The sequence below is a fragment of the Acinetobacter sp. F16 genome, assembly GCF_052712855.1.
Genome location: NZ_JBRATK010000009.1, coordinates 57,672 through 115,342, shown reverse-complemented (window position 1 = coordinate 115,342; position 57,671 = coordinate 57,672). Strand labels below are relative to the sequence as shown.

56 protein-coding genes, 1 tRNA gene and 1 pseudogene (2 of these 58 cut by a window edge) are annotated in these 57,671 nt (G+C 43.9%); 34 read left to right on the top strand and 24 right to left on the bottom strand.

All coding sequences use genetic code 11. The features are described from left to right. Positions 1–433, bottom strand: the 5' portion of a protein-coding gene (locus ACU0NF_RS07500) for a DUF4442 domain-containing protein (RefSeq protein WP_445660674.1). It extends 68 nt beyond the left edge of the window; the window shows 433 of its 501 coding nt (coding positions 1–433); its start codon is at positions 431–433; its stop codon lies beyond the left edge, outside the window. 32 nt (positions 434–465) lie between these two features. Continuing rightward, positions 466–954, bottom strand: a complete 489-nt coding sequence (locus ACU0NF_RS07495; protein WP_067723050.1) for a YajQ family cyclic di-GMP-binding protein — start codon at positions 952–954, stop codon at positions 466–468. Positions 955–1,045: 91 nt separating this feature from the next. Between ACU0NF_RS07495 and ACU0NF_RS07490 the strand changes: the two genes are divergently transcribed. Further along, positions 1,046–1,360: a rhodanese-like domain-containing protein gene (locus ACU0NF_RS07490; RefSeq protein WP_445660673.1), complete on the top strand. Its 315-nt coding sequence runs from the start codon at positions 1,046–1,048 to the stop codon at positions 1,358–1,360. Positions 1,361–1,453: 93 nt separating this feature from the next. Here the strand turns inward: ACU0NF_RS07490 and mnmC are convergent, their stop codons facing one another. From mnmC to ACU0NF_RS07470, 4 genes are read right to left on the bottom strand one after another with little or no spacing between them, the layout of a single operon-like run. After that, positions 1,454–3,367, bottom strand: a complete 1,914-nt coding sequence (mnmC, locus tag ACU0NF_RS07485; protein ID WP_445660672.1) for an FAD-dependent 5-carboxymethylaminomethyl-2-thiouridine(34) oxidoreductase MnmC — start codon at positions 3,365–3,367, stop codon at positions 1,454–1,456. A 35-nt stretch (positions 3,368–3,402) separates the two neighbouring features. Further along, complete coding sequence (locus ACU0NF_RS07480; RefSeq protein ID WP_445660671.1) at positions 3,403–3,918, bottom strand: hypothetical protein; 516 nt, start codon at positions 3,916–3,918, stop codon at positions 3,403–3,405. A gap of 4 nt (positions 3,919–3,922) precedes the next feature. Next, positions 3,923–4,225 carry a YciI family protein gene (locus ACU0NF_RS07475; RefSeq protein WP_445660670.1) on the bottom strand — a complete coding sequence of 101 codons (303 nt, stop codon included), beginning with the start codon at positions 4,223–4,225 and terminating at the stop codon, positions 3,923–3,925. 26 nt (positions 4,226–4,251) lie between these two features. After that, positions 4,252–4,866 (bottom strand): inner membrane-spanning protein YciB, encoded by a 615-nt coding sequence (locus ACU0NF_RS07470; protein WP_445660669.1) that lies wholly within the window; start codon positions 4,864–4,866, stop codon positions 4,252–4,254. 45 nt (positions 4,867–4,911) lie between these two features. Here ACU0NF_RS07470 and ACU0NF_RS07465 point away from each other — a divergent pair, with 45 nt between their 5' ends. Further along, positions 4,912–5,763, top strand: coding sequence for a PHP domain-containing protein (locus ACU0NF_RS07465; protein WP_445660668.1), 852 nt, complete (start codon positions 4,912–4,914; stop codon positions 5,761–5,763). A gap of 108 nt (positions 5,764–5,871) precedes the next feature. On the opposite strand, the gene ACU0NF_RS07460 is transcribed toward ACU0NF_RS07465, so the two are convergent. After that, positions 5,872–6,783: a bestrophin family protein gene (locus ACU0NF_RS07460; protein ID WP_445660667.1), complete on the bottom strand. Its 912-nt coding sequence runs from the start codon at positions 6,781–6,783 to the stop codon at positions 5,872–5,874. Positions 6,784–6,855: 72 nt separating this feature from the next. Further along, positions 6,856–7,548, bottom strand: a complete 693-nt coding sequence (gene radC, locus ACU0NF_RS07455) for a RadC family protein (protein ID WP_445660666.1) — start codon at positions 7,546–7,548, stop codon at positions 6,856–6,858. 113 nt (positions 7,549–7,661) lie between these two features. Between radC and coaBC the strand changes: the two genes are divergently transcribed. Both coaBC and ACU0NF_RS07445 read left to right on the top strand, forming a co-directional pair. Next, the gene (gene coaBC, locus ACU0NF_RS07450) at positions 7,662–8,927 is read left to right on the top strand and encodes a bifunctional phosphopantothenoylcysteine decarboxylase/phosphopantothenate--cysteine ligase CoaBC (RefSeq protein WP_131268231.1); all 1,266 of its coding nucleotides are present in this window, start codon (positions 7,662–7,664) and stop codon (positions 8,925–8,927) included. 179 nt (positions 8,928–9,106) lie between these two features. Continuing rightward, positions 9,107–9,484: a cytochrome b562 gene (locus ACU0NF_RS07445; protein ID WP_445660665.1), complete on the top strand. Its 378-nt coding sequence runs from the start codon at positions 9,107–9,109 to the stop codon at positions 9,482–9,484. Between the two features lie 208 nt (positions 9,485–9,692). Here ACU0NF_RS07445 and dusA read toward each other — a convergent pair whose 3' ends face one another. After that, positions 9,693–10,712 carry a tRNA dihydrouridine(20/20a) synthase DusA gene (dusA, locus tag ACU0NF_RS07440; protein ID WP_445660664.1) on the bottom strand — a complete coding sequence of 340 codons (1,020 nt, stop codon included), beginning with the start codon at positions 10,710–10,712 and terminating at the stop codon, positions 9,693–9,695. 211 nt (positions 10,713–10,923) lie between these two features. Here dusA and ACU0NF_RS07435 point away from each other — a divergent pair, with 211 nt between their 5' ends. Further along, positions 10,924–11,568, top strand: a complete 645-nt coding sequence (locus ACU0NF_RS07435; RefSeq protein WP_445660663.1) for a hypothetical protein — start codon at positions 10,924–10,926, stop codon at positions 11,566–11,568. Between the two features lie 71 nt (positions 11,569–11,639). Here ACU0NF_RS07435 and ACU0NF_RS07430 read toward each other — a convergent pair whose 3' ends face one another. Next, complete coding sequence (locus tag ACU0NF_RS07430; protein WP_445660662.1) at positions 11,640–12,830, bottom strand: MFS transporter; 1,191 nt, start codon at positions 12,828–12,830, stop codon at positions 11,640–11,642. 241 nt (positions 12,831–13,071) lie between these two features. After that, positions 13,072–13,998 (bottom strand): DMT family transporter, encoded by a 927-nt coding sequence (locus tag ACU0NF_RS07425; RefSeq protein WP_445660661.1) that lies wholly within the window; start codon positions 13,996–13,998, stop codon positions 13,072–13,074. 987 nt (positions 13,999–14,985) lie between these two features. Between ACU0NF_RS07425 and ACU0NF_RS07420 the strand changes: the two genes are divergently transcribed. The 3 genes from ACU0NF_RS07420 to ACU0NF_RS07410 are packed head-to-tail and all read left to right on the top strand — an operon-like array spanning position 14,986 to position 17,906. Then, a complete protein-coding gene (locus ACU0NF_RS07420) occupies positions 14,986–16,113 on the top strand; it encodes a Re/Si-specific NAD(P)(+) transhydrogenase subunit alpha (RefSeq protein ID WP_131383259.1) in 1,128 nt (375 codons plus the stop codon). Positions 16,114–16,124: 11 nt separating this feature from the next. After that, positions 16,125–16,451, top strand: coding sequence for a proton-translocating transhydrogenase family protein (locus ACU0NF_RS07415; RefSeq protein WP_131216758.1), 327 nt, complete (start codon positions 16,125–16,127; stop codon positions 16,449–16,451). Continuing rightward, the gene (locus tag ACU0NF_RS07410) at positions 16,452–17,906 is read left to right on the top strand and encodes an NAD(P)(+) transhydrogenase (Re/Si-specific) subunit beta (RefSeq protein ID WP_445660660.1); all 1,455 of its coding nucleotides are present in this window, start codon (positions 16,452–16,454) and stop codon (positions 17,904–17,906) included. It abuts the gene before it with no gap. Positions 17,907–18,402: 496 nt separating this feature from the next. On the opposite strand, the gene rsfS is transcribed toward ACU0NF_RS07410, so the two are convergent. The 5 genes from rsfS to ACU0NF_RS07385 all read right to left on the bottom strand — a co-directional run bounded on the left by rsfS (position 18,403) and on the right by ACU0NF_RS07385 (position 24,341). Beyond that, the gene (rsfS, locus tag ACU0NF_RS07405; RefSeq protein WP_131317097.1) at positions 18,403–18,801 is read right to left on the bottom strand and encodes a ribosome silencing factor; all 399 of its coding nucleotides are present in this window, start codon (positions 18,799–18,801) and stop codon (positions 18,403–18,405) included. A gap of 77 nt (positions 18,802–18,878) precedes the next feature. Next, the gene (locus ACU0NF_RS07400; protein WP_370983141.1) at positions 18,879–19,673 is read right to left on the bottom strand and encodes a hydroxypyruvate isomerase family protein; all 795 of its coding nucleotides are present in this window, start codon (positions 19,671–19,673) and stop codon (positions 18,879–18,881) included. Positions 19,674–19,706: 33 nt separating this feature from the next. Continuing rightward, positions 19,707–20,573: an NAD(P)-dependent oxidoreductase gene (locus ACU0NF_RS07395; RefSeq protein ID WP_445660659.1), complete on the bottom strand. Its 867-nt coding sequence runs from the start codon at positions 20,571–20,573 to the stop codon at positions 19,707–19,709. A gap of 36 nt (positions 20,574–20,609) precedes the next feature. Then, positions 20,610–21,398 carry a crotonase/enoyl-CoA hydratase family protein gene (locus ACU0NF_RS07390; RefSeq protein WP_445660658.1) on the bottom strand — a complete coding sequence of 263 codons (789 nt, stop codon included), beginning with the start codon at positions 21,396–21,398 and terminating at the stop codon, positions 20,610–20,612. A 132-nt stretch (positions 21,399–21,530) separates the two neighbouring features. Beyond that, positions 21,531–24,341 carry a GacS-like sensor histidine kinase gene (locus ACU0NF_RS07385; protein ID WP_445660657.1) on the bottom strand — a complete coding sequence of 937 codons (2,811 nt, stop codon included), beginning with the start codon at positions 24,339–24,341 and terminating at the stop codon, positions 21,531–21,533. Positions 24,342–24,494: 153 nt separating this feature from the next. On the opposite strand from ACU0NF_RS07385, the gene cysM reads away from it, so the two are divergent. From cysM to ACU0NF_RS07270, 23 genes and pseudogenes are all read left to right on the top strand, one after another. Then, complete coding sequence (cysM, locus tag ACU0NF_RS07380) at positions 24,495–25,415, top strand: cysteine synthase CysM (protein WP_131317087.1); 921 nt, start codon at positions 24,495–24,497, stop codon at positions 25,413–25,415. A gap of 22 nt (positions 25,416–25,437) precedes the next feature. Beyond that, positions 25,438–26,259, top strand: coding sequence for a 3'-5' exonuclease (locus ACU0NF_RS07375; RefSeq protein ID WP_171538934.1), 822 nt, complete (start codon positions 25,438–25,440; stop codon positions 26,257–26,259). A 6-nt stretch (positions 26,260–26,265) separates the two neighbouring features. Further along, entirely contained in the window at positions 26,266–27,669 is a 1,404-nt protein-coding gene (gene rlmD, locus ACU0NF_RS07370) for a 23S rRNA (uracil(1939)-C(5))-methyltransferase RlmD (RefSeq protein ID WP_445660656.1), read from the top strand. 17 nt (positions 27,670–27,686) lie between these two features. Beyond that, positions 27,687–29,993, top strand: a complete 2,307-nt coding sequence (locus tag ACU0NF_RS07365) for a RelA/SpoT family protein (protein ID WP_131383251.1) — start codon at positions 27,687–27,689, stop codon at positions 29,991–29,993. A gap of 237 nt (positions 29,994–30,230) precedes the next feature. Further along, positions 30,231–30,869 carry a beta-ketoacyl synthase chain length factor gene (locus ACU0NF_RS07360; protein ID WP_445660655.1) on the top strand — a complete coding sequence of 213 codons (639 nt, stop codon included), beginning with the start codon at positions 30,231–30,233 and terminating at the stop codon, positions 30,867–30,869. Next, positions 30,863–31,676: pseudogene (locus ACU0NF_RS07355) on the top strand (lysophospholipid acyltransferase family protein). Before ACU0NF_RS07360 ends, ACU0NF_RS07355 begins: the two are co-directional and overlap by 7 nt. Beyond that, positions 31,660–31,920: a phosphopantetheine-binding protein gene (locus tag ACU0NF_RS07350; protein ID WP_445660654.1), complete on the top strand. Its 261-nt coding sequence runs from the start codon at positions 31,660–31,662 to the stop codon at positions 31,918–31,920. Before ACU0NF_RS07355 ends, ACU0NF_RS07350 begins: the two are co-directional and overlap by 17 nt. Before the next feature lie 8 nt (positions 31,921–31,928). After that, positions 31,929–32,177: an acyl carrier protein gene (locus ACU0NF_RS07345; protein WP_445660653.1), complete on the top strand. Its 249-nt coding sequence runs from the start codon at positions 31,929–31,931 to the stop codon at positions 32,175–32,177. Further along, entirely contained in the window at positions 32,174–32,728 is a 555-nt protein-coding gene (locus ACU0NF_RS07340; protein ID WP_445660652.1) for a septation protein IspZ, read from the top strand. Before ACU0NF_RS07345 ends, ACU0NF_RS07340 begins: the two co-directional genes overlap by 4 nt. Before the next feature lie 12 nt (positions 32,729–32,740). Continuing rightward, positions 32,741–34,411, top strand: coding sequence for an AMP-binding protein (locus ACU0NF_RS07335; RefSeq protein WP_445660651.1), 1,671 nt, complete (start codon positions 32,741–32,743; stop codon positions 34,409–34,411). 13 nt (positions 34,412–34,424) lie between these two features. Then, positions 34,425–35,159 (top strand): glycosyltransferase family 2 protein, encoded by a 735-nt coding sequence (locus ACU0NF_RS07330; RefSeq protein WP_445660650.1) that lies wholly within the window; start codon positions 34,425–34,427, stop codon positions 35,157–35,159. Positions 35,160–35,213: 54 nt separating this feature from the next. Next, a complete protein-coding gene (locus ACU0NF_RS07325) occupies positions 35,214–36,092 on the top strand; it encodes an LpxL/LpxP family acyltransferase (RefSeq protein WP_445660681.1) in 879 nt (292 codons plus the stop codon). Continuing rightward, complete coding sequence (locus ACU0NF_RS07320) at positions 36,092–37,624, top strand: HAL/PAL/TAL family ammonia-lyase (protein WP_445660649.1); 1,533 nt, start codon at positions 36,092–36,094, stop codon at positions 37,622–37,624. The genes ACU0NF_RS07325 and ACU0NF_RS07320 overlap by 1 nt, the downstream gene beginning before the upstream one ends. 19 nt (positions 37,625–37,643) lie before the next feature. After that, positions 37,644–38,063 (top strand): acyl-CoA thioesterase, encoded by a 420-nt coding sequence (locus ACU0NF_RS07315; protein WP_445660648.1) that lies wholly within the window; start codon positions 37,644–37,646, stop codon positions 38,061–38,063. Between the two features lie 69 nt (positions 38,064–38,132). Then, the gene (locus ACU0NF_RS07310; protein ID WP_445660680.1) at positions 38,133–38,717 is read left to right on the top strand and encodes a LolA family protein; all 585 of its coding nucleotides are present in this window, start codon (positions 38,133–38,135) and stop codon (positions 38,715–38,717) included. Beyond that, the gene (locus ACU0NF_RS07305) at positions 38,692–41,016 is read left to right on the top strand and encodes an MMPL family transporter (protein WP_445660647.1); all 2,325 of its coding nucleotides are present in this window, start codon (positions 38,692–38,694) and stop codon (positions 41,014–41,016) included. Before ACU0NF_RS07310 ends, ACU0NF_RS07305 begins: the two co-directional genes overlap by 26 nt. A 19-nt stretch (positions 41,017–41,035) precedes the next feature. Continuing rightward, the gene (locus ACU0NF_RS07300) at positions 41,036–42,334 is read left to right on the top strand and encodes an NAD(P)/FAD-dependent oxidoreductase (RefSeq protein WP_445660646.1); all 1,299 of its coding nucleotides are present in this window, start codon (positions 41,036–41,038) and stop codon (positions 42,332–42,334) included. A 1-nt stretch (position 42,335) separates the two neighbouring features. Next, positions 42,336–42,902: a DUF3261 domain-containing protein gene (locus ACU0NF_RS07295; RefSeq protein WP_445660645.1), complete on the top strand. Its 567-nt coding sequence runs from the start codon at positions 42,336–42,338 to the stop codon at positions 42,900–42,902. Between the two features lie 12 nt (positions 42,903–42,914). Beyond that, entirely contained in the window at positions 42,915–44,114 is a 1,200-nt protein-coding gene (locus ACU0NF_RS07290; RefSeq protein ID WP_445660644.1) for a beta-ketoacyl-[acyl-carrier-protein] synthase family protein, read from the top strand. Continuing rightward, the gene (locus ACU0NF_RS07285) at positions 44,111–44,548 is read left to right on the top strand and encodes an ApeP family dehydratase (RefSeq protein WP_131317058.1); all 438 of its coding nucleotides are present in this window, start codon (positions 44,111–44,113) and stop codon (positions 44,546–44,548) included. The genes ACU0NF_RS07290 and ACU0NF_RS07285 overlap by 4 nt, the downstream gene beginning before the upstream one ends. Further along, the gene (locus ACU0NF_RS07280) at positions 44,545–45,270 is read left to right on the top strand and encodes a 3-ketoacyl-ACP reductase FabG2 (RefSeq protein WP_445660643.1); all 726 of its coding nucleotides are present in this window, start codon (positions 44,545–44,547) and stop codon (positions 45,268–45,270) included. The genes ACU0NF_RS07285 and ACU0NF_RS07280 overlap by 4 nt, the downstream gene beginning before the upstream one ends. Then, entirely contained in the window at positions 45,270–46,490 is a 1,221-nt protein-coding gene (locus ACU0NF_RS07275; RefSeq protein ID WP_445660642.1) for a beta-ketoacyl-ACP synthase, read from the top strand. Before ACU0NF_RS07280 ends, ACU0NF_RS07275 begins: the two co-directional genes overlap by 1 nt. Positions 46,491–46,512: 22 nt before the next feature. Continuing rightward, positions 46,513–46,947: an excinuclease gene (locus tag ACU0NF_RS07270; RefSeq protein ID WP_131383235.1), complete on the top strand. Its 435-nt coding sequence runs from the start codon at positions 46,513–46,515 to the stop codon at positions 46,945–46,947. A 137-nt stretch (positions 46,948–47,084) separates the two neighbouring features. On the opposite strand, the gene secF is transcribed toward ACU0NF_RS07270, so the two are convergent. The 8 genes from secF to queA all read right to left on the bottom strand — a co-directional run bounded on the left by secF (position 47,085) and on the right by queA (position 55,385). After that, on the bottom strand, positions 47,085–48,056 hold the full coding sequence (secF, locus tag ACU0NF_RS07265) for a protein translocase subunit SecF (RefSeq protein ID WP_131383234.1): 972 nt from the start codon (positions 48,054–48,056) through the stop codon (positions 47,085–47,087). An 8-nt stretch (positions 48,057–48,064) separates the two neighbouring features. Then, entirely contained in the window at positions 48,065–49,966 is a 1,902-nt protein-coding gene (secD, locus tag ACU0NF_RS07260; RefSeq protein WP_445660641.1) for a protein translocase subunit SecD, read from the bottom strand. A 51-nt stretch (positions 49,967–50,017) separates the two neighbouring features. Continuing rightward, the gene (gene yajC, locus ACU0NF_RS07255; RefSeq protein ID WP_445660640.1) at positions 50,018–50,347 is read right to left on the bottom strand and encodes a preprotein translocase subunit YajC; all 330 of its coding nucleotides are present in this window, start codon (positions 50,345–50,347) and stop codon (positions 50,018–50,020) included. Positions 50,348–50,450: 103 nt separating this feature from the next. Beyond that, positions 50,451–51,581 (bottom strand): tRNA guanosine(34) transglycosylase Tgt, encoded by a 1,131-nt coding sequence (gene tgt / locus ACU0NF_RS07250; protein WP_131317046.1) that lies wholly within the window; start codon positions 51,579–51,581, stop codon positions 50,451–50,453. Between the two features lie 73 nt (positions 51,582–51,654). Continuing rightward, complete coding sequence (locus ACU0NF_RS07245) at positions 51,655–52,587, bottom strand: DUF4303 domain-containing protein (RefSeq protein WP_445660639.1); 933 nt, start codon at positions 52,585–52,587, stop codon at positions 51,655–51,657. Between the two features lie 111 nt (positions 52,588–52,698). Continuing rightward, on the bottom strand, positions 52,699–53,265 hold the full coding sequence (locus ACU0NF_RS07240; RefSeq protein ID WP_131383230.1) for a LemA family protein: 567 nt from the start codon (positions 53,263–53,265) through the stop codon (positions 52,699–52,701). 27 nt (positions 53,266–53,292) lie between these two features. Beyond that, on the bottom strand, positions 53,293–54,321 hold the full coding sequence (locus tag ACU0NF_RS07235; protein WP_445660638.1) for a hypothetical protein: 1,029 nt from the start codon (positions 54,319–54,321) through the stop codon (positions 53,293–53,295). Positions 54,322–54,347: 26 nt separating this feature from the next. Then, positions 54,348–55,385: a tRNA preQ1(34) S-adenosylmethionine ribosyltransferase-isomerase QueA gene (queA, locus tag ACU0NF_RS07230; RefSeq protein WP_445660637.1), complete on the bottom strand. Its 1,038-nt coding sequence runs from the start codon at positions 55,383–55,385 to the stop codon at positions 54,348–54,350. 194 nt (positions 55,386–55,579) lie between these two features. On the opposite strand from queA, the gene ACU0NF_RS07225 reads away from it, so the two are divergent. From ACU0NF_RS07225 to glnE, 3 genes are all read left to right on the top strand, one after another. Beyond that, positions 55,580–55,666, top strand: a tRNA-Leu gene (locus ACU0NF_RS07225). A gap of 233 nt (positions 55,667–55,899) precedes the next feature. Next, on the top strand, positions 55,900–57,174 hold the full coding sequence (locus ACU0NF_RS07220) for a sensor histidine kinase (protein WP_445660636.1): 1,275 nt from the start codon (positions 55,900–55,902) through the stop codon (positions 57,172–57,174). 74 nt (positions 57,175–57,248) lie between these two features. After that, positions 57,249–57,671: the beginning of a bifunctional [glutamate--ammonia ligase]-adenylyl-L-tyrosine phosphorylase/[glutamate--ammonia-ligase] adenylyltransferase gene (gene glnE / locus ACU0NF_RS07215; RefSeq protein WP_445660635.1), read on the top strand. It continues 2,322 nt past the right edge of the window; the window shows 423 of its 2,745 coding nt (coding positions 1–423); it begins with the start codon at positions 57,249–57,251; its stop codon lies beyond the right edge, outside the window.

Sequence of the window (57,671 nt, the reverse complement as noted above, 5' to 3'; positions counted from 1 at the left end):
ATTCATCAGTAACCCGAACCGAAACCAAGGTTTCACCTTTTTCAGTGCCTTGCATCAATTTTTGCTGCTCATCGGTGAGTGTTGCAGTGGCAGTCATGGCACCCTTGCTTGGGCGTTTAAAATCGATTTTTAAACTCTTGATGAGCACAATACAGGAATCAGAAACATTCATTCCAGTCACAAAACCGGTGGCTGTTTCAGCAATCAGTGCCATGGCGCAGGCATGTACCTGACCAATATGGTTCTGCATGGCACGATGGTTTTCAATTTTCACCACCACTTTGGCGTGGCTCACTTCGAGATAGCGAATATTGGCACTACCCACCATCGGCACAACCCGACCAAACGCTTTGCTCCACAGCGTACTGCGAATACCTTTGGGCAATTTAGACGTTGCTTTAACCAGTTTTGATAAGCGATTGGTCGGTGTCATGAAGTTCCTCGAGGTTTTATTGCATCAATGCATTAGTCTTTAAAGTTATTAAACTGCAAAGGCACACCAAATTGTTGTTCTTTTAAGAATGCCATAATTTGTTGCAAAGTATCGCGTTTCTTGTCAGTTACACGAATCTTATCGCCTTGAATAGAAGATTGCGCTTTAATGCCGCTTTCTTTAATGGCTTTATTAATTTTTTTTGCGGTATCAGAGTCAAGGCCATCTTTAAGTTTAATCACTTGGATGACATTTTTACCTGAAGCGGTCATTTTTTGTGGATCAAGGGCTTGAATATCCACTTTACGTTTAAAGAAATGATTTTCCAGCATGCTGTACACTTGTTCGCATTGGAAATCACTTTCTGTCGTAATTTTGATTTCTTTATTTTTTTCACTCAATTCAATAGAAACGTCTTGGCCACGGAAGTCAAAACGAGTCGCAATTTCTTTTTGCGTGTTTTGAACGGCATGATTTACTTCAAAAATTTCTAATTCAGAGACAATATCGAAAGAAGGCATGGTTTAGACCTTTACAAAGGGAAAGAATATCTGAGATGCTAGGGATGTTTTCTTCATTTGCCAAGTGTTGTTTACATCAAAGGAGTGCACAATGATCCGTAAGCAAGAAATTACAACATTTGAGTTCCCAGAAAATGCAGTAATCTGGGATGTTCGTGATACAAAAGCCTTTGCTGAAGGTCATGTAAAAGGTGCTGTAAATCAGCCCATAGATGACTTGAGTGCAGAAAGCTTAACTCAGGTGGAGTCGGATCAGACCATTTACATCTTATGTGGTGGCGGTAGTAAAGCACCACGTGCTGCTGAAAAGTTAGATCACTTCGATAGCTCGCGTGAGTATGTTGTATTGATGGGTGGCACTCGTGCTGCGCGCGATGCAGGATTCCCTTTAGAACAGGGCGCTTAAGAAAAAAGCACCGTAAGGTGCTTTTTTAATGGCTAGAAATGAATCCACTCAATCCCTCTTTATCTAAAGGGGGATTTTTATTTTTCTCATTTTTTAGTCCGAGCTTGGTTTTTGATAGTAAGGCTTTTTCGGTTTTACTTTTTTAATAAAGCGTCGCGGATTAAGTTTATTCACCCAATATGAAGTCAGCGGGCAGGCTTCCCCTAAAACTTGAGCAGCCAAAACTTCACTACACAGCGGTGCGAATAAAAAGCCTTTCGAGCCTAAGGCAGTAAAGGTATAGATTTCAGCATTGGGCTGAATTTTTCCAAGCAATGGGAAATAGTCCGGGCTTTGTGTCCGCACCGATGCACGGCCTTGCCAGTTTTCCACAGGCGGCAAAGATCGCGCATAATCTGGAAAGACACTGTGGATCAGTGCATAGTTATGCAGATGATCTTCAACTAGGACTTCATCATCATCCCTATATGGATGAAATGAAGCCCCTAAAATCAGATGCTGATCATCTAACTGCATGCAATAACCACCATAACTATAAGCCTGTTCAGGTTGTAAGGGCTGATCTGCATTATTGAACCAGCTGACTTGACCGCGATTGGGTTTAAGTTTGGGAAATTGTTGCGCAAAGTTTTTGCTGTTCAGTGCCGCACAAACAATCACGTGATCAAATTCCCCCAAACATTGCTGCTTGCTGTCGATCACTTGAATGTTCGATGTGGTCTTTAATTCAGCGATTTCTGCTTGCTGAAATTGAATTGCAGGATGCGCTAAAATTTGATCGCGTAACTGATGCGGTGAAACCGTACCTGCTTGTAATAATTTCAGGCTCGGAAATTCGGTTTCAAGCTCACTTTGATTTACTTTTTCTGCAAACACCCCGTGTGGATATTGCTCTGCCAGCTCAAGTAAATCATCCTCCTGCTTAAGCGCCAGTTGGTTCACCTGAGTTGGGCGAAAAGCTTTGAATTTTTGATAATGCGCAATGGCATATTGCCATGCCAAAGTGACCAGATGCTCAGCACTTTGCTCAATACGGCCTAATCTTGGATTGAGTAATGCCAGGGGATTACCAGAGGCTCCCGCAAGAGGCGCTGATTGATCGTAAATCGTGATTTGATGACCACGACTGGCAAATGCGTGGGCACAACTTAAACCGGCGATTCCTGCGCCAATAATCGCAATTTTACGTTGTTTAAATGCTGAAGCTGAATTTTCTAATTTGGATGGGTCCGTCTCTACGGTTTTTGACTGAAAGCTTTCCTGATCTTCAACTTCCGGAGGATTCCAGATTGCTGTAAGCATTTGACGTTTATGCTTAAAGCCGGGTGGCAGAGAAACCGTTATTCCGTGCGCGCTTAAACCGCGTTTTAAAATACCTGCAACACTAAAAGATGAAAAAGTCGTTCCATAGTCAGAAAGTCGGACAATATGGCTTAAAACATTGTCTTGCCAAAGATCGGGATTGCAAGAAGGTGCGAAGCCATCTAGAAACCAGGCATCTACCGCTTTGGTTTTGGCAATAACCGGCAAAACATCATTGGCATCACCCAGCCATAAATCGATGGAGAAACGATCGTCAGGAAAGTTCAGCCGGTGACAGCCGGCAATAGGCAGTGGATATTGCTCAATCAGCTGCTGGGCTAAAGGCTGAAGTTCGGGCCAGACCTTGAGTGCACGGATGAAATCGGCTTTCGCAAGTGGAAACTTTTCTACGCTGATCAAGTGCAGATGACTTTGGTTATTTGGACGAAGCTGTTGCCACATTTGCCATAACGCTAAAGCGTTTAACGCCGTGCCAAAGCCGGTTTCACCAACACAAAAGTATTCAAAATCTTGCAGCTTGGCCAAACGTGTTGCAAGGTTATTGCCATTTAAAAAGACATGTCGGGTTTCAAGTAAACCATTGTCTCTGGAAAAATAGATGTCGCCAAACTGTTTGGAGACAGGAATATCAATCCCATCAATACATTGCCAATCAAGATCAGCAGTTTGAATTGCACTCGACAAAATCTAAGCAACCTTTAAAGCAAAAAAGAGATGTTTTACCACTGACGGCGACGTTTGGTATAGACATAACTTGCAATCAAGAAACCGAGCAAGACACCGACCGCAATGGTCGCAGCGCCGTATAAAAACATCTGCGCACTACGTTCACTTTGTAAAACCTGAACTTGCACACCCAAGCTGTCATTTTTCAATTGCAGCTCCTGGTTTTGCGATAAGGCATCTAAATTGGCTTTTTCCAATTGTTGCAAGCGGGTGGCCTGATCCTTAACTAAGGCTTTAACTTTGGCATCTTGCAATGCTTTATTTTTCGCAAGTTGTTCTGCTGTTAAAGGTTTTGCTTCTTGTGGTAGGCCGTTGGCATCAACGCCCCCGGCAGCAGGAACAGTGCCGGGTTTGCTTGCAGGCAAGGTTTGTGGTTTTTGGGTCTGTGGCGGTGGTGTCGCAGTCGTTGCTTGAGCAGCAGGTGCCGCGGCAACAGGAGCGGTTTCTACCGCCCATGCAGTTGAACAGATAAGAGATAAACCCAATAAGCTTGAAACAACAACGCGCATGATTTTATCCTTGAGGGAAAGCTTTATTAAAAGGTTTCACATCAATATGACCGTATACGCCTTCTTTTAAGAAAGGCTCTTCTTGTAGCCATTCATCAAGCGCTTCACGCGATTCAAAGTCAACAATAATGGTACTGCCATAGAATCCCGCTTGTGGATTGGTCGGATCTTTTGGCATGGCACCGGCCACAATTAAGCGACCTTCATCATTTAATTTTTGCAGACGTTCAAGATGTTGTGGGCGTGTAGCAAGACGTTTTTCTACTGTACCTTCGTTATCTGTACAGCTTACGACGAATAAAGGCATATTCTTTCTCGTTCGGTTGACCTAAATTATTCTTCAGGCGACTTAAAATATTTGCGCAAGACAATAAACTGAATAATGATAAAGGAAAACATCACAATCATGTCACCAAATGCAGTGAATTCACCCCAATATTTTCCACCTAAAAATAAAAATGCGAAGAAAATATGCAAGCAGGACATGAATATGAACATTCCTGCCCAGGCAAAGTTTAAATTTTTCCAGCCTTGTTCAGTTAAATTGAAGATTGGGCCAAATAAACGTTGAATGAGCGGTTTCTTGTCTTTCATAAAATAAGGTGAAAGTAGGAATGCACCTGCGAAGATAATATTTAACAGAACTGCTTTCAAACGAATATAAAAATCGTCGCTGAGCATTAAAGTGACGCCACCAAATATCACCGTCATAAACAATACAATCCATTGTTGCTTGTCTAAACGGAATTTTTGTATAACAAACAAAGCCCCATATACCACAAGCATTGAAATAATCAGGCCAGTGGTTGCAACCAAAATATTATTATTATCTATACCGCCTGCAGAACCAATCAATTGAAGCAGCGGATGCTCAGTATCTTTGGGATCAACGGTTTTATATAAATAAAAGAAAATAATGAGTGGCACAAAGTCTAAAAGTGCTTTCATGTTAGAGTATCTAAATCTGATCAAATAAATGACGTAGTATAAGTGATGCAAGGCGTAGATTTACATACACACAGTAATATTTCTGATGGAACTTTGTCTCCAGAACAACTTGTGCATGCAGCCGTTGAAAAAGGTATTCATACCCTTGCGCTGACTGACCACGATACTATGGATGGCTTAAAATTAGCTGAAAAAGTTGCATTAGATTTACCATTGAACATTATTTCGGGTGTGGAAATTTCCAGTCAATGGTCACGGCCGGCAACTCAAAAAAGCTACGGAGTACATATTGTTGCCTTGAATATGCAAAATCCAGAGCCTTTGCAGATTTTACTGGAACAACAAAAACAGATTCGCGCCATTCGCGCAAAACAGATTTGTGATTTGCTCATTCCACTGATCGGTCAGGATATTTATGCAGATGTGATTGCCAAAGTGGATGGCATTGCAGACCGTATTACCCGAACTCATATTGCCAAAACCTTAGTTGAAAAAAAGATTGTGAACCGCCCGCAACAGGCTTTCGATAAATATATTAAAGAAGGCAAAAAAGCCTACGTAAAATTTGATGGCTTGTGTTTAGAAGAAACCATCAAGGTGATTCATGCAAGCCAAGGCTATGCGGTGCTGGCACACCCAACCAAATATGATTTATCCGCCACCAACATTCGTTACCTCATTGAGATATTCGGTAAATTTGGTGGAGATGCTGTTGAACTTCCCCCTGCAATTGAGCCTGCCTCTACACGTCAGATGGTGGATCGCATGATTGAGGAATTTGATTTAAAGGTTTCTGTGGGCAGCGATTTTCATGGCGATCATATGCCATGGATTCGATTGGGCAATATTCCGCGCCTTAAAGAAGGGCAAGTTGGGATCTGGGAGAGTTTTCGTTAATTTTTAATCCCCCTCAGTCCCCCCTTTGATACAGAGGGGATTTACTTCTCCCTTTTAAAGGGATAGCGGCACTGCTGCGCAAGGAAGGATTTGATAGGAGGGAGGGGATTATAAAAGATTATTATCTTGGGCTTGAATAGGTGGAGGGGTCGGTTTACCGAGTGTTCCCAATAATTCAATTTCGATGGTACGAACCATGGCATCGAGCGGTAAGTCATTACTTTGCGTACCAAACGGTTCTTCAATTTCCGAACTTAAGGCATCTAAGCCCAAAAAAGTATAAGCCAAAATACCGACCATTAACGGCGTCGCCAAGCCTAGGGTCGAACCCAAACTAAAAGGCAGCATGAAACAGAAGAAATACACGGTGCGATTCAGCAAAACCGAATAGGCAAACGGCAAAGGGGTGGTCGCAATACGGTCGCAACCGGTTTGAACCAGACTGAGTTCAGCGACATGCTGGTTCATCTGCATATAAATAATATCGGAAATTTCACCGTCTTTCAGGGCTTGCATCAATTCCCACTGAATCAAACTCAAAGTGTATTGCGGTGCATTGGCTTGCTGGTAAAGCTGGGTTACAGCCTGCTGGCTCATGCCGCTGGTTTCAACCAATGCCAGGGGGTTCGCCGTTTGATGACGTAAACGGTCACGCAGGACATTGGCAAAGACAATCACGTGCTGGATCACACGTTCACGACGGCCATGACTGAGCATACGGCAATCGCGGTCAAAATGTCGGGCATTGGCAATTAGCATGCCCCAAAGTTTACGCGCTTCCCACCAACGGTCATAACACGCCGTATTTTTAAATCCCAGAAAAATGGATAAAACTACACCAATTAAAGTAAAGCCAACCAGGGGAAGTTCTGGAAAATGAAAATACCCAATATAAGAGAGTCCGCCAATCACTGCGGAGATCAACATGACGACCCCTAAAGGCGGCAAAACCTTGGGCAGAATGGTTCCGCGCCAAGAAAATAGCAGCTTGAATACACTAGGTTGATCACGAACAATCATGTTATTAGTATCATCAAAATTTTTATTGATCTTCAGTGTTAGCAGGACTGTTGTCAATATTTGTTACATTTATTATTGAGGCTGAATAAGCCCATGTTCAGCAAATGAACAACTCCCTTCTGGGGAAATAATACAATGGTCAATCAGGCGGATTTCTAATAAGTCACAGGCCGTTAAAATACGCTGGGTTAACTGAACATCTGCCTTGGAAGGCAGTGGCATACCAAAAGGATGGTTATGTGCAATCACGATGCTACTCGCATGTTGATGAATGGTGTGACGCAGCAATTGATTAATCGAAATTTCACACGAATTTAAGGAACCATAGAACATTTTTTTAAAGCTTATTTTTCTTAAATGGACATCTAGACAAAGCACGGCAAAAACTTCTTGAGTTTCACCCAGCAGTTCAAATTTCAAAAAATCCAATAAAGCTTTTGAGTTACTCAATTCAATTTTTTCCTGTTTTAAATATTGCGCGCTATAGCGCCGTCCCAGTTCCTTGACTGCCATCAGCTGGGCATATTTGCTGGTGCCAATACTATGAAACTGGTTTAAATCCTGAAGTCTGGCATCCAAAATAGGATTTAATCCCCCAAAATGCCGCAGCAAGATACGTGACAGTTCAACCGCTGAATGTTGCCTGGAACCGGAACGTAAAAAGATCGCCAGCAGTTCAGCATCTGACAAACTGGATGCACCCTGCTGAATCAGTCTTTCGCGGGGGCGTTCTTGTTCTGGCCAATGTTTAATCGATGAATTCATTGTTTTTAGACTTTTTTATTATGAGTGATAGTGATTAGACCTAAGTGCTGACTTGGGCATGAGTTTATTTAATGATATTGTGAGCGCCACTGCAACACAAAGGTAGCCTGTTTGTGAGCTTCGATTTGAGTGTGATTCCAAATAAAAACATTGTTTTAGCTGTAACCGGCGGTATCGCGGCCTATAAAAGTGCCATTTTAGTTCGTCGTTTAAAAGATGTGGGCTTTAATGTCCGTGTGGTGATGACGCAAGGCGCGCAAGCTTTTATTACACCGCTAACATTTCAGGCCCTGTCGGGAAATCCGGTACACACTGAATTACTTAATCCGGAAGCCGAAGCGGGGATGGGGCATATCGAGTTGGCGCGTTGGGCCGATTTATTGCTGGTGGCGCCTGCAAGCTGTGACACCCTGGCAAAATTTGCTGCAGGTTTGGCAGATGACCTGTTAAGCACTTTATATCTGGCGACTAAATCTCCAGTTTGGGTTGCACCAGCCATGAATCAGCAAATGTGGGCTGCCAAAGCCACACAGCGTAATTTAAATACGCTGGTTGAAGATGGCGTACATGTGATTATGCCGGATGCCGGCTCACAAGCCTGTGGTGATGTCGGTTTGGGCCGTATGCCTGAGCCGGAAGATCTGGCACGTCAAGTGACCGAGTACTTCCATAAAGCACAACGTGCCATTGCCGAAAAATTTGGCATGCTGGCTGGCAAACATGTGGTGGTGACCGCAGGACCAACCCGTGAAGCGATTGATCCAGTCCGTTATATTTCCAACCACAGTACCGGCAAGATGGGCTTTGCCCTGGCTGCGGCCTGTTATGCAGCTGGTGCGAAAGTGACATTGATTGCAGGTCCCGTCAGCCTGGATACACCGAATGGTGTACGCCGTATCAATGTTTCCTCTGCGGTGCAAATGCTGGACATCAGCATGCAGATGCTGGATGAAGGTTGCGATATCTTTATTGCTACAGCAGCGGTAGCAGATTATCGCGTGGCTGAAGTTGCCGAGCATAAAATCAAGAAAGCCGGTGATGAACTGAATGTTTCTTTAATTAAAAATCCCGATATTGTGGCGACCATTGCCCAGCAGCAAAAGCGTCCATTTATGGTTGGATTTGCTGCAGAGACGCGTAATGTTGAAGAATATGCAGCCGGAAAACTGGTGGCGAAAAAACTCGATATGATTGCCTGCAATGATGTATCGCGTGCTGACATCGGGTTTGCCTCGGATGAAAATGCCATGATTGTGTTCTTTGCCGAGCAGTATCATATGCAGAAACGTGATCTGGAAAAAGCATCCAAACAGGAAATTGCGCAGCAGCTGGTTGAAGCGATTCATGATGCCTTGCACCATGAAATAGAACCGGTTTAAAAAGCTGAAGCGATTGATTAAAATGCAACGAATCCGTTGCATTTTTTATGCAATTTACACTATGTTAAATGCTTAAAATGCAAATGTTCAGAACAATTGAACAGCAACAATAACAACTGAACAATAACCACTGTAATAATAATCACAATTTTTAAATGGATCTTTAAAAGGATATCAACATGATCAAAAAAACTTTAGCTACAGTGATGCTTTCTGCCGCTTTATCAATCAGCAGCCTGAGTTTTGCAGCCAAGCTTGAACAGAATATGAATACACTTGCGAAAAACTTTAAAGTGTTTAACAAGGCCGAGAATCAGACTGATGCCCTGAAAGCACTGGATCATATGAAGGCTGCAGCTTTAGATGCAAAACGAATGAAATTAAAAAACCATGATGCAAGCGCACCAAGTTCAGATGCTTTATATGACCAATTGCTGGCAGAGATTGAGAAAACCAGACTATTGGTTCAAGCGGGTCAATTAGATCAGGCTAAAGTGGAAGGCAAAAAAATTGCTGCGGTTAAAGACCAGGGACATGCTGTTTATAATCATCACTAATTTTATGCATATTCATCATTCAGAGAAATGAGTGCGGAAAATGTAGCTTAAGCTGACAGTTTTCCTATTTTTGATTGGCTGTCATAGACGCTGTGCAAAGCTTTCTTCATTTAGCAATATATAAAGACAGCGGAAAAATCAAGATTCAAAAAAAAAATGCCAGCCCATTTTTAAATGGACTGGCATTGTTGCTCATGAATATATTCAATCAATTTGAAGCCAGATCACCCTGATTTTCTTTCAGATAATCTTCAGTGCGTTGCATCGCTTCCTGAATATTGATTAACGCCGTTTCCACATCTTTTAAAGTTTTGGCATTGCCGCCACTTAAAGCCTGACGCCATTTACGCGCACCCGGCAGGTTTTGGAATAAACCTAAAATATGACGGCTAATAATGGAAAGCGGTGCACCTTCTTCCATACGTTTAGCAATATACGGCATCATTTGCGCCATAATATCAAAACGGTCAGGCGCTTCTAAATTCCAGAGTTGCCCCAGTTCAGCCAATAGGTAAGGGTTGTGATAGGCTTCACGACCAATCATCACCCCATCAACATGTTTTAAATGCTCTTGCGTTTCAGCCAAAGTTTTAATTCCGCCGTTAATCTCTATCAGCAGATCAGGACGTTCCTGTTTTAAACGGTAGACATCTTCATAACGCAAAGGTGGAACATCGCGGTTTTCCTTAGGCGATAAACCCTGAAGCAGGGCAATACGGGCATGCACGATAAAGTTGTTGCAACCGGTTTTGGTCACGGTGTCGACAAAATGCAGCATTTCTTCATAAGACTGCATGTCGTCAATCCCGATCCGGTGTTTCACCGTCACCGGAATATCCACTGCATTACGCATTTCAGCAATACATTCTGCAACCAGTTCAGGCTCTGCCATTAGACATGCGCCAATTTTATTGTTTTGCACGCGGTCACTTGGGCAGCCGACATTCAGGTTGACTTCATCATAACCCCAGTCTTGCGCCATCTTGCTGCAGGTGGCTAAATCCTGTGGATTTGAGCCGCCAAGCTGTAACACAATCGGATGTTCTTGATGATTAAAGTCCAGATGACGTTTAGCATCGCCATGAATGATGGCACCCGTGGTCACCATTTCGGTATACATAATGATGTTTGGATTAAACAGGCGGGCAAAAAAACGATAGTCACGAGTTGTCCAATCCATCATCGGTGCGACAGAAATGCGGGGCTGTAAAGATTGGAGAGCAGTCATGGCGTAAACCTGAAATGATGAAAAACCGAAGCGCGGATTATACGTGCTTTCTGATCAAAGCAACAACACAGCATAAATAATAGGCGATACACTATTTCTTGGTATATAGATTATCCAATATAAAACAATAAAGTATCTGATTTCTTATCTTGTAAATTTTACAAAATTGAGTATGTTTAATTATGAGAAGAATAAAGTATGAGAACAACACATGATGCTTTTGGAAGAAATCTTTAAAAGTAAAAAAGCAGAACATTCAGATTACTTTAATCTAAGAATTCATCGTGGGCTAAGCTGGTTAAAAAAATCAATTGAACTTGATAGCGACCTTGATCTTAAATTTATGAGTCTCTGGATCTCGTTCAATGCCATTTATGCGCAGGATGTTGCCATTACCCAGGATAAACAGTCATTACGCCAGTTCTTATATTTAATTTGCCAAAAAGACCAGGAATTTAAAATTTATAATATTCTCTGGGATAAATTTAGCCATCCGATTCGCCTGCTACTGGAAAATCCTTACGTGTATCAAGGATTCTGGGATTTTCAAAATCAAAAAATCAGTCAGGTCACCTGGAAAGAAGATTTTGAACAGGAAAAAAAGAAGGTGCATTGGGCCTTACAGGAAAAAGCTTCGGTCGATATTCTGTTCGTGATTTTTAACCGTCTTTATACCTTACGCAACCAGATGATCCATGGCGGGGCCACTTACAATAGCTCGGTGAACCGTAAACAGCTTCAGGATGCCTGTAATATTCTGGCGGCGTTATTACCGATGTTTATATTGGTGCTGCTGGAAAATGCCCAAACGCTAGATTTGGGCAAACCGTTTTATCCGATGGTGCAAGTGTCTTAATGACCGGTTTAAAACAATGAAAAGTTTAATTTACGCTGAGAAAAAGTCTCTTCAATAAGAGACTTTTTTAATCAGCGCAGCTGGACTTTGGCGTGATAACGCATATCGAGTAAAGCAAACAAGGCGGAACAGATCACCAGACAAAGTCCTGCGATACAGGTCATGCTCCATCCACCATGGTGCCAGGTATAAACACCAAGTGCAGAACCGCAGGCACCGCCAATAAAATACAAGGTCATATAAAGTGAATTGACCCGGGATTTGGCATCCGGGCGTAAGCGAAAAATCACGTTCTGGTTACAGCTATGCGTGATTGCCAAGCCCAGATTAATCAGCCCATAGCCCAGAATATAACTCAGTAAAGACACCGCACCAAAATATAGAAACAGCCAGCTTCCAATCAGGATCGAACCACCAATCCAGCTCAGTGTTTTGATATGGCCGCGATCGGCCCATTTACCAATCACCTGAGTTGAAAGCGCACCAAACACGCCGACTAGCGTGACCAGACCGACCATGACATCAGAAAGCTGAAAGGGTTTTTGGGTGAGCAGCAGGGCAATGGTAGAGAACAGCATACTCATGGCGGCAAAAGCACAGGCTCCTGTAAGCGAGCGCAATACCAGACGTGGTTCCTGTTTTAATAATGTTGCCATGGATTTAAAAATGGCTGCATAGCTTATTCTCAAACGTGGCAGACTCGGCAATTTACCTTTTAAATAGAAACTTAAGCCCAGCATGGCGACGCCACTGACCACATAGATCATTTTCCAGTGAAACAGGTCGGAAAGTAATCCTGCAATACTGGTCGAAAGCAGAATGCCGACCAGCAAACCGCTCATCAGGAAGCCAACGACTTCGCCGGTTTTTTCCGGTTTCACCGCCATGGTGGCCAAGGGAATCAGGATCTGTGCAGCCACAGAAAAAAGTCCCGCAATGATGGTTCCAATCCAGAGCATCGGCAGATTCACGGCACTGGCACAAATAAATAAGCCCACGGCTGCACCCAGCATCAGAAAGGGAATGAGTTTGCTTTTATTCAGCATGTCGCCCAAAGGCACAATAAACAATAAGCCCAATGCATAGGAAATCTGGGCAAAGGTGACGGTGAGTGCCACTTGGGATTCAGAAACCTGATAATACTGTTGGATGGATGAAATTAAGGGTTGGCAGTAATAGTTTGCTCCCGCACATAAACCACAAGCAATAGCCATTAGCCAGAGCAAAGCTTTATCTTGGCTAATGTCGAGAGAAGTGTTCATAAAAGTCCCTTGCTTAATGTGTTAGCGGCAATCAGTGACTGCTTTATTTCAGTCAGCAGGAGTATAGCAAGACAGGGAACCGGAATGAGTATACAAGCAGGCGAAGCTTGATCTTTGCCCCAGTATTCCATTGCCCATATTCAAAACTGCTATTTTGCAGAAGGTTATTTTTGACAAGGCTATGAATATGTCTCTAACAATTCTTAGAATTGCCGTATCCATAGCATTTTGCTGCATCAGTTTAGTGGGCGAGTTTCTTTTTCGATAAGGTAATCATCATCACACCGGCAATATTCAAGCCACAGCCGAACCATTGAATCGCATTCATTTTTTCACCCAAGAAAAAGGTGGCTAAAATAATGGTCAGGATGGGGCCAATCGATGCAATCATGGCAGATTGCGAAGCACCTAAGCGCTCAATACTCTGCATCAATAATACCGTAGGTAAAACCGTGACCATAAAGCCCAGTCCAACACCATACCAGATGACGGCACTGGGTAACTGCGCGAGCAAGCCAATCGGATTGGGGATTGCAATCAGATAATGGGTCAGTGTTCCAATACAGGCAATGCTCAGCGCAAGACCGGTAAAGTTCCATGAACCGAATTTCTGAATCAGTCGCGGCGTCAACAATAGGTAGCTTGCAAAGGCCACAGCACTGGCAAAAACCAGACTCGCACCCAGCCAAAAATTACTTTGATGCGGAACATTGCTTTGTTCCTGCAACATCACAATCACCGTACCGCCATAACTGAGCAAAATTGCAAACAGACTTTTAAAGCTTAAGCTTTGTTTGTAGATGATACTTGAAGCCAGAACCGTCATCGTAGGATATAAAAATAGAATAATCCGTTCCAGGGAAGCACTGATATACATCAGTCCGGCGAAATCCAGCCAGCTCGCCAGGTAATAACCGATCAAGCCTGCAAGGATCAGTAAGCCCCAGTCTTTACTGTTCAGGTTTTTACTCTGATGTCGACTTAACCAGCAAATGAGCAGGAAAAAAGGCAATGCACTGGCCATTCTTAAAGCCATGAGCACGGTGCCATCGACCAGCGGGGAGAGTGCATAGGTCTGTTTAATAAAAATTGCTTTGGTACTAAACAAAAAGGCGGCACAAACAGCGAATAATGAACCTAATTGTGTTGTTGTTAGACTCAGTTTCATTTTACCTACTTGGGGCGTGTTTTAAGTATGAAAGAGGAGGTGTAGAAATGTGAATTATAAAGTTTTTAGCGGGCGAGGTGAAATGCAAAAATATGATGGCTAAGATTCCAATTCGGAATGAATCTCTTTTTATGAATTTAATTTATTTCAATAAAGCAGCGATCACAGAAAGCGGCTGGACTCAATTGAGCAAAATTCTTTGCAAAGATCCGATGAATGAGCTGAATGTAGCGTAGAAAAAAAGATAAAAGGCTGAAATTGGGTAGTTTTAATCAGTAGAAATAACGATATTGGAGTAAATGTCTACAATTCGCCCTAAAATGGTGCGAAAAATAGCCACTTAGTCAAAAATACGATTAAATCATCATCAAGCGAAATGGTCAGCAAAAAAAAATTCAAAAATTTTTTGATCTGATTAGACTTATGGCGAGTACAACTTGATTGACTAAAATAACAATTGAAATAGACACCAACAGAGATCCTTTGAGCATTATTTTGTAGTCGGTGTTTAGAAATGATCTTTTAAAAACAGGCAGATTTTCTGCTTAATTCGTCTGTACGTTATGTCACTTTATCCAATTTTATTAAAAGTAGCGTCTAAATAGGCCGTTTTAGCCCCAAATCGGGGCATCTACAAATCAAGGTTTTATTTAAAGAAAAAGTTTAAATTGTCAGAATGATCAATTAGAAATTTTTAAAATCATGTTAAAAAATCCATAGCAGCGTTTAAATACAAAAAAATGGAAAGTGTTGCAATGACATTTAACGGAATAAAAGCAGGTTTATTTAAAGCGAAACTCATAAATGCCCTATCGTCTGATTATTTTTATGAATCACCAGTTCAGAATGCGGGTATTTATTAAATAAATATTGGGTGGTAATTTAAAAAAGTTCAATTAGAATCCAAAAATTCAACAAAAATGCATCCAGGGGGAAACATTGCTAAATGCAATGTTTACTTAAGAAAAATTAGCTTGAGGAAGGCTCATGCAGATCGGAATCCCAACCGAAACTGTTGTCGGTGAAAATCGTGTGGCAGCAACGCCAGAAACAGTAAAGAAGTTGATCAGTGCTGGTCATACAGTGGTCATTGAACGTAGAGCAGGTGTTAAAGCCGCTTATATTGACAGTGCATATGAACAAGTCGGTGCCAAAATTACCGATGATGCCTATACCGGCAGCCAGATTATTTTGAAAGTTCGCGCGCCTAAAGGTGACGAAATTCAAAAACTTGCTCCAAACACCGCAGTAATCGCGATGTTTGATCCGTACCGCAATACTGAACTTGACCAATTTGCATCCACGCAGGTGTCTGCATTTGCTTTAGAGCTTTTACCCCGTACGCTTTCCCGCGCACAAAACATGGACGTATTGTCTTCGCAAGCCAACTTGGCCGGTTATAAATCGGTGCTTTTGGCTGCGGCAGAATACCAACGCATGTTCCCAATGCTCATGACTGCTGCAGGTACGGTTAAACCTGCCCGCGTGGTGATTATGGGTGTGGGTGTTGCAGGCTTGCAAGCGATTGCCACTGCGAAGCGCTTGGGTGCTGTAGTTGAGGCAACAGATTTACGTCCGACAGCTCGTGATCAGGTGGAGTCTTTAGGCGGTAAATGGTTAGACGTGCCAATGTCTGACGAAGAAAAGCAGAAAGCTGCCGATGCTGCTAAAAATGGTTATGGATGGATGCCAGGTGAGCAATACATCAAAGACCAGGCAGCGATTGTCGACAAAGCCGTTTCCAATGCAGATATCGTGATTACCACTGCGCTTTTACCAGGGCGTGATGCACCGCGTTTAATCAAATCTGAAACTGTGGCCAAAATGAAACCAGGTTCAATCATCCTGGATATGGCGGTTGAATCTGGCGGTAACGTTGAAGGTTCTAAATGCGGTGAAAATGTCGTGACCGATAATGGCGTGACCATTTTAGGCATTCCAAATATTCCGGCAACAGTGGCGACTGAAGCTTCAGCACTTTATGCACGTAATGTCTTTAATTTCCTGGAAACTCTTTTTGATCAAGACAAAAACTTTGTCATTAATCCAGAAGAAGAAATTCAAAAAGCGCTACTCGTCGCTCATGGCGGCCAAGTGCTGTTAAAGCGTGGTTAAGGAGATAGATCATGGTTGAAACGATTACAATTTTCGTCCTTGCCATCTTCGTAGGTTACTACGTGGTTTGGGGCGTAACACCCGCTTTACACACGCCACTGATGGCTGTGACCAATGCACTGTCTTCCATTATTGTGGTCGGTGCAATGATTCAAACTGTGGGCTTGCCTGTGATTGGCGTCGACGCCAACGTGGCTTTCCAAAGCGTTAACATTGTGAGCATTTTAGGTGCGATCGCTGTGTTCTTGGCAAGTATCAACATTTTCGGTGGCTTTGCAGTAACTGCACGTATGCTTGAAATGTTTAAGCCGAAGCAAAAGAAAAAAGAGGGTTCATAAATGGAATTTATTCGAGACTATGCGGATTGGTTCTACTTGGTAGGCGCCGTTCTTTTTATCTTAACGCTTCGTGGCTTGTCTGGTCCTAAGACGGCAATTCAGGGTAACCGTTACGGCATGATCGCGATGGCGATTGCCGTGATCACGACTTTCTTTGTGGCTGAGCATCCTGTGGTCTGGATGATTATCGGCGCAATGGTACTGGGTGGGGTAGTCGGTATTGCACGTGCACGTACTGTTCCGATGACGCAAATGCCTGAAACTGTGGCATTGATGCACTCATTGGTCGGTTTGGCTGCAGTTTTAATTGCGATTGCTGCAATTCTACATAATAACCAGCTGACGGCATTGTTTAGTCAAAATCAGACTGCTTTAGAAGCGGCTGGTGTTCAGCATGCACACATGAGCAAGGTTCATTTATTTGAATTGTTTGTGGGCTGTTTTGTGGGTGCAATTACCTTTACAGCCTCTGTATTTGCCTATGGCAAGTTGGCTGCGAAAAAATGGGCAAAAACGATTTCGGGTAGCTGGGTTAAACCGGTACAAGCGATCATTTTCCTTGCCATGCTCGGTTTTGGTGTTCAGTTCTTCTTAACGGGTGATATGACGGCATTCTGGGCAATGACGGGTCTTGCGCTCGCATTTGGCTGGGTATGGATTGCACCTGTCGGTGGCGGTGATATGCCAGTAGTGGTATCACTTTTGAACTCGTTCTCGGGTTGGGCAGCAGCAGGTATTGGTTTCACGCTTGAAAATAATATGCTGATCGTTGCAGGTTCGCTGGTGGGTTCATCAGGTGCGATTCTGTCTTACATCATGTGTAAAGCGATGAACCGTTCGATCATCAACGTATTGTTTGGTGGTGCAATGGGCGGTACAGCAGTTGCAGCAGCAGATAATGGTGAAAAAGTTCAACGTAATCACCGTTCAGGTTCAGCAGATGATGCCGGCTTCCTGATGTCAAATGCAGACAGTGTTGTGATTGTACCGGGTTATGGTATGGCGCAAGGTCGTGCACAAAATGCAGTAAAAGAACTGTGCGAAATTTTGAAAGAACAAGGCGTAAAAGTACGTTTTGCGATTCACCCAGTGGCAGGCCGTATGCCGGGTCACATGAACGTACTGCTTGCAGAAGCGGACGTGGCCTATGAAGACATCCTGGAAATGGATGAAATCAACACAGATTTCCCTGCAACTGACGTGGTTCTGGTGATTGGTGCAAATGACGTGGTTAACCCTGCGGCAAAAGATGATCCAACTTCGCCAATTTACGGTATGCCAATTTTGGAAGCGCATAAAGCACGTACCATTATGGTGATCAAGCGTTCTATGGCAACAGGTTATGCAGGTCTGGACAATGACTTGTTCTATAACGAGAAGACCATGATGATCTTCGGTGATGCCAAGAAAGTCGTAGAAGATATGACTAAAGCGATTAACGGCGGCGGTCACTAAGCTTTATCCATAAATCCCCTAAGTCCTCCTTTAAAAAGGAGGTGAGCAATACTGTTGCGCAAGAGGATTAAAATAAAAACCACCTTCGGGTGGTTTTTTTATTGCAGCAGAGTTTCCTTAATGATCCCGCTTATTTTAAATGGAGACTTCTATTTTCAGACTTGCTGAAGCTATTTTTGTTCAAGTTTTAAGTTCTCGCCCATTCATAACATGGATGAATCAGTCAATGGAACTCAGACCATTACAGTCATTTTTCACAACTGTAGAGCAGGGCAGTATTGGTTGGATTTATGAAAGCAGATCGGGTCTATGCAAGAGTGAAAACAAGTGTTAAAGCAAAATATCCGGGTGTGGATTTACATCAATGCTTATAAATATTGTTAGATTTAATTATTGATTATAAAAAGTGTAAAGCTTCAGTCATGCGAAATGGCAGCATCTTAAAAACAAAACCGCCAAGATGAAAAAAGCGACCTTATGGTCGCTTTTTTTTGCTTTAAGCAGATTCTGGAGTAGCACGCCATAAGCTTTCAAGGTCGTAAAATTTACGCGCAGTTGGAAGCATAACGTGGACAACCACAAAACCGAGATCGATTAAGATCCATTCCGCATCACGTTCACCTTCAACGCCGATCGGGCGGAAACCCGCTTTACGTGCTTCTTCAGCAACATTATCTGCGAGGGCTTTAATGTGACGGGTTGATGTACCGCTAGCAATGACCATATAGTCTGCTACATTGCTAATCGCGCTGACATCAAGTTCAAGAATATCTTTTGCTTTTACATCTAATAGGGCTTCATGTACAACTTTTAAGCAAGCTTGTACATCTTTAGCTTGAGAATTCATTGTGTAATCGAGAGAATTAGAAGCGCTGGGCGATGGTTCTAAATTCATAAAGGGTTTTATTTCCGGACAATAACTCATCGTGTAATATAGCGGTTTTAGTGCCGAATTTCAATTCTGTTCATAATTTAACTTTGCGGATGTTTTACAAAATATTTATCTTTCCATGCAAAAGAATGGTTTGAATGCGATTGAGGGCGATATTCTGCAGCTGTATAGCCCGTATAGGTACTCTGGTTAAGCCATTGAAATATTTCTGCAAAGTTAATTTGCGCCGTATCGGGTTCATGACGTCCCGGGCAGTCGGCAAATTGAATATGACCAATATCGTGAATATTTTCTTTTAACGCCTCAAATACCTCTTCCCCCATCATCGCCATGTGATAGCAGTCATATTGCATTTTCAGGGTAGGGTTTTGCACCGCTTCAAGCATTTCTTGCGCCTGTGCAATGTTCTGAACCAGAAAGCGCGGCATATCTGTGCCATTAATCATTTCAAATACCGGTTGAATCTGATGTTCACTCAGCATAGAGCAGGCAAGTTTTAAATTTTTCGCCAAAGTATTTAAGCAAGGCAAGAGGTCTGCATCAAGCGGCTGCTTGCCCGCTAAAATGTTCACGCTCGGCACATTTAATGCGGTGGCATATTGAATGGCTTGTTCTAAACCGCGATGAAACTCAAGTTCCATTCCCGGTACGCCAGCAAGACCATTGCCACCTTGCATCAAATCACCCGCAGGCACATTGATCAGGCAAAGGCTTAAGTCATGGATGGTCAGCTGGGTTTGAATTTGTTCAATGCTGAGTTCATAGGGAAACTGAATTTCCACATGCTGAAAACCTTGTGCATGAGCCAGAGCAAAGCGCTCAATCAAAGGTACTTCAGTAAAAATCATCGATAAATTTACAGCCAGCTTAATCATGCCTTACTCCGTGCTCGTTAGAAAATGAGATGCTTAAGATTCAACAAGTTGAATTACAGTAGCAAGATCAGCTTCAGCATAGCCTTTATTTTGGTGAGTTTTCAATTGTGATAATGCCTGTTTTGCTACAGGGATATTTAAATTGAATTGTTCGGCAAGCAGAACTGCATTATTTAAGTCTTTGGACAGGGTTTGAACTTTCCATTGCACCGGTTCAAAAGTATGGGTTGCCATACGCGGGGTTAAAATCTGAAAAGGTTTCGAGTCAGCAAAACCACCGGCAAGTGCAGGGGCAAGTAATGTTGTGTCAACGCCTGCCTGCGCCGCTAAAGCCACAGCTTCGGCTATTAAAGTACTGTTGGCGGCTACAATCAGCTGATTGCAAATTTTGGTTGCTTGTCCAGTTCCTGTTTCGCCCATGCGAGTGACACGTTGGGAAAGCACATTATAAATCAGCGATAAATTTTGAATGGTTTGCAGGTCACCACCGGCAAAAATGACCAGGGTTCCTTGTTCAGCACCTGCCGTTCCACCCGAAACAGGAGAGTCAATCCACTGTACCTGGCGAGTTTGAGCCTGCTTGGCCAAAGTCTTGGTTTTATCCACAGACAGACTGGAGAAATCCACAATCACTTGTCCAGTTTGTAAGTGGTTCTGAATCTGATCATAGACCGCTTGCACTGCAGTATCATCCGCCAGACAGGTCAAAATAACAGGATATTGTCCAATCTCTTGCAAGTCTAAGGCAGTGGCACCCATATCAACCAGCACATCACAAGCCGATGCTGTTCTGTTCCAAACGGCCACTTCAAAACCGGCTTGAATGAGTCGGGTGGCCATTCGGCTGCCCATCAGTCCCATGCCTAAAAATGCAATTTTTGTATTACGATCAAAACTCATGTGTTTTTCTCTGCACAATCCTGTTATCGGGATATTTTACTTATATTGGCGCGGTAAAAACTGAACTTCCGGGTTCTTGTCTTTTTTACGCGCCAATTTACTGTTTTTACCCAACAGTAATTTTAGTTGCCAAATTTTCTCAAGACGTAAAGATTTTTTCGGCTCATGTTCCATGGCATCAAGTACGCGTTTGGCGGCGGTGAGTGCATCAGGAGAGCGTTGCAACATTTCTTCTGCAAGGGCTTGGGCTTTGCTGATGGGCGATTCATCCAGATGTGTTACCAAACCAATGTCCTTGGCATAATTGGCATCAAAAATACGTCCAGTCAAGGTCAGCTCTTTGGCCAGATCGACATTAATAATGCCTTTAATGGATCGGGTCAGTCCCATGTCTGGAACCAGTCCCCAGCGGCTTTCCATAATCGACATCTTGGTCTTCGGATGTGCAATACGAATATCCGCAGCCAGTGCCAATTGCATCCCGGCACCCAGGCAATATCCTTCAATCGCAGCAATCACAGGAACAGGCAGTTCCTGCCAAATTAAAAAAGCTTTTTGGAATAGACTTTGCCCCGGTTTAATCAGTTCCCAAGCCGCATAAGCCGTGTTTTTCGGTGCATTTAAATCGGCAAGGTCAATCCCGGCGCTAAACACATGCGCTTCGCCAGTTAAAATGACACAACGAATCGAACGGTCTTTTTTGATGTTATTGGCTGCATTCACCAGTTCGCGTAGCAAGGCAAAACTCATTGCATTGCGTTTTTCTGGGCGGTTTAAAGAAACGGTTACGATGCCATTATTTTTTTCGATGCGAAGTAATGCCATGTTGTATAGACCTGTAATTTTTTTCTATTGTTTTGAGCATAACACGGGCATTTCTTTGATACATGCCACGATGCATGACAGTAGAGTCACATCTAAAGATAGACGTGACTTCCAAAAATCGAATAAGACCGTTTAAATATTTTGTTTGTTTAAAATCTGCTGCGATGCCTGTTCAACTTGTTGGATGACCGACTGCAATTCATCAAAACGGTTTAGTGTTTCCTGAATAAAAGCTTCGTCGGCTTTACGACGCTCTTTACGTAAAGAAGAAACAAATTGCTCAAATCCACCGGTGGCTTGTTGTAGTGTAGGCGCACCGACATAGCGGGTTGCACCATATAAACGGTGCAGCACATGTTCCAGTTGCGGGAAATCTTCCATTTCAATCAACTGCTGCATCTCGCTTAATTCTGTTGCGAAACTGTCGACCAGCATTTTAAGCAGATCGATCGCCAGATCTTCTTTATTGGCTGCCAGCTGCAAGCTTTGTTGCCAATCTAAAATATTCGGATCAAGTGCTTCAATCAGGATGGCTTTATCGACACTTTTGGCCTTATTGAACGTTTCTGAGGTCAAATGGGTCAAAATTTGAGTGATCTGATCCATTTGAATCGGTTTGGTGACGTAATCATCCATACCAACCTGCAACAGCTTTTGTTTCTCATCTGCCAGTGCATGCGCTGTCAGGGCAATAATCGGCAAGCGTTTATGGTTCTCTAAAGTCGATTCTAGAGAACGGATGGCACGAGTGGTATCGACTCCTGACATCACCGGCATCTGAATATCCATAAAGATGACATCAAATGCAGGCAACTCTTGTTCAATCCGGTTCTGTATGATTTCCAGCGCTTGTTGACCGCTTAAAGCCTTGGTGGTCTTGACATTCAGTTCACCCAAGAGTGCTTCTAGAACAATCAGATTGGGTAAATGATCATCCACAGCAAGGACATGCAGACCTTGGCCATTAAATTCTTCATGCATATCCTGCTCGAAAACCGGTTGATTGCTTAAAAGCTGGATTAAGGCACTACGGCTCAAGGGTTGATACAGCGGACGCGCGCGATATTCATTCAGCATGTTCGGATCGAGCGCCATCTGATAACCATAAACTGCAATATTGCCATGATAACGGTTACGAATTTCTTTCAGCAAAGCTTCGCCATCGCCACTATGGTCCACGATCAGCCAGGTATTTTCATCACTTTCCGAGAACTGATTCAGCTGACTGAATAAATCCAGAATCGAGCTGGTTTCGACATGATGCACATCATAATTTTCCAGATAATGACGCAGAATATTGGCCGTTGCAGGATGGGCTAAATAAGACACCACCTGCATGTTGTCGAAGTGAGGATGAACAATTTCAATCTCGTCATTTACAGCAAACATGGCGCTAAACCAGAAGGTGGAACCTTTTTCAGTCGGTGCACGTTCCTGGTTGTCTTCAAAGCCAATTTGCCCTTGCATCAAATGCACCAGCTGTTTGGAAATGGCCAGGCCGAGTCCTGTACCACCAAATTGACGGGTCACCGAAGCATCACCTTGCGAGAAAGATTCAAAAAGTTTTTTGCGGTCTGTGCCACTTAAGCCAATCCCGCTATCCTGCACGCTAAAGTGCAACAGGCATTGCCCAATATCATCATGCTCCATACGGGCACGGACAATAATTTCACCGTCTGGAGTGAATTTAATCGCGTTGGAAATCAGGTTGGTCAGAATCTGCTTAAAGCGTAGCGCATCGCCAATGACTTGTGTCGGGACGTTGTCGGCATAATAAAAAGCCATATCGATATGCTTTTGTGCCGCCAGAGGCGAGAGCATGTCCATCACATCAAAAATGGCTTCTTCCAGGTCAAAGGGTGCGGTTTCCAGTTCCAGTTTGCCGGCATCAATTTTCGAGAAATCCAGTACATCGTTAATCAGGGCCAAAAGATGCGCCGATGATTTGCGAATGGTTTGCAAATATAAATTTTGCTCGTTGCTCAGGTTGCCTTGACGCAGCAATAAGTGAATAAAACCATCAATACTGTTCAGCGGAGTCCGCAATTCATGACTGATATTGGCCAGGAACACCGACTTGGACTGGTTGGCGGAAATCGCCTGGTCACGTGCCTGACGGTAGGTAATGTTCTGAACTTCTAAGGTATCTAAGGTACGGCGTAAATCGTCTTCAGTCTGTTCGGTATGTTCTTTGAGTTCTAAAAAGCTGAAGTGCAAGCGTTTGACTACATTGGCAATATCGCGCTGCAGCAAACGCAATTCACCGGTACTGTTAATCACCATGTGCTGGTCAAGGGTATCGGCATTCAGGCGTTGTAATTGCATGCGGATTTCGTACATCGGTGCAATCCAGCGACGCGAATAGAAATTCAGGCATAATAAAAGCAGCAATAAGGTCAGCAATCCCGTTGCAATCAGCACGACCATGACCCGATAACGGGCAATTTCAAGCGGCTGGTTATCCAGTTCAATGACCAGTCGTGCAGGCGTGCCAGTATGGTCATTAATCTTTAGCGCATAAATATTGTTGTTATTATATGGAATAGGGCCGACAAAAGAGGCTTTAGAGTCAATCTTTGGCCAAGGTTCCTGATCCTGAAAGCCAATACTTAAACGGTTTCTACCTTTTTGATCAATAATGGCGGCACGAATTAAATATTTTTCATTCAGCATGACCTGCATGGCATTACGTGCCTGATCATACTGCCATGGATAACTGCTTAATAAGTCGATTGCTGCTTCTGATGTGAGCTGATAACGGGTCACAATGGCAATTGCCATTTGACGTTGTTGCGCACGTGATGCATTGGAGGTTTCGGATAGAACCAGCAATGCCCCAACACATGCCAAAATCATAATCGGCACAAAAATCAGAGCAATGAGTTGTCCATATGCATGATTTAAGTGTAGACGTTTAAATAACTTTTTATTGATATTTGACATGATTAAAGCAGTTTATTTTCTATGCACGGAATATTAGCATGCTTTATTTAAAACTGACTGCGCTTTAAACACTTTCAATAAAAAGCCTGCTAAATGGGTGCAGCGGGGAGCATTTTTTCATACAATAGGCACACCTCGATCTAGGTGCAAATAATGAGTAATACCACCCCTGATTTTCAAGCAGACGAATTTTTGTTAGACCACTACGTAGGCAAAACGCCTCTGGTGCGTTTGCAACGTCTAGCAAGTCACACTCAAGCAACAGTATTGGCTAAACTTGAAGGAAATAATCCTGCAGGTTCGGTAAAAGACCGTCCAGCGTATAACATGATTATGCAAGCTGAAAAACGTGGTCAAATCAAACCAGGCGATACGTTAATTGAAGCGACAAGCGGAAATACAGGGATTGCCTTGGCCATGGTTGCCGCGATGCGTGGCTACAAAATGAAACTCATTATGCCTGCTGGTTCAAGTCAGGAACGTAAAGATGCGATGCGTGCTTACGGGGCTGAACTGATTGAATCTTCAAGCATGGAAGAAGCGCGCGATATGGCGCAGCAAATGCAAAAAGACGGTCAAGGCCTGGTTCTCAACCAGTTTGGTAATCCAGACAATGTTGAAGCACATTACCTGACCACCGGTCCTGAAATCTGGCAGCAAACCGGCGGTAAAATTACCCATTTCGTCAGTTCCATGGGAACGACCGGCACAATTATGGGGATTTCCAAATACCTGAAAGAACAAAATCCGGATATTCAAATTGTGGGTTTACAACCTGCTGAAGGTTCAAATATTGCCGGTATTCGCCGTTGGCCACAAGAATATCTTCCCACCATTTTTGACCCGAAGCGGGTTGACCGCATTATGGATATTCCGCAAATTGAAGCGGAAAAAATGGCACGTCAACTGGCGCGCAAAGAAGGCATCAGTGCCGGCACTTCATCAGGCGGTGCGGTTTGGGCTTCAGTTCAATTGGCCCAAGAAAACCCGGGTGCGGTGATTGTATGTATCATCTGTGACCGTGGTGACCGTTATCTTTCTACCGGTTTATTCTCTGTAAAAGATCCTGAATAAATCTCAATTTTTGTGAGTCAAGATGCGCTTACCTGTTTTAATTTTCGATATAGAAACCTTGACCGATTTAAAATCGGGAGCGCATTTGTATGGTCTGGATTTGCCGGAAGCAGATCTGGAACAGGCGTTGATTAAATTGCGTCGCCAAGAATCCGGCATGGACTTTCAGCGTCTGGCCTTGCATGAAATTGTCTGTATTTCCGGTTTATGGTTCGATGAGCAAGGCGGCATGAAAATGTTCTCGTTTAGCCGGGAGCAGAACACTGAAGCGGAAATTTTAAAGAAATTTCTCTCGATTTTTGACAAGCGTCATCCGACTTTGGTGAGCTGGAATGGCTCGCAATTTGATTTGCCTGTGATTCTATTCCGGGCCATGTATCATGGTTTATCTGCACCCAGTCTATTCGACCAGGGCGAAATTGATCAGCAAAAGCGTTATAATAACTACCAGAATCGTTATCACCATCGTCATGTCGATTTGATGGATGTGATCGCGATGTTCAATGGCCGCCAATTTCAGAAGCTGGATGATGTCGCCCATTTACTCGGTTATCCGGGCAAGCGTGGTGATGGCGCCTATCATGTGCCTGAATATGTACGTCAGCAAGAATGGCAAAAACTCACCAGTTATTGCGAAGGCGATGTCATCAATACCTGGCTGATTTACCTGCGCTGGTCATTGTTAAAAGGTCAGCTTTTACTCAATGATTATCGTGATGCAGTTCAGTGCACCATCCAGTTTTTATCGACTCAACCTCAACATGCAGATTTTCTGGCAGTATGGCGTGAAACCTCACAGCGTACTGAATTTACAGCTGCAGATTTTATCTCTCCCACACTCTAGGTATTCATGAAACATAGAACCAAGCCACGTCCAGCTCAACAGCCGATTTACACTTTTCAGGTTGAGGCACTTTCACACGAAGGACGCGGGATAGCGCACTATGGAACACATCCTGATCACCCAAGTGACAAGCAAGGCAAAAAAGTATTTATCAGTTATGCCTTGCCTGGTGAGACTGTAAAAGCACAAATTACCAATGTGGTAAAACGTTTGGAAGAAGCGGACAGTATTGAGCTGTTAAGCGCACCTGCTGCAACCCGTGTTGAACCGAAATGTCCCCATTTTACCGTGTGCGGCGGCTGTAATATGCAGCACATTCAGCAAGATGAGCAAATTCGCTTAAAACAAGAGGTTTTAAAGTCGCATTTAGAACATTTTGCCGGAATCCAGCCTGAACAATGGCTAGAACCATTACGCTCGCAACGTGAAGACTACCGTCGTAAAGCCCGGATTGGTGTACGCTATATTCCGGCGAAAGACAAACTGGTGGTGGGTTTCCGTGAACGCCAAAGTAACAAGCTGATTTCCATTGACCGCTGCATGGTGCTGGATCGTGAATTTGGATCGATCACTGCGCTGAAACAGTTACTCGAAAGTCTAAAAGCCAAAGCAGCCATTGGTCATGTAGAATTGGCCATGGGCGATGCAGATATTGCACTGGTGGTTCGTCATACTGAAAAATTATCAGCAGATGATGTCAACCAATTAAAACAGTTTACGTTAAACAAACAGTGGCAATTGTATTTGCAGCCTGCAGGCAGCGACAGTCTACACCGTGTGGATGATCCGAACGCGGCGATGCGTTTGCATTATGCTGTAGATGAATTTGATGTGAAATTCGGCTTTAATCCGCTTGATTTTACTCAGGTAAACTCTACGATTAATCCGCAAATGCTGAAGCTGGCATGTGATTTGCTTCAATTGCAGCAGGGCGAACGCGTACTCGACCTATTCTGTGGTTTAGGCAACTTTACTTTACCGTTGGCTCGTTGTGTTGGTGAAACAGGACAGGTGGTGGCTGTTGAAGGAAGTGAAGAAATGGTTCAGCGTGGCACAGAAAATGCTAAAAACAACGCGATGAGTCACGTACATTTTTATTCACAAGATTTAACAAAAGATTTTTCGCATCATTCTTGGGCAAAACAGGGATTTGATGCATTATTGATTGACCCTCCGCGCTCCGGTGCAGAGGAGGTAATGCATTATGTACCCAAATTTGGTGCAAAAAGAATCGTTTATGTGTCATGTAACCCTGCAACATTGGCACGCGATGCCGGTGTGTTGGTGAAACATGGCTATCGATTAAAAAAGGCGGGGGTGATGGATATGTTTACCCATACGGGACATGTCGAATCTATTGCCTTATTCGAAAAAGACAAAGAAATAAACGATTTAGAATATGATAAGTAAAGAGGTAGGAGAAGGGTATGGTCACAGTACGTGAACAACTTCCTGGACGTCTCAATGAGCTGTCTGAGGAAGCGACTGTAGAGCATGCCGAACAAGCTCGACACGATTTGGCGGAATGGCTAGATCGGGTTCGTGGCATATTAGATGACGCAGCGCTTAAACAACTCGAAGAAGTTGCTCATCTAACTTTACATAAAGAGTTGCAAACCACGGTTAATCATCGCTCCAATACCTTCTATACCGGTATTGAGATGGCGGATATTTTGGCGCACTTACATGTGGATGAAGATACTTTGTCCGCTGCAATGCTGTACCGAAGTGTGCGTGAAGGCGTCATGACGCTTGAAGAAGTTCATGAACATTTTGGCGAGCAAGTGCATAGTCTGGTCCAAGGGACCTTGGCGATGGGTAAGCTTTCTGAACTGATTGAAAAGAACAAACGTCTGGAAGACCATTTTAATAACAATCAAAGAGAACATTTAAGCGGCATTTATAAAATGCTGATTTCCGTGACCGAAGATGTGCGTGTGGTCTTGATCAAGCTGGCCGAGCGTACTTATGCCTTGCGGGAATTGACCCAGGCATCACGCGAGCGTCAGGAACGGGTTGCACGAGAAATTTTGACCATTTACTCACCTTTGGCGCACCGTTTGGGGATTGCCCAGCTGAAGTGGGAACTTGAAGATTTAGCATTTCGCTATTTGGCCCCGGAACGCTATAAAGAAATTGCATCCTTGCTGAACGAAAAACGTTTAGAGCGCGAGCAATATATTCAGTTTGTCATTGATAAGCTGAAGAATGAACTGGCAAGCTACAATATCGAAGCGGATATTACCGGACGGGTGAAACACATTTATTCGATTTATCGAAAAATGAAAAGTAAAAGCCTCAGTTTCGATCAGCTTTATGACATTCGAGCAGTTCGGGTATTGGTCAAGAACGTCCCTGAATGTTATCACTCACTGGGAATTGTGCATCAGATCTGGCGCCATATTCCGCATCAGTTTGATGATTACATTACCAACCCCAAAGCCAATGGTTACCGTTCATTGCATACTGCAGTGATTGCGGAGAACAAGTCGCTGGAAGTGCAAATCCGGACCAAGGATATGCATAATGAAGCAGAGCTTGGGGTATGTTCGCACTTCAATTATAAAGAAGGCGCAAAAAATACCGATCATTCTTTTAACCATCGTTTACATTCATTGCGTGCAGTACTTGAACATTATCAAGAACGTAATGATGCCAGCGCGCATAAATCAGAGGATGATTCCGAGAGTTTTGAACAAGTTCAGGATTTCGAAGGATTTGAAAAGATCTATGTGTTTAGCCGTGATGGGGATATTAAAGAATTACCGCGTGGCTCAACTGTTTTAGACTTTGCCTATCATGTGCATACTGAAGTGGGGAACAAGTGTTATGCAGCGCGGGTCAACCAGCGCTATGTGCCTTTAACCTATGCGTTAAAAACCGGCGAACAGGTTGAGATCTTAACCAAGAAAGATCGCGAGCCGAATCGTGACTGGTTAGTAAACTCGCTGGGTTATATCAAGACCTCGCGTGCACGCGACAAATTGCGTCACTGGTTTAGACAGCAAGACCGCAGTAAGAACCTGGAAGTGGGCCGTGAAATTCTGAATAAGGAACTTTCACGTTTGGCGATTCATCCCAAAAGCATTGATTTAAGTGATTATTGCAATCATTTCAATGTCAAATTGGGTGAGGATATTCTGATTGGTCTGGTGAATGGCGATATCAGCCTGCATGCCTTGATCAATCAGGTCAATCGTCATATGCACATCGGTCAGGATGAACCAGAATTGGTGCTCAAGCCGACATTAAATCCGCGTGCCAGCCATACCTTGTCTGCACATGGCATTTTAATTGACGGTTTGGACAACGTGGAATTGCATATTGCGCAATGTTGTCAACCGGTTCATGGGGAATCAATTGGTGGATATATCACGCTGAACCGCGGTGTAAGCATTCATAAAGTTGCCTGTCCTGATTATATCCGGATGATTTCTCAAGAACCCGAACGTGCTGTGGAAGCGGACTGGGAAATGCAGCCCACCCGTGGTCAAAGCGTACAGATTGTGGTGGAAGCTTATGATCGCCGTGGTCTGTTAAAAGACTTAACCCAAGTGATCTTTTCCGATCAAATCAATATTCGTCAGGTAAATACCATTTCTGAATCGGATGGTATTGCCAATATGAAGTTGTTAATTGAGGTGAAAGGTCTGGCACAATTATCACGTTTGCTGGCGCGTTTAGAGCAGCAACCGGGAATTATTAGTGCACGTCGCCTGGTGCAAGGTAGTTAATCCAAGCCTTTAAATTAGTACATAGAAACCAGCAACTTATGTTGCTGGTTTTTTTATGCAGGCAAGAATGACTTTAGCAGTTAGACTTTAAATGTATAAATAAATTAATAAAATACATTTATGTTGTTGAAAGTATAAAGGATATTTTTTTGTGTAATTTTTATCACAAATGCTATAATCCGGCGAATAAAATGGCTTCCGAGCTAAACAATTTTTAGGGTATGGAATAATTCGGCAATGATTCAAATAAATGTATCACAACTGTATAACAGTCGTGCCGATGAGACCGTGCCTGCCTTAGAACAGATTCCTGCCATGCAGCGCAGACGGTTATCCGGAATTGCAAAATTGGCTTTAAATAGTGCGATTCAATCGCTGAAATCAGAATCGGTGGATTATATTGTTTGGGCATCACAATATGGTGATGAACATAAAACGCTGAAAATTCTGGCAGATGTTCTACAAGATCAAACTCCATCGCCGACGCAATTTTCGACCTCTGTGCATAATGCCATTGCCGGGCTGTATTCGATTTTATGTCAGGATGCGACACCATCCACCAGTTTGGCAGCATCATGGAGTGAAGCACTGATTGAAGCCTATGCTTGGCTAAAAACTACACCAAAACCCAATGCACGAGTGTTGGTGGTTTATTACGATGAAGCTTTACCTGAAATTTATCAGGAATTTCAGCCATTCAGCGGTTTTGCCATGTCGGCCATCATTAGTTTAGAGACGCCAAATCTGCAACTGGATCTAAACGCATTAACCCATCATCGCCATAAATATTTAGATGCGCAAAACTTTTATAATTTTTGGCATTCCGTAGATCAGACGCAAGATCATCGTCATACTCAGGCATGGCAAAAATGTTAAAACGCGGTCAAATCAAACAAAAAGCCAACTACCTTTGGCGTGTGGGCGCAACCGGTTTTAGTTTTGCCAGTTTCGGCATGGGTGGGGTAATTATTGGTGGGCTGGTTGCACCTTTGGTCAATCTATCGACCCGGAATCCGGAGTTGCGTCAGCAGCGCACGCAAAAAGTCATTAAGCATAGTTTCAAGGGTTTTACCGAAATGATGGTCAAGCTTGGAATTATGACCTATGAGATTGAAGGTCTGGAAAAATTACAGCACAGCAGGCAGGAACTGGTCATTGCCAACCATCCAACCCTGGTTGATGTGGTGGTGCTGATTGGTTTGATGGAACAGGCCAACTGCGTGGTGAAACAAGCCTTGTGGTCAAATCCATTTACCAGAGGTCCCGTGCAAAGTGCCGGTTATATTTTAAATGCAGGGTCTAAACAGTTTATTCAGGACTGCGTTGCAAAATTAAAGACAGATCAGGCGGCATCCTTACTGATTTTTCCTGAAGGGACACGTACAGCAAAAGGCGAGGTACTGAATGAGTTTCAGCGCGGTGCTGCGAACATTGCGATTCGTGCCAGTGTGCCGATTCGCCCGGTTCTGATTACCTGTACACCTTCAACCTTAACCAAGAATGAAAAGTGGTATCACATTCCTTCACGCCCCTTTCATATTCACGTGAAAGTACTGGATGCCATTCACCTTGATGAGCTTTTAGATGATGTCACGGTCAGTCCGAAAAATGTGCGTCAGCTGAACCATCAATTACACCAGTTTTTTAACCAAGAGTTATCTGAAAAATGAGCAATCTTGCTGATGAATTAAAGCAAATGATTATTGATGTACTGGCCCTTGAGGACATCAGCATAGATGATATTGAAACCGAAGCCCCTTTATTTGGTGAAGGCTTGGGTTTAGATTCCATTGATGCCTTGGAACTTGGCTTGGCGCTAAAAAAACGTTACAACATTCACTTGAATGCTGAATCGGCAGAAACCAAGCAACATTTTAAATCAATTCAAAGTCTGGTGGCTTTGGTTGAAGCACAGCAAAAGGCATAAGAGGTTGTATGTTAACTCAGGACCAAGTACTTGAAAAATTAAGAGAATGGATGGAAGATCTGTTCGAGATTAGCCCTGACGATGTTCAGCTGAATGCGAATTTGGCGAATGATCTGGATGTGGACAGTATCGATGCAATTGACCTTGTCGTGAAAATTAAAGAGCTGACAGGTAAACAGGTGAATCCTGAAGACTTTAAAAATGTCCGCACAGTGCAGGATGTGGTGACTGTTATTCAGAACATGTCTGCTGCATGAAACTGATCTTCAAAGGGATAGTGGCAATTGGGTTAATGCTCTATCCCTTTTTAGTGGGTTATAGTCTGGCGCATGGGCAATATATCTGGGTCAGCAGTTTGCTGATTGTACTGGGTATCTTGCGCCTGTTTAGCAAGAGCAATGCCTTATTGTGGCCTTTAACCGGATTTGCCATTTTATGTGGCAGCTTGAGCCTGATTTTAAAAGATCATGCCTGGCTAAAACTGTATCCAGTTTTGATGAGTGTGGGTGCATTGATTATTTTTGCCTCGACTTTAATTCGTCCACCTTCGATGATTGAGCGTTTTGCCCGTCTGGCAGAACCAAATTTACCCGAAGCAGGAGTGATCTGGACCCGTAAAGTCACCCTAGTGTGGTGTGGTTTTTTTGTGCTGAATGCCCTGATTGCATTGGCGACCGTGTTGTTTGCTTCCATGCAGACTTGGGTGCTGTATAACGGGTTTATTTCCTATGTGCTGATGGGGCTATTATTACTGGGCGAATTTATCTTGCGTAAGCGACAGCAGCGCTTAAATCAACTTCAGGAATAAAAACAGAATATTATGTTGTGTCATTTTCAAAATCATCTCCATTCACTGAAACCTGTGTGCATTCAGCCTGATTTAAGCCAAATCCGCTTTCAGGATTTCTGGCAGGATGTGATACAACAAAGCCATGTAATCGAGTCACTTGCACAGGAAAGTTGGGCACTCTGGGAGCCTGACAGTTACCAGTTTTTAGTGCTGCTGTTTGCGGCACTGCTAGCCAAAAAACAGGTACTGTTACCTCCGCACCGGGTCAGTGATTTAGAAAAAGAACTGGCTGAACAGAACATTTATTTCTTACAACGTCAGCCGATATCATCGCCACAAAATCAAAGCATTGAACTGAATCTGGATGATGCCTTTTTAAATCAGGCACAAATTTATTTTTACACTTCCGGTTCAACCGGTCAGCCGAAGAAAATCCCGCGGACCTTGCGTCAACTGCTGAATGAAGTGCAGGGGCTGGATGCCAGTTTTCAGTTGCCTGAAAAGGCCATTGCCATTGCTACAGTGAGCCATCAGCACATTTATGGTTTGCTGTTTAAGTTGCTCTGGCCACTGGCAAGCGGTCGCTGTTTTTATCAGACACAGCTGGCCTTTCCTGAAGATGTAGCCGATATCCAAAGAAAATTAGCCGCTTTCAAGATAAATAATTATGTGATTTCCAGTCCGGCACTGTTAAAACGCTGGACTCGGGATGTGCTGTTGCAAGACTGCTTAACCGTGTATTCATCCGGTGGAAAACTGGAATCTGGTGTGCGTCCTTATTTAAACACACCCATTACTGAAGTATTTGGCAGTTCGGAAACCGGTGGCATCGCGCATCGAAAGCAAGATGATGCTTTATGGACTCCATTTGCCAATGTCGATATTCAGGCAGCTGAGCAGCAGGAACTTCAGGTGAGAACCAATCATGCTTTTAGTGAAGACTGGATTTTTACTGGCGATAAGGTTGAAGTGATTGAACCCGGCAATTTAAAAAGTTCCTTCCGTTTGTTGGGACGCTTGGATAGGATTGTCAAACTGGAAGAAAAACGCTTAAGTCTGGATGCCATCGAGCAGAAAATTGTTGAGCTGGATGACATGGTGCAATGCCATGTGCTGATTCTGGAACGGGAACATCGCCAGATTTTGGCCTGTGTTGCGGTATTGTCGGAGCAGGCCAGACAACAGCTGCAAAATACCAATAAAGCACACTATGTTGCAGCCATAAAAGCTCAGTTGAAAGCCAAACTGGAAAGCATCGCCATTCCAAGACAGTGGCGTTTTTTGACACAATTACCGCAAAATGCCCAATCTAAGCTGAATAAACAATACATGAAATCCTTATTTCAACCTATGTTATTGCCTATTGTATTGCAGCAACAGAATGAGCCAGATCAGGCACTTTATCGTCTAGAGTTTTCTTGCGAACTGGAATGCTTTAAAGGGCATTTTCCAGATTATCCAATTTTCCCCGGTGTGGGACAGATTGGATTTATTCAGCATTTTGCCCGTCAAAGCTGGGCAGAGCTTGAGTGGTGTAATGGTTTTGAACAGCTCAAGTTTCAAGATCTCATCCGACCTTATATGGTACTGCAACTGAAATTGTCGAGAAAACTGCATAAAGTGAGTTTTGTATTAAGTCATGCAGATCAGACACTGGCATCTGGACGTTTGTTGTTTAGAACACAAACTGAACAGGCTTAGAAGGGGGATGTATATGCAGCATTGTTTTGTGATTCCAGTTTATAACCATCCGCATTATATTGAGGCTTTGGTCACTCATCTGGATCAGTTTCAGATGCCGATCATTCTGGTCAATGATGGCAGTGATGCTGCATGTACAGCACTTTTACATGATATTGCAGCACAACATCCATGGGTGGAGCTGGTTGAGCATAGCCATAATCAGGGCAAAGGGCAGGCGGTGATTAGCGGTTTGCGTCATGCACATGAACTAGGTTTCAGTCATGCCTTGCAGCTCGATTCTGACGGTCAGCATGACTGGCAAGATGTGGCAAAGTTTTTGCAAATATCTCAACAAAAACCGCAAGCGATGGTCATCGGCCAGCCGATTTTTGATGAATCGGTTCCCAAAAAACGTTTATACGGCCGTTATGCCACCCATATCTGGGTGTGGATCAACAGCCTGTCTTTTGAGATTAAGGATAGCATGTGCGGTTTTCGGGTTTATCCTCTAGCCAAGACCATTCAAGTACTAGATTCTGCAAAATTTCAGCCCCGTATGGGCTTCGATAGCGAAATTTTAGTCCGTTTGAAATGGGCCAATGTGCCTTTTATCAATGTGCCGACCAAAGTGATTTATCCTGCAGATGGTATTTCGCATTTCAATGTATGGCGTGACAATCTGGGGATGAGTCAGGCGCATGTACGCCTGTTTGGCGGTATGTTGCTGCGCTTGCCCAAATTGCTGGCACAGAAAGTGAAAGGTTGAGTTGTGGCTGAGCTGAATTCAAGCAAATGGAGTGATATTCAGGAACGTGGCAGCATGACCTCACTGACGCTCATGCTGGCTTTCTATCGTCTTGGCGGTCGCTGGCTGTGCCGTGTATTGATGTATTTTATTATTTTATGGTTCTGGATTTTTTCAGTCACTGCACGGCAGGCCTCACAACGCTATTTAACCCGCTTGCATCATTTTGCAGGCACTGATTCGCCGTTTAAAACCACACCGGGTTTAAGTCATAGCTATTTGCATTTGATGCAGTTTGGTGAATGTATTCTGGATAAAATTGAAGGCTGGCTAGGGAAAATTCCCGAGCAGCAACTGGTTTTACATGGTCATGAACATTTCCGTCAGCATTATCAAAAAGGCGCGGTGATTGTGGTGTCGCATTTCGGCAATATTGAATTGCTGCGGGCGATTAAATCGGGACATCCACAAAAAATTAATGTGTTGGTCTATCAAAAACATGCCACCAAATTTAACCAGTTCCTGAAAAAACTGAATGATCATGCCGATGTCAATCTGGTTTCGGTCGATGAATTAGGGATTGAAACTGCCTTGATTTTGCAGGACAAATTGGATCAGGGTGAATGGGTTATTGTTGCGGCAGACCGCGTACCTGTGCAATCGGATCGCGTACAGCCAATTTCATTTTTAGGTGAACAGGCCAACTGGCCGCAAGGGGCCTGGATTTTAGCCAACCTGTTAAAAGTGCCGGTATTGGCCGTGTTTTGTTATCGAGTTGATCATCAATTTGAAGTACATATTCACTCCATTGCGGAAAAGCTGAATTTCCCTCGAAAAAACCGCATGCAAGCCATTCAAAACATCACAGGCCAATATGTCAGCTTACTAGAACGGCACTGTATTCGTGCGCCATATCAATGGTTTAATTTCTATAATTTTTGGAACAAAGATTAATGCAAGTGTTAGTTGTTGGGGAAACACCACTCTCGATTGAAGATGTGGTTGCTGTTGCACGTCAGGAAAAATCAGTGGCTTTGCCTGCCAGCACTGAATGGCGCGAGTTGATACAGCGCGGTGCAGATTTTCTGGATCAACTGTTGCAGGATGAAGGCGTAATTTATGGCGTAACCACCGGTTATGGCGATTCCTGTCTGGTAGAAATTCCCGCGCATCAGGTCAATGAACTGCCTTTGCATTTATCGCGTTTTCATGGCTGTGGTCTGGGGCAAAATCTGGATTTAATCACCGCACGTGCGGTGGTGGCGACACGTTTGTGTTCACTGGCTCGCGGCTATTCCGGCGTTTCACATGCGCTGCTGCAACGTCTGGTATGGATGTTAAATGAAAATGTGATTCCGGTGATTCCATCAGAAGGTTCAGTCGGGGCGAGTGGAGATTTAACCCCATTGTCCTATATTGCCGGTGCTTTGGTCGGTGAGCGTGATGTGTATTATCAGGGGCAGATTGTTCCAATCAGTCGTGTCTATGCAGAAAAAGGCATGCAGCCTTTGGTGATGCGTCCCAAAGAAGGACTGGCACTGATGAACGGTACAGCGGTGATGACCGCGATTGCCTGCCTGAACTATAAAAAAGCCGAACAGATCAGTTTGGCCAGCACCTGTATTACCGCGCTGAATGTTTTGGCTTTGGAAGGTAATCCAAGTCATTTTGATGAAGTACTGTTTGCGCAAAAGCCGCATCCGGGGCAGCAAAATATTGCCGCGCAATTGCGCGATTGGCTAAACAGTGAAGTGCAAACCGAGCATCAGAGTTCACGTTTACAAGACCGTTATTCGCTACGCTGTGCACCGCATATTATTGGCGTGTTTGAAGATTCTAAACCCTGGTTGCGCCAGTTCATTGAAAATGAATTGAACTCGAGTAATGACAATCCACTGATTGATCCAGTGAATTTACGCGTATTGCATGGTGGTCATTTCTATGGAGGACATATTGCCCAAGCCATGGACAGCCTGAAAATCATGGTTGCCAATATTGCCGATTTAATGGATCGTCAACTGGCACAACTGGTTGACTATAAAATGAATAATGGCTTGCCACGGAATCTGACAGGTGCCACAGCAGAACGTTTGCCGCTGAATCATGGCTTTAAGGCAGTACAGATTGGCGTGTCGGCATGGACGGCAGAAGCCTTGAAACAAACCCTTTCGGCTTCGATTTTCTCACGCTCAACCGAATGCCATAATCAGGACAAGGTCAGCATGGGCACTATTGCTGCACGTGATGCCAGCCGTGTAATTGTACTGACCGAACAGGTGATTGCTGCACTGTGTTGTGCCAGTGTCCAAGCCATTCACTTAAAAGGTCTGGATGGCAAACTGGCTGAAGTGTTGGCTGCATTTAAGACTTGGGTGTTGCAAACATTTGACTACGTGGTTGAAGACCGTCCATTGCAGCACGAGTTGCAGCAACTGGTGGATCGTTTGGAAAATCTGGAATTATTGAACAGTCAACTTGTTCGCTAAACGTGATGGGATACACACTATGCATGCCGATGTGATGATTGAAGTGCCATTTCATGATGTGGATACCATGGACGTGGTCTGGCATGGGCATTATCTAAAGTATTTTGAAATTGCACGCTGCAAGTTGCTGGACCAGTTTCAGTATAACTATAAACAGATGCGTGATTCCGGCTATGCATGGCCTGTGATTGAAAGCCACGTGCGTTATGCACATGGCATCCTGTTTCAACAAAAAATTCGGGTGCGTGCCATTTTAAAAGAATGGGAAAATCGCCTGAAAATTGAATATCAAATTTTTGATGCGGAAACTGGTAAAAGGCTGACCAAAGGCTATACCACCCAAGTGGCGGTACATATTGCAAGCCGTGAAATGTGTTTCCAGTCACCGCAAATTTTATTGCAGCGTTTAAACGCTTGGTCTGAGTTTAAGTCGGAGTAAAGCAAGATGACATATTTCAATCTACAACGTGCAGCAGGATTATTAATGGCAGGGCTGTTGTCTCTGCTAATGTTGCTGTCGCAAGCGGTGCATGCGCAAAATCCGCAGCTCAGACAAATTTTTGGACAGCTTTCCGAAACTCCAACGGTACGGGCCAATTTTGAACAGCAAAAAAAGCTAGCGTCAATGAATAAAACCTTTGTCTCTAAAGGCACGGTTTTATTTTCCAAATCGCAGGGCGTAATCTGGAAAATTCAAAATCCGGTCAAAGCCGAGCTGATTGTGACCCCACGTAAACTGGTGCAAAAAACCCAGCGCACGCATAGTCAGATTGAAATTAATAAATCACCCTATGGTTCGGTGGCAACCATGTTCTTGCAGCTGATGTCGGGTAATGAAGCGGCAATTGCCAAAAACTTCAATATTGTTTCTGCCAGTTATTCGCCTGCACAGTGGAATGTGACCTTAACCCCGAAAAGCAGTTTATTTAAAAAATTATTTGTCCGGGTCGATGCACAAGGGCAGCGTTATGTTGACCGTATTGTGATTCGCGAGAAAGCCAATAACAGCACCACCATTCGCTTTAGCCAGCAAACCACTCAACCCCAAACTTTAACGGCTGAGGAAAATGCGCTTTTCCAACTGGCAAAATAAATTTACCGCGCTTTGGCTGATTGTACTCAGCGTGATTGCCATCGCGCTGGGTACGGCATGGCTGAAAAAAGATATTCATATTCAAACCAATATCTTTGCCTTATTGCCGGAAGCCCATCATGATCCACGGCTGGAACGGGCGCAGCAATATGTCAGTCAGCAGCTGAATGACAAAGTCTTTGTGGTGCTAAATGCCAAAGATGATGTCGCTTTAGACAAAGCCACCAGCACCTTTAAACAAAGTATGGCTGCAACGGATTTATGGCAACCGCTACATGCACAGCTGGATAGTGAAAAATTTGCCCAGGTGTTATATCAGCATCGTGCCGGTCTGCTGACCTCAGCTGATCAAAAACTGCTGGAAAAACAAGATTATGCCTCCCTGACAGACCAAGGTTTATTACAAATCATGAGTCCGGGTATGCCGGTCACTGCAGAGCTGTTACAACAAGATCCGCTATTATTGTTTCCGCGTTATGCCATGGGCTTATCCAGTTTACAGAGCAATGCTGATATTGCGTTGGAAGATGGCTTTGCCACCATTCGAGATGATCAAGGTATTTCACGTTTATTGGTTTTAGAGCTGAAAAACAGTCCGTATAATATTGATTATCAGGAAAAAACATCAGCATGGATTGAGCAGATCAATGCAAAACTGAAACAGATGCGGGTTGAGCCGCACTGGACCGGCACCTTGCTGTTTGCCCAGTTCGGCACCACCTCGGCGGAAAAAGAGATTTCTACTATTGGGGTGGGTTCTAGCATCGGGATTTTCCTGTTGGTACTGTTTGGTTTTCGCTCGGTTCGTCCGATGCTGACTGAAATGATTGCTGTCGGTACCGGATGTCTGGTGGCCTTTGCCATCACCCATTGGGTATTTGGTGAAATTCACCTGATGACTTTGGTGTTTGGTGCCAGTCTGGTCGGGGTCTGTGTCGATTTCTCTTTTTACTTTATGGCGATGCAATCGCAGCATCGATATCTCAATGGTTTTGCCGTATTAAAGCCATTATTGCCCAGCCTGTTTATGGGCCTGATGACCACATTGGTCGCTTATATCTTCTTGAGTTTTACCCCATTTCCGGGCTTTAGGCAGATTGCTGTTTTCTCGATGGTCGGTCTGGCTGCAGCCTGGATCACCAGCATTTTATTGTTGCCACGTTTGCCGCCTTTAAATGCCGAACCAGCGATTCGCCGCTTAAGTTTTATTGGCAAAGCACGCAGCTTTGTGCAAGCCAAAAACAGTCTGTGTTACGGCTTGATTGCAGTGATTGCTGTGGTCGCGGGCGGCAGCTTAATGTTGCTGCAAAGCAATGATGATATCCGTAATTTACAAAGTATGGATCAGAAGCTGAAGCAGGAAGATCAGTATGTACGTGAACGCTTTATGCAGCAACAAAGCAGTGAATACTTTGTGGTACATGGCGACACAGCGCAGGAGCTTGAAAAAAATGAACAGCAATTGCTGCAAAAACTGCAAATCTTACAACGTGAAGGGGCTTTAGAGACCGTTCAGGCTTTAGGACAGTGGCTGCCATCGTTAGCGCAACAACAGCACAATATTCAGTTATTGCAGGCGATTCCTGCCAGTGCCTTACAGGATTATGCAGCAGCATTGCAGCTGAATCCGGCAGAGGTGTTAGCTTGGCAAAAGCAACTCGCACAGCAACCATTACTTAGTCCTGCTGAAATGGCCCAGCATCCCTTGGCCTTTTTGCAAATGAGTCCAACCGAGCGTCTGGTGCTGTTGCAAAATGTCCATAATGTTGCCGCTTTGGAACAACTGAATAGTTCGCAGGTACAACTGTTACGTCCGGTGAATCAGTTGTCTGAACTGTTTCAGCAGCACCGTATTCAGGCGCAGTGGTTATTGCTTTCGGCTTTAATTACCTTGGCTATTGGCTTGGGCATTATTTATGGGATCAAGTCAGTTTTGCCTTTGGTGCTACCGGTAAGTCTGGCGTTGATGACTACCTTTGCAATTCAGGCTTGGCTGGGTGTTGAAATCAATTTATTCAGCATTATGGGCACTTTCCTGATTATCGGGATTGGGGTGGACTATGCCATTTTCTACCGGCATGGACATGATCATCCGCAAGTGGTGGGCATGGCCTTATTCCTATGTATGATGTCGACCTTGCTGGGTTTCGGGTTATTATCGTTTAGCCATACCTATGCGATTCACTGCTTTGGCTTGACGGTTTTACTTGGAGTGATTTTTTCATTTATTTACGCAACATTGTTTACATCTTCCGATACCAAACATGTTGTGCTTCAACAATATCAGTCAAAGAACTGAGAAATTAAGGTACAGTGCAATGAGCACCATGCAACACACAGATGTATTGATTATCGGCGCGGGGCCATCAGGCAGTTCGGCAGCAGCATTGTTGCGTCAAAAGGGCTATCGGGTGACGATTATTGAAAAACAATATTTCCCACGTTTTTCGATTGGTGAGTCATTATTGCCACAATCCATGGTTTTCTTGGAAGAAGCAGGGCTGCTGGATACGGTACATGAGCATGTTGGCGAGTTTGCCTTTCAGTTTAAAAATGGCGCGGCGTTCTTAAGAGGCAAGCAGCGCAGTTTTTATGACTTTACCCAGAAGTTTAGCGAAGGTCCAGGCACCACCTGGCAGGTTCGCCGTGCCAACTTTGACCATTTACTGGCAGAGCAAGCTGAAAAACAGGGTGCAGAAATTCGTTTTGGGCATGAAGTGATTGATGTCGATGTTGTCTCAGATCAGCCCATTTTGACGGTAAAAGATGAGCAGCAAAATGTGTATCAGATTCAGGCTAAATTTTTACTCGATGCCAGTGGTTTTGGCCGAATCTTGCCGAAGTTCTTAGACCTGGAAAGCCCCTCCAACTTTCCGGTACGTCGTGCCGTGTTTAGCCATATTGAAGACGGCATTTTAGATGATCCCGATTTTGACCGTGAAAAAGTCCTGATTACCGTGCACGCTAAAGACCATCGCGCTTGGTATTGGGTGATTCCATTTGCCGACGGCCGTTCATCTTTTGGTGTGGTGGCAGAGCAAGACTTCTTTGCACAATATGGCTTTGATGGCAGTGCTGATCATGATCTGGCAGCCTTGTTTAAACGGATTCTGGCCGATGACGAAAGCCTGTCGCATGTCTTGCGCAATGCCAAATTTGATACGCCAGTCCGCACTTTAGTGGGCTATTCTGCCAATGTGAAACATTTGGCGGACCGTAATTATGCGCTCTTGGGCAATGCCGGTGAATTCCTCGACCCGGTATTTTCATCAGGTGTCACCATTGCCTTGAAGTCTTCAAGCCTGGCGATTCCTTTGGTGGATCAGGTGCTGCAAGGGCAACAGGTCAACTGGATGGAACAGTATGAAAAGCCGTTACGTGCTGGCATTCAAGTGTTCCGTGCCTATGTGGAATCTTGGTATGACGGTGAATTTCAGGATGTGGTGTTCTCGAAAAATCAGGATGAAAAAATTCGTCGTATGGTGTCATCACTGCTGGCCGGTTATGCCTGGGATACCACGAATCCGATTCATAAAAATGCCAAAAAACGCTTAAGCACCTTGGCTGAATATTGCCGCGATCCACAGCAAACTGAAACCCAAAGCAATGGTGGCTAATATGCAACTGAAATGGACTGCAATGTTACTCGCTGGTGTCCTGCTCTGTAGCGGCTGCCAATCGATGCTGCCCAAAGCACAAGGTCTGGCAACTGCAACCTGGGCTGCACAGAATTATCAGCGTCAGGATCAGCTTGAAGTTCAGTGGAAAGAGCAGAGTTTTAGTTTTCTACTGTATCAGCAACAGCAAGGTTCAAGACTGGAGATGCTGGCTTTAACCCTGACTGGGCAGCAATTATTCAAGCTGAGTTTTGATGGTCATAAAGTCCATGTCGAACAGCGGATCGAGCAAATGAAGCTGTTGCCATTTGAATTTGTGGTGCGCGATATTTTATATGCAACTTATCCGAATTTTGCCCAGTTGCAGCAGCAGAATGTTCGCATTGAAAAATCTGCTCAGGCACAGTCGGTTTTTATCAATCAGCAGCATGTATTAAACATCAAACATGAAAATGATGTGATTGAATTGGATAATCTGCAAGTGCCTTATCAAATGGTCATCAGTCGCATCAATGATGGCTTGGAAAACACTGAGGTAGAAAGCAGCGATGTGGAAAGCACTGAATAAGAGGCGATGATGATGGGTGATCCAATCAGTACACAACATCCTGCAGTCGGGATTCAGTTCAGCGTGGGTTTATCCGCACTCGGGAATACCGCTGAACAGATCAAACAGGCGTTGACCACAGAGCAAAATACTTTGAGCCTGGTTTCAGGATTTATCCCGGAAAAGCAGGTCTGGGTAGGCGCCTATCAGCAGCCCTTAATCGAATCTATTCCAGCATTTTTGCAAGATGTCGATTCGCGTAATTTACGTTTTGCCTTAACCGCCTTAAGTTCAATTGAAACTGCTGTGCGCGACTATACGGCACAGTTTGATCGCAAACGTCTGGCGATTATTATGGGTACTTCGACCTCTGGTATTGCCGATAATGAAAAGCTGCTGAAACAGTATTTTGTTAATCAGGCTGAGGTTGAAGTCCAACACTGCAAACAGGAAATGGGCAGTTTAGCCAAAGCTTTGCAGAGGTATCTGGGGTGGGAAGGTCCGGCATACACCATTTCCACCGCCTGTTCTTCAAGTGCCAAAGCCATGGCGGCAGGACAGCGTTTGATTAATGCAGACCTAGCCGATGCGGTTCTGGTGGGTGGTGTGGATAGCTTGTGTCAGCTGACGTTAAATGGATTTAATAGCCTGGAAAGCCTGTCCAATGATCTTTGTCAGCCCTGTGGTGTGCAGCGTGACGGGATTAATATTGGTGAAGCTGCCGGGCTGTTTTTATTGTCCAAAGAGACCGCACCGGTGATGTTGATGGCGGCGGGTGAATCAATGGATGCCTGGCATATCTCTGCACCGCATCCAGAAGGCAAAGGCGCTGCGGCGGCGATGCAAAAGGCGCTGGATAGCGCAGGAATTACAACCAGTGATATTGGCTATTTGAATATGCATGGCACGGCAACGCCACAAAATGATGCCATGGAAATTAAAGCCGTTCAGACAGTATTCCAGCACTATGATGTGCCGATCAGCAGTACCAAGCATAAAACAGGGCATTGTCTGGGCGCAGCAGGTGCCATTGAAGCGGTGATTTGCCAGCAAATTTTAGCAGATCAGTCATGGTTGCCTCTGCACCAATCGGGTAGCATTGACCCAGAACTGGATGAGCAAAATTATGTACTGGATGCACAGTTGCAACAGCCGATCCAGTATGTGATGAGTAATTCATTTGCTTTTGGTGGCAGTAATATCAGTCTGATTTTTGGAACAACACTGAAATGATGGATGCAGTACAGTTTATCCCGCATGAAAAGCCGATGGTCTTTGTGGATCATTTGATTGAAGCCAATGAACATTGTGCCATTGCTGAATTGGTGATTCGACCTGAACTGATGTTTTGTGAAGCTGAAGGTTTACCGACATGGACCAGTATTGAACTCATGGCACAGACCATCAGCGCCTATGCAGGCCATAAAGGTCAAATGCTCGGCTTGCCGCCAAAAATTGGTTTTTTATTGGGTACCCGTAAAATGCAGTTGCCTGTGCCTTATTTTGCTTTAGGGGAAACCGTACGGATTAAAGCGGAACAGGGCTATTTGCATGAAGGCTTGGGGCAGTTTAACTGTGAAATTGAGTATCGGGAACATCGTTTTAGTGCCATGTTGAGTGTGTTTGAACCGCCAGAAATTGAAAAAAATATTGGGAAGCCAGAGTGAGTAGAAGAATTTTAGTAACCGGTTCAAGCCGCGGAATTGGTAAAGCGGTAGCCTTGCAATTGGCGCAATCAGGTTTCGATGTCACTGTCCATGCACGATCCAGACAACAAGAAGCAGCGCAGGTGGTACAGGAAATTCAGGCTTTGGGTCAGTCCAGCCACGCGCTTTTATTTGATGTGAATGACCGCGAACATGTCATGCAATTGCTTGAACAGGATGTTGCAGAACATGGCGCATTTTATGGTGTGGTGCTAAATGCCGGTTTAACCCGAGATGCAGCCTTTCCGGCCTTAACCGACAATGACTGGGATGAAGTCATCTCTACATCTCTGGATGGTTTTTACAATGTCTTGAAGCCGCTGGTCATGCCGATGATTCGCCTGAAACAAGGCGGACGTATTGTCACCATGTCTTCTGTTTCAGGCTTGATGGGCAACCGTGGTCAGGTGAATTACAGTGCCGCAAAAGCCGGTTTAATTGGTGCGACCAAAGCTTTGGCGCTGGAACTGGCGAAACGAAAAATTACCGTGAACTGTGTGGCACCGGGTTTAATTGAAACCGAAATGGTCTCCGAAGAAGTCAAAGAACATGCCTTAAAGATGATTCCATTACAACGCATGGGACAGGTCGATGAAGTGGCGAAAGTGGTGAAATTTTTATGCAGTGATGATGCCAGTTATATCACGCGTCAGGTGATCTCTGTGAATGGGGGCTTGATTTGATGAAACGTGTTGTGGTCACAGGCATGTCCGGGATTACTTCTTTAGGTGAAACGGCAGATCAGATCTTCAGTAATTTTGAACAGGGCAAAAGTGGCATTCGCTATATGCCGGAATGGGAAGTCTATACCGACTTACGCAGTAAATTGGGTGGTCCGGTAGAATCCTATACCATCCCTAAACATTTTAACCGTAAAGTGACACGCGGCATGGGCCGAGTTGCCTTGATGTCAACGGTTTGTGCTGAAAAAGCCCTAGAAGATGCAGGCCTATTGAATGATCCCATCTTAAGCAGTGGTCAGACTGGCGTGGCATTTGGCTCATCGGCCGGTAGTGTCGATGCAATTGGCGAGTTTGGCAGCATGTTGCTTGACAACAACATGAACAGAATGAATGCGACCACCTATATTCGTATGATGTCGCATACCAGTGCGGTGAACATGACCGTGTATTTTGGCTTAAAAGGTTTAACTTTACCAACCTCCAGTGCCTGTACTTCGGGTTCAATGGCGATTGGTCAGGCCTATGAAGCGATTAAATACGGCAAGCAGACCGTGATGCTGGCAGGTGGTGCCGAGGAACTGAGTGCGGCAGGTTCAGCGGTGTTTGATGTATTGCTGGCCACCAGTGGTCAAAATGAACATCCGGAAAAAACACCGCGTCCATTCGATGCCAAACGTGATGGCCTGGTGGTGGGTGAAGGTGCAGGCTGTTTAATTTTAGAAGAATATGAACATGCCAAAGCGCGTGGTGCCAAAATTTATGCAGAAGTCATTGGTTATGGCAGCAATACCGATGGTCAGCATGTTACACGTCCAGATTCTGAAATGATGGGACGCTGTATGCAATGGGCATTGTCTGATGCGCAAATTGCGGCAGACCAGATTGACTACGTCAATGCACATGGTACATCGACCGATCAAGGCGATATTGCAGAAAGCCAGGCAACTGCCAAAATTTTGGGCAAGAAGCCGATCAGCTCGCTAAAAAGCTATTTCGGGCATACTTTAGGGGCTTGCGGTGCGATAGAAGCCTGGCTGAGTATTGAAATGATGCAGCGCAGCCAGTTTGTTCCCACATTAAATTTAGAAGAAATAGATCCGGCATGTGGCGATCTGGATTACATCGTGAATGATTCTAGAAAGGTCAATGCCGACATCATCATGAGCAATAATTTTGCTTTTGGAGGCATTAATACCTCCCTTATTTTTAAACGGGTTTAACTACAACAAGAGAGTGAAAATCATGTTAATGAAAAAATTAACACTTACAGCAGCATTGTGTTTTGGTGGGGTGGTTTCAGCTCAGGCTGCAGATACTGTACATAATCTGGATTTTAAAAGTGCCGTTGAACGTGCTGTTGCAGATGGAACCTTGGATGGTTCTGTGAAGTTCTATCTGGCGGGAACCAAGTCTGGCGGTAAAGTGATACAAAAAGATGCGGTGACCAATAAAAAAACCAATGGTTTTGCCAAATCTGCAGAAACAGCCTGTGATCACGTGTTACGTTCCGCATTAATTCAGTTGCAAAATACTGCAAAAGCGCAAGGGGCCAATTCTGTCACCAATATCGTCAGCTATTTCAAAGCGAATGAAGCTAAAAGCACCACGACCTATCAGTGCTTTAAAGGCATGGCAGTGGCAAGCGTTGCTTTAAAAGCGGATCTGGTTAAGTTCTAAGTTTAAGCAATGCCATTCAGCAATTGAACATAGCAAGATGGATGAATTTTCGATACCATTTTTGCTGCAGCATAAAAAAGCCCATCCGAAGATGGGCTTTTTTATGTCAATTTAAAGCTGATCTGGCTTTAAAGAAGTTATTTAGGAATTTCTTCTTCCTCAAATTCAGGTTTAACCTGAACAATGAAGTCTTGACGGTTCAGGCCGCGCCACAGGGCAAATGCAGTACCGATATAAATCGAAGAATAGGTACCGACAAATACACCAATAAACATCGCGATAGAGAACCAGTGTAAACCTTCACCACCGAGCAGCATCATGGCCACAACAACCAGCAATAAGGTTGCTGAGGTATGAATGGTACGGCGTAGGGTTTCTGTCAAAGAAATATCGATAATTTCACGCGGGCTTGCGCCACGGATCTTACGGAAGTTTTCACGGATACGATCCGATACCACGATGTTATCGTTGAGCGAGAAGCCTAAAAGTGCCAAGATGGCTGCCAGTACGGTTAAATCGAATGGCCATTGCATCATGGCAAAAACGCCCACGGTTACAAGCACGTCATGGAATAACGAAAGCACCGCACCTATAGCCAGCTTGAATTCGAAACGAATCGTAACGTAGACCAGCATTAATAATAATGCCAATCCAACAGCGCCCGCAGATCGAACATAAAGCTCATTTCCGACCTGACCACCCACCGAGTCCACTTTGTGAACTTCAGCAGCATTATTCGGCAATTGGGCCGCTTTGGTAATCGCGTTACTCAAGTCTTCCACTTCAAGCTCTTGAGGGGGCATACGCACCAAAAGGTCTTTGTTGCTACCGAGGGTTTGCACCACGGCATCTTTAAAACCGGCTTGGTTCAAAGCTTTAATGACTTCAGTCTGGTTGGCAGGTTGTGCATAGTTTAACTCTGCAGAAACACCGCCGGTAAAGTCTAAACCTAGGTTTAAGCCTTTGGTCACAATAAAGAAGATACTTGCAATAGTCAGGATGATGGAAAAAATTGCCGCTGGTTTGGCAATCTTCATAAACGGAATTATGCGTTCATCATCTGGGCGACCGTATTTTTTTGAATCAGGTTGAGTCATATCAGTCATCATAGATCTCCTTAAATGCTCAACTTCTTCAAGTTACGTTTTTTGCCATAAATGAGCTGTACGATTGCACGGGTCACTGTAATTGCAGTAAACATCGAGCAAATAATACCGATCATTAATGTTACGGCGAAGCCTTTAATAGGACCTGTGCCGATGGCAAAAAGAATAAACGCAACCAGGAACGTGGTTAAGTTGGAGTCAAAAATGGTGTTATAGGCTCGATCATAACCCGCGACAATCGCTTGTTTGGGCGAGGCTCCCCATTTCATCTCTTCCCTTATTCGCTCACAGATCAGTACGTTGGCATCGACCGCCATACCAATCGTGATCACGATACCCGCAATACCCGGTAAGGTCAGCGAAGCACCAATCCACGACATGACAGTCAGGATCATCGCCAGGTTGGCAATCAGGGCAAAGTTGGCAATCACACCGAATAAACGGAAGAACACCACCATCCAGATCGCAACCAGAATGAAACCGATTTGAGTCGATAACACACCTTTGTCAATATTTTCCTGACCCAGGCTTGGACCGACGACACGTTCTTCAACGAAGTACATAGGCGCAGCCAAAGCACCGGCACGAAGCATCAGCGCAAGTTCAGCCGCTTCTTGTGGTGAATCCAGACCGGTAATACGGAATTGTGAACCCAATACGGCTTGAATGGTTGCCGCATTAATCACGACAGATTCTGCATAAGGCGTACGCACTTCAGTTTGTGCACCGGTTACAGGATCGGGTACATAACTGATTTTTTGCTTGTTCTCAATGAACAGTACCGCCATGCGTTTACCTACCGCAGTACGTGTTGCATCAGACATCAGCTTGCCGCCAGCGCTGTCTAAAGTAATATTTACTTCAGCACCACCACTGTCTTGGCTAAAGCCACTGGATGCATTTTGTACACGTTCACCGGTAAGAATCCGGTTACGGTTAAGTAATAATTCACGGCCACTATCTAGCGATTCATAAGCAAAAACTTCTGTACCCGGGGGTAATGCCTGACCCGTCGATTTACCGCTATACGGATCGATATATTGGTCATTCAAATCAGAAACCAGACGGAACTCCAGGTTCGCTGTACGGCCCAAGACACGTTTTGCTTCAGCGGTGTCCTGAACACCCGGAAGTTCAACCACAATGCGGTTGCTACCCTGAGTTTGAACCAGTGCTTCCGCTACACCTAACTCGTTAATACGGTTACGTAAAGTGGTTAAGTTTTGATTCACTGCATAAGACTGAATTTCTTGCTTGCGTACATCGGTATAATTCAGACGTAAAGTTGAACCTGATTCAGATGCAATCGCTTGCTGAGTGAATTCATTACCATTACGACGCAAGAAGTCCATCACCGCATCACGGTCACTATTGTTGGCAAACTGCACAGTAATAGTGTTGTTATTTAACGCAAGGCTATTGAATTTCAGCTTGTTGTCACGCAGTTGACGGCGCAAATCAGTCGCAGATGTTTCCATACGCTGACTGATGGCCTTGTCCATATCCACTTCAAGCAAGAAGTGCACACCACCACGTAAATCCAGACCCAATTTCATTGGTTTTGCACCAATTTTTTGTAGCCATTCAGGAGTGGTTGGCGCAAGGTTCAATGCAACAACATAATTATCGCCAAGTCCACGGCGCAATACTTCTTTGGCTTTTAACTGTGCTTCAGAAGAATCGAGACGCAAAAGGGCAGCATTATTGCTAAAGCTGTTGTCATGGCTTGGAATTTTTTCACTTTCTAATAATTGCTCTGCTTTTTGTACGATGCTTTGATCAATCTGGGTACCGGCTTTGGCACCCGAAATTTGAACAGCAGGTTCATCGGGATACAAACTAGGCAGGGCATATAATGTACTAACCATCAAAACTACGATGATCAGCAGATATTTCCATGCTGGGTAACGCATTTATTTTCTTCTTAAAATGAAAAAGTCGTGCGAGGGCACGACTCTTTTTGATTAAAGATTATTTAATGTGCCTTCAGGCAGAACTGAAATCACACTTGCACGCTGGATTTTTACTTCTACGCCACGGCTTAATTCAACCACTGCAAAATCACCTTCAAGTTTAGTGATTTTACCCATTAAACCGCCTGCAAAAACCACTTCACTACCGATGCCTAGGCTTTCAACCAAGGTGCGGTGTTCTTTAGCGCGTTTTGCTTGAGGGCGCCAAATCAGGAAATAGAAAATTGCGACAAATACTGCAATCATCAAAAGGTTAGTAACCAAACTTGGCTGGGCTGCAGCTTCACCCGCTGCGTGAGCAGTAGAAATAAAAAGGCTCATTTCATTTTCCTAAAATAAAAAAACTGTATATCAACAATATGATAATTAACTAACTTGTTCTGCAATTTACCTTGTCTTTTTCTTCAGCGCAAATGCTGAAAGATTAATCTTCAGGACAAGGCGGAACTTCTAGACCACGACATGCATAAAATTCCTGGACATATTGATCAAAAGTACCATTATCTAACGCATCACGGATGTCTTGTGTAAATCTTTGGTAATAACGCAGGTTATGAATGGTACCGAGCATAGAACCGAGCATTTCACCGCATTTTTCCAAATGGAATAAGTACGAGCGAGTGAAATTCTGGCAGGTATAACAGTCGCATTGCGAATCAAGCGGGCTTTGGTCATGACGATATTTGGCATTACGGATACGCACCAGACCATCTGTCACAAAATAATGACCGTTACGTGCATTACGGGTTGGCATCACACAGTCAAACATATCGACACCGCGACGGATCGCTTCCACGATATCCTCCGGTTTGCCGACACCCATCAGGTAACGCGGTTTATCTTCAGGCATTTTCGCAGGAAGATAGTCCAGTACCTTGATCATTTCTTCTTTCGGTTCACCCACTGAAAGACCGCCAATGGCAAAACCATCAAAATCAATTTCTTTTAAACCATTGAGTGATTCATCACGAAGATCTTCGTACATACCGCCCTGAATAATACCGAACAAGGCATTTTTATTTTTAAGCACATCGTGATGTTGAGTTTTACAGCGTTTTGCCCAGCGCAATGACAGCTGCAAAGATTTTTGCGCTTCTTCACGGGTGGCCGGGTAAGGCGTACATTCATCAAAAATCATCACGATGTCTGAATTCAAGGTATGTTGAATATCCATTGAAATTTCAGGTGACAAGAAGACTTTAGAGCCATCAATTGGTGAACGGAAAGTCACGCCATCTTCTTTGATCTTGCGCATTGCACCCAGACTGAATACCTGGAAGCCGCCTGAATCGGTTAAAATTGGTTTATTCCATTTCATGAACTCGTGTAAGCCACCATGTTCACGAATCACGTCTAAACCTGGACGCAAGTAAAGGTGAAACGTATTACCCAAAATAATTTGGGCTTTAATGTCTTCAATATCGCGTGGGAGCATGCCTTTAACAGTACCGTAGGTACCAACAGGCATAAATACCGGCGTTTCAATCACGCCGTGTTCAAGTGTTAAACGACCACGACGGGCACGACCCGACTGACCTAGTTTTTCAAACTTCATAAAATATCCTGAACAAGAGCAAAGCACTGCGTGCAGTGCAAGAGCGAATAAACAGTTCGCCGCTAAAAGTTGGCTATTTTCCTAGATTACGCACATAAACACCAGCGTTGTCGAATTTTAACTCGATACTTTCCTTTTCACTGTATATCGGAAAAGGGGTTGGGTTGCTTAAAGTCAGGTTGTGGCTTGCATGATAGAACTGTTCAATACGTTCTAATATTTCATTTTTTTCCAAGGCACAGCCATCTTTTATCCCACAATCCATCGCGGCAATGGTCTGAATCAGTTTCTGAATATAGGGATTGCTGTCAATAAAAGCCGATTCTAAAGTCAGCAAATAGGCTTGCTGTGCAATGTGTAAATAATCATAAGGTTCAACTTCGGTCATTTGTGCTAAATCGACCAGCAGATCTTTATCAGCTTGGGATAGCTTTTGTTTGCTGCCTAAGTTTTGAGGCAGGGTTTTGGGAGAATGATGCTGAATGAAGTCATCCAGTAATGGGCTGCCGCTATTGAGGCACTGTGCAGAATGGATTGCCACTTGAGACTGATGAGGAATGTGAATAAAAAACACAATATTATGGGTATCCAGACCATAAGAATGCACAAAAGCCTGTTTAGCCTGTTGAAAGGCGGCAATCACCAGATCGAGATTGTTTTGAGCATTGCCATGGTTCTGCTCCAGCATCGGATTGCCAAAGGCATGGGTTTTTTTTAAATAATCTGCCAAGATTAATTTAAATTGTGCAAAACGGTTTTCTGCAGATGCGTGAGCGCGATAACGCCATTTCGTCACCTGCCATTTGTCCTGTTCTGACAGATATTGAAGTACGTCTTCATGCTCCGCGAATAAGCTACGGGTGGTCGATACGGCTAAATCATCCATCCGTAAATATTCATTGAAAACCAAGGCACATGCATAAATTTGGTCTTCATTATATTGGTCGTATAAGGGGTAAAAGGCTTCAATTAATGCATCTTTGAGCAGGGGAATATGTTCTACCATGAGCTTTATTCTTTTTATAAAGTTAATGTTTTTTATTAAATTTTTTAAAATTATAGTTTTTGGACTTCTTGCGGTTATTTATAAATGGTGAATGCAAGAAATCCCGAGCTGTTAAAAATTAGGTCGATAGTCAAAATTTTGGGTAACCGCTTGATCTCTAAAGGGACGAATGGCTTTTTTACCCATGGTCATGGTGTTGATAATATTATTGGGAAAAACCTGAATGTGATTATTAAACAGCTCTACATTGCGGTTAAAAATGGTAATCGCTGCGCCGACATTTTCATTTTGTTCTTCAATCTCATTTATCATTTTAAGATAAATTTCATTGGCTTTCAGTTCAGGATAGTTTTCAACCACCACATTTAAACTACGCATCAATTCTTTATTCAGGCTTTCAATGCGCTGTAATTGCGAGACGTCGGTATTATTGATATTCAAGTTTAAAATATTCTGACGCAGTTCAGTCACTTTTTCTAAAGTGCCTTTTTCAAAACTTGAATATTGTTCAACCAAAGGTTGCAGGCCATCCAGAATTTTAATTTTCTGACGTTCATAGCTGGCAACATCCGACCAGGCACGTATAGACGCATTGTGATGACGCACAATATTGTTGCGAATCATGATGCATGCCACGACCACGGCAATGATCAACAGCAAAAAAATTAACAGCCCCATTTTATGTCCCCAGAACATCAAGCGTTTTTATTTTAAAAAATGCGTTAAGTCACGCTGTAAGCTTTCTAAATAAGGTAATTTAAAAGTACGTAAGTGTCCACGTAATACAGAAATATCTTGAATTTTTTTAGCTCGGGTCGATATTTTAAATAAATCAGCAGGACCTAAAAAGCATAAGGTATGACTAGTCGGATGGAACATTAAATCGCCCTGACGCTGGGCAAAGAAATCAGCCAGTTTCAGTACAAATGCCGGTGAAAGTAATTTCGCAGTTTGCATTTCGTCACTGCCAAAAATATTTAATTTTTCATTGGTCTGAATATCACTAGTATGCCAAGGAAAGCTATAAGGGTAATAAAAGCTCTTGCGTGCTGTGGTAATCGCCAGTCCTTGGATCTCAACATCAAAAACGAATACGCCCCATAAGTCTTTATGAACTTCTTTCACTTTGACATCATTGCCATCTTTATCACGCACGCGAACCTGATTGACAAAATGATATTGGAAAACCATGACTTGATGCTGTTTGCCATCCTCATCTGCCCATACCGTACTGGCATAATAGGGGATGTCATTAGAGAGCGTGCCTTGATTAAACACTGGGAACAGGCGTTTTAAATGGGCAATCAATAAAACCGGTTGCAGCGGCACAGAAATATGTTGCGGCTGTTGCAGGAAGGCGAGCTGGTATTTTTTGGCGATGGTCTGTTGCTCTAAATATTCAATCACATCATCAATCGGCTTTTTATCTTCGTAGCTGATATAGGCCCAGAACATCATAAATAGCCCAGTCACCAGACCAAGCTGTAGCCAGATATTGGTCGGGAGAATAAAAATTGGCAGCACAAAAAAAAGCCCTACCGCAGCTAAAAGTAGCGGCAAGACATTTTCAAATTTGAGAACGATCGGCGCATTCCACGGATGCAAACCATCCAGAATATCCTGCTGGGTTTGAGCCTGACGACCAATCTCCCAGAGCCGCGCAATATTCTGAAAAACCCGTTCATTTTTTTTACGTCGAATATGAATCGAATGTCTAACAGTATCGAGCGGCATGGTGTGCTTCTTTTTATCGGCAAGTATTAAGGCGTAATTTTATCAATCAGCATGGCATCGCCATAACTAAAGAAGCGGTATTTGGCGTCTACCGCATGATGATAGGCATTCAAAATGTTATCACGATTCGACAATGCCGAAACCAGCATCAATAAGGTGGATTCAGGTAAGTGGAAGTTAGTAATTAAACGATCCACCACTTTAAAGTCATAACCTGGATAGATGAAGATTTGTGTATCACCTGTCCATGCATCTAATCTGCCGCCATGCGCTTGAGCCGCACTTTCAATGGCACGGGTTGCTGTGGTTCCGACCGAAATGACTTTATTGCCACGGGCTTTGGTTTGACGAATCAGTTCAACCGTATGCTCTGGAACATCACACCATTCGCTATGCATAATGTGGTTTTCGATATCTGTGGTGCGTACCGGCAAGAATGTACCGGCGCCAACATGTAGCGTCACAAAAGTTTTTTGAATGCCTTTGGCTTCAAGTTTTTCCAGTAAGTCTTGGTCGAAATGCAGGCTGGCTGTTGGTGCTGCGACGCTTGCCAGTTTAGTCGGGTCATTAAATACGGTCTGATAGCGTTCGGTATCAATGGCTTCGGCTTCACGGTTGAAATAAGGCGGAATCGGCAAAGCACCGTATTGATCTAAGACATCTAAAATCGGTTGTGAAAACTCGACAATAAACAAGTTCTCGTGGCGACCTTGCACCGTTACTTTTACCGCGTCTTCACCAATAAAAAGTTCAGCACCGGCTTTAGGCGAGTTGCTGGCTTTAATGTGGCAGTGTGCAATAAACTTGTCCTGCATCCGTTCCACTAAAACTTCTACAGCACCACCAGAGGCACGTTTACCTTTCAGGCGTGCTTTCATCACTTTGGTGTCATTTAAAATCAGCAAGTCACCAGAATCGAGTAAATCAAGAATGTCGGTGAAATGACAGTCATGATATTGCCCTTGCGCATCTAGGTGCAAAAGGCGTGAAGCACTACGGGTTTCTAAAGGGTAGCGGGCAATGAGTTCGTCAGGGAGATCAAAGTTAAAGTCAGAAAGTTGCATCTTCAATGTATAGAAATAAGAAAAACGTCCGTATTATAGTCCTGAAAAGGGCAAACGAGATGATATCTGATGCTTTTTAAGACAAACTTTTTGGTTTTGCTATAAAAGTGATCAATTGATTGAATTAGATAATTGACAATTCGAAGTTTGATAGTAATATAGCCACCACAAGCTAATGCGCTTGTAGCCCCTTTCCCGAGGTGGTGAAATTGGTAGACGCGGCGGACTCAAAATCCGCTGTCAGAGATGACGTGTCGGTTCGAGTCCGACCCTCGGGACCAGATTTTAAAAACCCCAAGCCAGTACTAAAGGCTTGGGGTTTTTTTATTGGTTAAAGAAATTTCTGCTGAGGTTTGAGTATCAGGTCAAAGGAATAAATTAAACAAATTTACCTTAAACGGTCACATTTGTTCGTTTTATGTCTTTTTTCATTGTGCTCGCTATGGAAATTTGTTAATAAAGCTAAAGGTGAGAATTATTTTTACAACAACAATAGTGATTGGATAAATCTGATATGAAAATGCAGTTGCTTGAAATAGGCTCAGAAACTGAGCAGCTTAGCGCATGTAAGCTTTCACTATTGTTAGGCGTTTTTACGCCGACGAATCAGGTTGAGCGCTTTTTAAGATTTGCACGACGCATGCTTGGAGCTGATCAGGCTGTGATGGCATTTCATAATGAACCTTATATCTGGTATTCCTCAACTCATGGTTTCAAGGCATTCTGCTCGCCAGGTGAAACCTGTTTAAGTGCTTATTTTGAAGGGCAGGCTTTTATTGATCATCAGCATGTTCAATATCCGAATCTGGTCCAGCATGTAAGTCAATTTGGTGCAGAGGCTAAACGTTATCTGGCTTTTGATTTGCGTATGAGTGATGGCGTTTCGATTGGTCAGGCACTGTTTTTTGATTTACATCAGCAATGTTTTAATCCTGAAGATATTGCAACCGTTCAAGATTTTACCAATAGTTTGACCCATATCATTGAGCTGAAAGCAGACCATGCCGATCTTAAAGAAATGTATGAACAGCAGGCTGCACTCAACTTTAGTAAAACCAAATTTTTCCAGATTATTGCACATGATTTAAGAGCGCCATTTCACGGATTGCTGGGCTTTTCAGAAGTGTTGGCACAAGAGCGTGAAACACTTGATGAATCAAGTGTGCAAAGTATTTCTGAATATTTATACGATACGGCACAATCGACCTATAATCTGCTAGAAAGTCTGCTGAATTGGGCGATGGCGGAAGGTGGGCGTTTTATTTATCACCCCATTAACTTTGAATTGAAACAGTCGACCAAGATTGTCTGCGATGTCTTAAACAGTCTGGCCGTAAAGAAAAATATTCAGCTCATTGACCAGATTGAAGATGGCATTAAAGTCTGCGCTGATATCAATATGATCACCTCAGTGATACAGAATCTGGTTTCCAATGCTTTAAAATTCACCCCGACCGATGGCACGGGGCAAGTCATCATCACTGCGAGCCAGTCTGAAGCAGGCGTGCATATTTCTGTCCGCGACACAGGCTTGGGCATGAGTCAAATGCAAATGGATCAGCTGTTTCAGCAGTCCGTGACTGCCAGTATTAAAGGTACAGCAGGAGAGAAAGGTACGGGTCTGGGACTAGTGTTGTGTAAGCGATTCATTGATCTGAACCATGGTGAAATTTTTGTAGATTCCAGAGAAGGCGAAGGCACGACTTTTAATGTGACTTTACCGGCGGCGACCAGTACCCATCAGGCTTTAACCCCTGAACAGCTCAAAACTGAAACATTAAAAGTATAGAAAATAAATTTTTCTTTTCCTCTATTTCCCTTCAGCTGATATAACTAGAAAAAACTCGGCTGAAGGTTTGCAAAATGAATGCGGAACAATTGCACAAAACATTACGTGCTAGCCAATACGCAGAACAAGTATTGGGAAATCATGCGATATTACTCGAACAAGATTATGCAATTGACCAATTTCTCGTTCCTTTAAGCACCGCGCAAATCCAGAACTTTATTCATGCCGCTTTAGATAATATTACTGATGAAACCACATGGATGCGTGCCATTCGTGTGCTTCGCGCACGTTTGATGTTTCGCTGGATTTGGCAAGACGCCAATCAACTCACCGATGTTGTTACCTTGACCCGTGAACTTTCAGACTTTGCCGATGCATCCATTTGCGCAGCAAAAGATTTCGCACGCGTTGCTCTTATTGCAAAGCACGGTGAGCCGATCGGTTATAGCGGTACGGTACAAGATTTAATTGTGGTCGCCATGGGCAAACTCGGTGCT

Coding starts and splice junctions, on each gene's coding strand:
- ACU0NF_RS07470 (WP_445660669.1), bottom strand. CDS start 4,866: ATGAAAGCACTTTTAGACTTTGTGCCACTCATTATTTTCTTTTATTTA.
- dusA (WP_445660664.1), bottom strand. CDS start 10,712: ATGACTGCTCTCCAATCTTTACAGCCCCGCATTTCTGTCGCACCGATG.
- ACU0NF_RS07310 (WP_445660680.1), top strand. CDS start 38,133: ATGTTGCTGTCGCAAGCGGTGCATGCGCAAAATCCGCAGCTCAGACAA.
- ACU0NF_RS07425 (WP_445660661.1), bottom strand. CDS start 13,998: ATGAAACTGAGTCTAACAACAACACAATTAGGTTCATTATTCGCTGTT.
- ACU0NF_RS07220 (WP_445660636.1), top strand. CDS start 55,900: ATGAAAATGCAGTTGCTTGAAATAGGCTCAGAAACTGAGCAGCTTAGC.
- ACU0NF_RS07395 (WP_445660659.1), bottom strand. CDS start 20,573: ATGAGTTTTGATCGTAATACAAAAATTGCATTTTTAGGCATGGGACTG.
- rsfS (WP_131317097.1), bottom strand. CDS start 18,801: ATGAATTTAGAACCATCGCCCAGCGCTTCTAATTCTCTCGATTACACA.
- ACU0NF_RS07290 (WP_445660644.1), top strand. CDS start 42,915: ATGGGTGATCCAATCAGTACACAACATCCTGCAGTCGGGATTCAGTTC.
- ACU0NF_RS07365 (WP_131383251.1), top strand. CDS start 27,687: ATGGTCACAGTACGTGAACAACTTCCTGGACGTCTCAATGAGCTGTCT.
- secF (WP_131383234.1), bottom strand. CDS start 48,056: ATGATGACTGATATGACTCAACCTGATTCAAAAAAATACGGTCGCCCA.
- ACU0NF_RS07350 (WP_445660654.1), top strand. CDS start 31,660: ATGAGCAATCTTGCTGATGAATTAAAGCAAATGATTATTGATGTACTG.
- radC (WP_445660666.1), bottom strand. CDS start 7,548: ATGAATTCATCGATTAAACATTGGCCAGAACAAGAACGCCCCCGCGAA.
- ACU0NF_RS07235 (WP_445660638.1), bottom strand. CDS start 54,321: ATGCCGCTCGATACTGTTAGACATTCGATTCATATTCGACGTAAAAAA.
- ACU0NF_RS07340 (WP_445660652.1), top strand. CDS start 32,174: ATGAAACTGATCTTCAAAGGGATAGTGGCAATTGGGTTAATGCTCTAT.
- queA (WP_445660637.1), bottom strand. CDS start 55,385: ATGCAACTTTCTGACTTTAACTTTGATCTCCCTGACGAACTCATTGCC.
- ACU0NF_RS07385 (WP_445660657.1), bottom strand. CDS start 24,341: ATGTCAAATATCAATAAAAAGTTATTTAAACGTCTACACTTAAATCAT.
- ACU0NF_RS07375 (WP_171538934.1), top strand. CDS start 25,438: ATGCGCTTACCTGTTTTAATTTTCGATATAGAAACCTTGACCGATTTA.
- ACU0NF_RS07435 (WP_445660663.1), top strand. CDS start 10,924: ATGATGCTTTTGGAAGAAATCTTTAAAAGTAAAAAAGCAGAACATTCA.
- ACU0NF_RS07480 (WP_445660671.1), bottom strand. CDS start 3,918: ATGCGCGTTGTTGTTTCAAGCTTATTGGGTTTATCTCTTATCTGTTCA.
- ACU0NF_RS07335 (WP_445660651.1), top strand. CDS start 32,741: ATGTTGTGTCATTTTCAAAATCATCTCCATTCACTGAAACCTGTGTGC.
- ACU0NF_RS07345 (WP_445660653.1), top strand. CDS start 31,929: ATGTTAACTCAGGACCAAGTACTTGAAAAATTAAGAGAATGGATGGAA.
- ACU0NF_RS07330 (WP_445660650.1), top strand. CDS start 34,425: ATGCAGCATTGTTTTGTGATTCCAGTTTATAACCATCCGCATTATATT.
- ACU0NF_RS07305 (WP_445660647.1), top strand. CDS start 38,692: ATGCGCTTTTCCAACTGGCAAAATAAATTTACCGCGCTTTGGCTGATT.
- ACU0NF_RS07315 (WP_445660648.1), top strand. CDS start 37,644: ATGCATGCCGATGTGATGATTGAAGTGCCATTTCATGATGTGGATACC.
- ACU0NF_RS07275 (WP_445660642.1), top strand. CDS start 45,270: ATGAAACGTGTTGTGGTCACAGGCATGTCCGGGATTACTTCTTTAGGT.
- tgt (WP_131317046.1), bottom strand. CDS start 51,581: ATGAAGTTTGAAAAACTAGGTCAGTCGGGTCGTGCCCGTCGTGGTCGT.
- ACU0NF_RS07270 (WP_131383235.1), top strand. CDS start 46,513: ATGTTAATGAAAAAATTAACACTTACAGCAGCATTGTGTTTTGGTGGG.
- ACU0NF_RS07360 (WP_445660655.1), top strand. CDS start 30,231: ATGATTCAAATAAATGTATCACAACTGTATAACAGTCGTGCCGATGAG.
- ACU0NF_RS07320 (WP_445660649.1), top strand. CDS start 36,092: ATGCAAGTGTTAGTTGTTGGGGAAACACCACTCTCGATTGAAGATGTG.
- ACU0NF_RS07400 (WP_370983141.1), bottom strand. CDS start 19,673: ATGATTAAGCTGGCTGTAAATTTATCGATGATTTTTACTGAAGTACCT.
- ACU0NF_RS07430 (WP_445660662.1), bottom strand. CDS start 12,830: ATGAACACTTCTCTCGACATTAGCCAAGATAAAGCTTTGCTCTGGCTA.
- ACU0NF_RS07240 (WP_131383230.1), bottom strand. CDS start 53,265: ATGGGGCTGTTAATTTTTTTGCTGTTGATCATTGCCGTGGTCGTGGCA.
- ACU0NF_RS07490 (WP_445660673.1), top strand. CDS start 1,046: ATGATCCGTAAGCAAGAAATTACAACATTTGAGTTCCCAGAAAATGCA.
- secD (WP_445660641.1), bottom strand. CDS start 49,966: ATGCGTTACCCAGCATGGAAATATCTGCTGATCATCGTAGTTTTGATG.
- ACU0NF_RS07445 (WP_445660665.1), top strand. CDS start 9,107: ATGATCAAAAAAACTTTAGCTACAGTGATGCTTTCTGCCGCTTTATCA.
- ACU0NF_RS07285 (WP_131317058.1), top strand. CDS start 44,111: ATGATGGATGCAGTACAGTTTATCCCGCATGAAAAGCCGATGGTCTTT.
- ACU0NF_RS07475 (WP_445660670.1), bottom strand. CDS start 4,225: ATGCCTTTATTCGTCGTAAGCTGTACAGATAACGAAGGTACAGTAGAA.
- ACU0NF_RS07325 (WP_445660681.1), top strand. CDS start 35,214: ATGACCTCACTGACGCTCATGCTGGCTTTCTATCGTCTTGGCGGTCGC.
- ACU0NF_RS07390 (WP_445660658.1), bottom strand. CDS start 21,398: ATGGCATTACTTCGCATCGAAAAAAATAATGGCATCGTAACCGTTTCT.
- cysM (WP_131317087.1), top strand. CDS start 24,495: ATGAGTAATACCACCCCTGATTTTCAAGCAGACGAATTTTTGTTAGAC.
- ACU0NF_RS07465 (WP_445660668.1), top strand. CDS start 4,912: ATGCAAGGCGTAGATTTACATACACACAGTAATATTTCTGATGGAACT.
- ACU0NF_RS07410 (WP_445660660.1), top strand. CDS start 16,452: ATGGAATTTATTCGAGACTATGCGGATTGGTTCTACTTGGTAGGCGCC.
- ACU0NF_RS07420 (WP_131383259.1), top strand. CDS start 14,986: ATGCAGATCGGAATCCCAACCGAAACTGTTGTCGGTGAAAATCGTGTG.
- yajC (WP_445660640.1), bottom strand. CDS start 50,347: ATGAGCCTTTTTATTTCTACTGCTCACGCAGCGGGTGAAGCTGCAGCC.
- rlmD (WP_445660656.1), top strand. CDS start 26,266: ATGAAACATAGAACCAAGCCACGTCCAGCTCAACAGCCGATTTACACT.
- ACU0NF_RS07495 (WP_067723050.1), bottom strand. CDS start 954: ATGCCTTCTTTCGATATTGTCTCTGAATTAGAAATTTTTGAAGTAAAT.
- ACU0NF_RS07415 (WP_131216758.1), top strand. CDS start 16,125: ATGGTTGAAACGATTACAATTTTCGTCCTTGCCATCTTCGTAGGTTAC.
- ACU0NF_RS07295 (WP_445660645.1), top strand. CDS start 42,336: ATGCAACTGAAATGGACTGCAATGTTACTCGCTGGTGTCCTGCTCTGT.
- ACU0NF_RS07460 (WP_445660667.1), bottom strand. CDS start 6,783: ATGATTGTTCGTGATCAACCTAGTGTATTCAAGCTGCTATTTTCTTGG.
- ACU0NF_RS07300 (WP_445660646.1), top strand. CDS start 41,036: ATGAGCACCATGCAACACACAGATGTATTGATTATCGGCGCGGGGCCA.
- ACU0NF_RS07245 (WP_445660639.1), bottom strand. CDS start 52,587: ATGGTAGAACATATTCCCCTGCTCAAAGATGCATTAATTGAAGCCTTT.